49 protein-coding genes, 2 tRNA genes and 1 riboswitch (1 of these 52 only partly in view) are annotated in these 51,815 nt (G+C 69.2%); of the genes, 14 read left to right on the top strand and 37 right to left on the bottom strand.

The genetic code is table 11. From position 1 onward, the window contains the following. Positions 1-347 precede the first annotated feature (347 nt). Positions 348-432 (top strand) — tRNA-Leu (locus AC07O4_RS13480). Positions 433-516: 84 nt separating this feature from the next. On the opposite strand, the gene rimO is transcribed toward AC07O4_RS13480, so the two are convergent. The 6 genes from rimO to AC07O4_RS13450 form a co-directional block, all read right to left on the bottom strand. Then, the gene (gene rimO / locus AC07O4_RS13475; RefSeq protein ID WP_139704634.1) at positions 517-1,923 is read right to left on the bottom strand and encodes a 30S ribosomal protein S12 methylthiotransferase RimO; all 1,407 of its coding nucleotides are present in this window, start codon (positions 1,921-1,923) and stop codon (positions 517-519) included. Positions 1,924-2,005: 82 nt separating this feature from the next. Next, entirely contained in the window at positions 2,006-2,566 is a 561-nt protein-coding gene (phaR, locus tag AC07O4_RS13470; RefSeq protein ID WP_062480702.1) for a polyhydroxyalkanoate synthesis repressor PhaR, read from the bottom strand. A 69-nt stretch (positions 2,567-2,635) separates the two neighbouring features. Beyond that, positions 2,636-3,007: a hypothetical protein gene (locus tag AC07O4_RS13465; protein WP_495304787.1), complete on the bottom strand. Its 372-nt coding sequence runs from the start codon at positions 3,005-3,007 to the stop codon at positions 2,636-2,638. A 219-nt stretch (positions 3,008-3,226) separates the two neighbouring features. Continuing rightward, a tRNA-Val gene (locus AC07O4_RS13460) sits at positions 3,227-3,303 on the bottom strand. 38 nt (positions 3,304-3,341) lie between these two features. Further along, positions 3,342-5,531: a RelA/SpoT family protein gene (locus AC07O4_RS13455; RefSeq protein WP_062480706.1), complete on the bottom strand. Its 2,190-nt coding sequence runs from the start codon at positions 5,529-5,531 to the stop codon at positions 3,342-3,344. Positions 5,532-5,589: 58 nt separating this feature from the next. Beyond that, positions 5,590-6,543, bottom strand: a complete 954-nt coding sequence (locus tag AC07O4_RS13450; RefSeq protein ID WP_495304786.1) for an alpha/beta fold hydrolase — start codon at positions 6,541-6,543, stop codon at positions 5,590-5,592. A 68-nt stretch (positions 6,544-6,611) separates the two neighbouring features. Between AC07O4_RS13450 and AC07O4_RS13445 the strand changes: the two genes are divergently transcribed. Beyond that, positions 6,612-7,382: a 3-hydroxybutyrate dehydrogenase gene (locus AC07O4_RS13445; protein ID WP_095947875.1), complete on the top strand. Its 771-nt coding sequence runs from the start codon at positions 6,612-6,614 to the stop codon at positions 7,380-7,382. Between the two features lie 64 nt (positions 7,383-7,446). On the opposite strand, the gene AC07O4_RS13440 is transcribed toward AC07O4_RS13445, so the two are convergent. Next, positions 7,447-8,154, bottom strand: a complete 708-nt coding sequence (locus AC07O4_RS13440) for an SIMPL domain-containing protein (RefSeq protein WP_062480709.1) — start codon at positions 8,152-8,154, stop codon at positions 7,447-7,449. Between the two features lie 54 nt (positions 8,155-8,208). After that, entirely contained in the window at positions 8,209-8,646 is a 438-nt protein-coding gene (locus tag AC07O4_RS13435; RefSeq protein WP_223301309.1) for a hypothetical protein, read from the bottom strand. Positions 8,647-8,741: 95 nt separating this feature from the next. Here AC07O4_RS13435 and ompR point away from each other — a divergent pair, with 95 nt between their 5' ends. Further along, positions 8,742-9,473, top strand: a complete 732-nt coding sequence (ompR, locus tag AC07O4_RS13430; RefSeq protein WP_007837017.1) for an osmolarity response regulator transcription factor OmpR — start codon at positions 8,742-8,744, stop codon at positions 9,471-9,473. Positions 9,474-9,550: 77 nt separating this feature from the next. Further along, positions 9,551-10,972 carry a sensor histidine kinase family protein gene (locus tag AC07O4_RS13425; protein WP_495304901.1) on the top strand — a complete coding sequence of 474 codons (1,422 nt, stop codon included), beginning with the start codon at positions 9,551-9,553 and terminating at the stop codon, positions 10,970-10,972. Between the two features lie 15 nt (positions 10,973-10,987). Here the strand turns inward: AC07O4_RS13425 and ispF are convergent, their stop codons facing one another. Both ispF and ispD read right to left on the bottom strand, forming a co-directional pair. Beyond that, complete coding sequence (gene ispF / locus AC07O4_RS13420) at positions 10,988-11,476, bottom strand: 2-C-methyl-D-erythritol 2,4-cyclodiphosphate synthase (RefSeq protein ID WP_369647192.1); 489 nt, start codon at positions 11,474-11,476, stop codon at positions 10,988-10,990. Then, a complete protein-coding gene (gene ispD, locus AC07O4_RS13415) occupies positions 11,473-12,186 on the bottom strand; it encodes a 2-C-methyl-D-erythritol 4-phosphate cytidylyltransferase (RefSeq protein ID WP_062480715.1) in 714 nt (237 codons plus the stop codon). The genes ispF and ispD overlap by 4 nt, the downstream gene beginning before the upstream one ends. Positions 12,187-12,304: 118 nt before the next feature. Here ispD and mfd point away from each other — a divergent pair, with 118 nt between their 5' ends. The 3 genes from mfd to AC07O4_RS13400 are packed head-to-tail and all read left to right on the top strand — an operon-like array spanning position 12,305 to position 17,558. After that, positions 12,305-15,787 carry a transcription-repair coupling factor gene (mfd, locus tag AC07O4_RS13410; protein WP_495304785.1) on the top strand — a complete coding sequence of 1,161 codons (3,483 nt, stop codon included), beginning with the start codon at positions 12,305-12,307 and terminating at the stop codon, positions 15,785-15,787. Next, on the top strand, positions 15,784-16,497 hold the full coding sequence (gene serB / locus AC07O4_RS13405) for a phosphoserine phosphatase SerB (RefSeq protein ID WP_062480719.1): 714 nt from the start codon (positions 15,784-15,786) through the stop codon (positions 16,495-16,497). The genes mfd and serB overlap by 4 nt, the downstream gene beginning before the upstream one ends. Beyond that, positions 16,494-17,558: an Ldh family oxidoreductase gene (locus tag AC07O4_RS13400; RefSeq protein WP_495304784.1), complete on the top strand. Its 1,065-nt coding sequence runs from the start codon at positions 16,494-16,496 to the stop codon at positions 17,556-17,558. Before serB ends, AC07O4_RS13400 begins: the two co-directional genes overlap by 4 nt. A 6-nt stretch (positions 17,559-17,564) precedes the next feature. Here AC07O4_RS13400 and AC07O4_RS13395 read toward each other — a convergent pair whose 3' ends face one another. After that, positions 17,565-17,894 carry a DUF6172 family protein gene (locus AC07O4_RS13395; RefSeq protein WP_495304783.1) on the bottom strand — a complete coding sequence of 110 codons (330 nt, stop codon included), beginning with the start codon at positions 17,892-17,894 and terminating at the stop codon, positions 17,565-17,567. A gap of 57 nt (positions 17,895-17,951) precedes the next feature. On the opposite strand from AC07O4_RS13395, the gene AC07O4_RS13390 reads away from it, so the two are divergent. After that, positions 17,952-18,179 carry a hypothetical protein gene (locus AC07O4_RS13390; RefSeq protein ID WP_013541760.1) on the top strand — a complete coding sequence of 76 codons (228 nt, stop codon included), beginning with the start codon at positions 17,952-17,954 and terminating at the stop codon, positions 18,177-18,179. A gap of 9 nt (positions 18,180-18,188) precedes the next feature. Here AC07O4_RS13390 and AC07O4_RS13385 read toward each other — a convergent pair whose 3' ends face one another. Further along, positions 18,189-19,376, bottom strand: a complete 1,188-nt coding sequence (locus tag AC07O4_RS13385; RefSeq protein ID WP_062480728.1) for an aminotransferase-like domain-containing protein — start codon at positions 19,374-19,376, stop codon at positions 18,189-18,191. 175 nt (positions 19,377-19,551) lie between these two features. Here AC07O4_RS13385 and nth point away from each other — a divergent pair, with 175 nt between their 5' ends. Both nth and AC07O4_RS13375 read left to right on the top strand, forming a co-directional pair. Further along, the gene (gene nth / locus AC07O4_RS13380) at positions 19,552-20,199 is read left to right on the top strand and encodes an endonuclease III (RefSeq protein ID WP_495304782.1); all 648 of its coding nucleotides are present in this window, start codon (positions 19,552-19,554) and stop codon (positions 20,197-20,199) included. Between the two features lie 21 nt (positions 20,200-20,220). After that, complete coding sequence (locus tag AC07O4_RS13375; RefSeq protein ID WP_495304781.1) at positions 20,221-21,078, top strand: Ivy family c-type lysozyme inhibitor; 858 nt, start codon at positions 20,221-20,223, stop codon at positions 21,076-21,078. A 10-nt stretch (positions 21,079-21,088) separates the two neighbouring features. Here the strand turns inward: AC07O4_RS13375 and AC07O4_RS13370 are convergent, their stop codons facing one another. Genes AC07O4_RS13370 through AC07O4_RS13355 form a run of 4 tightly spaced genes read right to left on the bottom strand, consistent with a single transcriptional unit; the run spans position 21,089 to position 24,952 of the window. Beyond that, on the bottom strand, positions 21,089-21,658 hold the full coding sequence (locus AC07O4_RS13370; RefSeq protein ID WP_495304780.1) for a histidine phosphatase family protein: 570 nt from the start codon (positions 21,656-21,658) through the stop codon (positions 21,089-21,091). Continuing rightward, positions 21,655-22,449, bottom strand: a complete 795-nt coding sequence (locus tag AC07O4_RS13365) for an adenosylcobinamide-GDP ribazoletransferase (protein ID WP_495304779.1) — start codon at positions 22,447-22,449, stop codon at positions 21,655-21,657. The genes AC07O4_RS13370 and AC07O4_RS13365 overlap by 4 nt, the downstream gene beginning before the upstream one ends. Next, the gene (gene cobT / locus AC07O4_RS13360) at positions 22,446-23,489 is read right to left on the bottom strand and encodes a nicotinate-nucleotide--dimethylbenzimidazole phosphoribosyltransferase (protein WP_495304778.1); all 1,044 of its coding nucleotides are present in this window, start codon (positions 23,487-23,489) and stop codon (positions 22,446-22,448) included. The genes AC07O4_RS13365 and cobT overlap by 4 nt, the downstream gene beginning before the upstream one ends. Beyond that, complete coding sequence (locus tag AC07O4_RS13355; protein ID WP_495304777.1) at positions 23,486-24,952, bottom strand: cobyric acid synthase; 1,467 nt, start codon at positions 24,950-24,952, stop codon at positions 23,486-23,488. The genes cobT and AC07O4_RS13355 overlap by 4 nt, the downstream gene beginning before the upstream one ends. 90 nt (positions 24,953-25,042) lie before the next feature. Between AC07O4_RS13355 and AC07O4_RS13350 the strand changes: the two genes are divergently transcribed. Beyond that, positions 25,043-25,282, top strand: coding sequence for a hypothetical protein (locus tag AC07O4_RS13350; RefSeq protein ID WP_495304776.1), 240 nt, complete (start codon positions 25,043-25,045; stop codon positions 25,280-25,282). 16 nt (positions 25,283-25,298) lie between these two features. Here AC07O4_RS13350 and AC07O4_RS13345 read toward each other — a convergent pair whose 3' ends face one another. The 4 genes from AC07O4_RS13345 to AC07O4_RS13330 form a co-directional block, all read right to left on the bottom strand. Beyond that, the gene (locus AC07O4_RS13345; RefSeq protein ID WP_495304775.1) at positions 25,299-26,762 is read right to left on the bottom strand and encodes an efflux transporter outer membrane subunit; all 1,464 of its coding nucleotides are present in this window, start codon (positions 26,760-26,762) and stop codon (positions 25,299-25,301) included. A 25-nt stretch (positions 26,763-26,787) separates the two neighbouring features. Further along, positions 26,788-30,060 (bottom strand): efflux RND transporter permease subunit, encoded by a 3,273-nt coding sequence (locus AC07O4_RS13340; protein ID WP_495304774.1) that lies wholly within the window; start codon positions 30,058-30,060, stop codon positions 26,788-26,790. A gap of 40 nt (positions 30,061-30,100) precedes the next feature. Continuing rightward, on the bottom strand, positions 30,101-31,354 hold the full coding sequence (locus AC07O4_RS13335; protein ID WP_492726477.1) for an efflux RND transporter periplasmic adaptor subunit: 1,254 nt from the start codon (positions 31,352-31,354) through the stop codon (positions 30,101-30,103). Positions 31,355-31,509: 155 nt separating this feature from the next. Then, complete coding sequence (locus AC07O4_RS13330) at positions 31,510-32,391, bottom strand: alpha/beta hydrolase fold domain-containing protein (protein WP_495304773.1); 882 nt, start codon at positions 32,389-32,391, stop codon at positions 31,510-31,512. Positions 32,392-32,572: 181 nt separating this feature from the next. On the opposite strand from AC07O4_RS13330, the gene AC07O4_RS13325 reads away from it, so the two are divergent. Next, positions 32,573-33,487, top strand: coding sequence for a LysR family transcriptional regulator (locus AC07O4_RS13325; RefSeq protein WP_070060504.1), 915 nt, complete (start codon positions 32,573-32,575; stop codon positions 33,485-33,487). Positions 33,488-33,508: 21 nt separating this feature from the next. Here AC07O4_RS13325 and AC07O4_RS13320 read toward each other — a convergent pair whose 3' ends face one another. From AC07O4_RS13320 to AC07O4_RS13240, 17 genes are all read right to left on the bottom strand, one after another. Then, on the bottom strand, positions 33,509-34,135 hold the full coding sequence (locus AC07O4_RS13320) for an FMN-binding negative transcriptional regulator (protein WP_495304772.1): 627 nt from the start codon (positions 34,133-34,135) through the stop codon (positions 33,509-33,511). Positions 34,136-34,226: 91 nt separating this feature from the next. Next, on the bottom strand, positions 34,227-34,691 hold the full coding sequence (locus tag AC07O4_RS13315) for an OsmC family protein (RefSeq protein WP_495304771.1): 465 nt from the start codon (positions 34,689-34,691) through the stop codon (positions 34,227-34,229). Positions 34,692-34,726: 35 nt separating this feature from the next. Continuing rightward, positions 34,727-35,455 (bottom strand): LrgB family protein, encoded by a 729-nt coding sequence (locus tag AC07O4_RS13310; protein ID WP_062479889.1) that lies wholly within the window; start codon positions 35,453-35,455, stop codon positions 34,727-34,729. Next, on the bottom strand, positions 35,452-35,805 hold the full coding sequence (locus AC07O4_RS13305; protein ID WP_056581435.1) for a CidA/LrgA family protein: 354 nt from the start codon (positions 35,803-35,805) through the stop codon (positions 35,452-35,454). The genes AC07O4_RS13310 and AC07O4_RS13305 overlap by 4 nt, the downstream gene beginning before the upstream one ends. Before the next feature lie 54 nt (positions 35,806-35,859). Beyond that, positions 35,860-36,876, bottom strand: coding sequence for an aminotransferase class I/II-fold pyridoxal phosphate-dependent enzyme (locus tag AC07O4_RS13300; protein ID WP_495304770.1), 1,017 nt, complete (start codon positions 36,874-36,876; stop codon positions 35,860-35,862). Beyond that, a complete protein-coding gene (gene cbiB / locus AC07O4_RS13295; RefSeq protein WP_495304769.1) occupies positions 36,873-37,853 on the bottom strand; it encodes an adenosylcobinamide-phosphate synthase CbiB in 981 nt (326 codons plus the stop codon). The genes AC07O4_RS13300 and cbiB overlap by 4 nt, the downstream gene beginning before the upstream one ends. Positions 37,854-37,871: 18 nt before the next feature. Beyond that, entirely contained in the window at positions 37,872-41,864 is a 3,993-nt protein-coding gene (gene cobN, locus AC07O4_RS13290; RefSeq protein ID WP_495304768.1) for a cobaltochelatase subunit CobN, read from the bottom strand. Beyond that, positions 41,861-42,214, bottom strand: a complete 354-nt coding sequence (locus tag AC07O4_RS13285; RefSeq protein ID WP_062479884.1) for a DUF2149 domain-containing protein — start codon at positions 42,212-42,214, stop codon at positions 41,861-41,863. Before AC07O4_RS13285 ends, cobN begins: the two co-directional genes overlap by 4 nt. Continuing rightward, positions 42,211-42,684, bottom strand: coding sequence for a MotA/TolQ/ExbB proton channel family protein (locus AC07O4_RS13280; RefSeq protein WP_495304767.1), 474 nt, complete (start codon positions 42,682-42,684; stop codon positions 42,211-42,213). The genes AC07O4_RS13285 and AC07O4_RS13280 overlap by 4 nt, the downstream gene beginning before the upstream one ends. Then, on the bottom strand, positions 42,684-43,382 hold the full coding sequence (gene bluB, locus AC07O4_RS13275) for a 5,6-dimethylbenzimidazole synthase (protein WP_495304766.1): 699 nt from the start codon (positions 43,380-43,382) through the stop codon (positions 42,684-42,686). The genes AC07O4_RS13280 and bluB overlap by 1 nt, the downstream gene beginning before the upstream one ends. A gap of 5 nt (positions 43,383-43,387) precedes the next feature. Beyond that, positions 43,388-43,957: a cob(I)yrinic acid a,c-diamide adenosyltransferase gene (cobO, locus tag AC07O4_RS13270; RefSeq protein ID WP_062479880.1), complete on the bottom strand. Its 570-nt coding sequence runs from the start codon at positions 43,955-43,957 to the stop codon at positions 43,388-43,390. Positions 43,958-44,267: 310 nt separating this feature from the next. After that, the gene (locus tag AC07O4_RS13265; RefSeq protein ID WP_495304765.1) at positions 44,268-45,050 is read right to left on the bottom strand and encodes an ABC transporter ATP-binding protein; all 783 of its coding nucleotides are present in this window, start codon (positions 45,048-45,050) and stop codon (positions 44,268-44,270) included. Then, positions 45,047-46,057 carry a FecCD family ABC transporter permease gene (locus tag AC07O4_RS13260; RefSeq protein WP_095747588.1) on the bottom strand — a complete coding sequence of 337 codons (1,011 nt, stop codon included), beginning with the start codon at positions 46,055-46,057 and terminating at the stop codon, positions 45,047-45,049. Before AC07O4_RS13260 ends, AC07O4_RS13265 begins: the two co-directional genes overlap by 4 nt. Positions 46,058-46,062: 5 nt before the next feature. Then, a complete protein-coding gene (locus AC07O4_RS13255) occupies positions 46,063-46,941 on the bottom strand; it encodes an ABC transporter substrate-binding protein (protein ID WP_495304764.1) in 879 nt (292 codons plus the stop codon). Further along, positions 46,938-47,519 (bottom strand): bifunctional adenosylcobinamide kinase/adenosylcobinamide-phosphate guanylyltransferase, encoded by a 582-nt coding sequence (locus tag AC07O4_RS13250; RefSeq protein ID WP_159271953.1) that lies wholly within the window; start codon positions 47,517-47,519, stop codon positions 46,938-46,940. The genes AC07O4_RS13255 and AC07O4_RS13250 overlap by 4 nt, the downstream gene beginning before the upstream one ends. Further along, positions 47,506-48,903: a cobyrinic acid a,c-diamide synthase CobB gene (locus AC07O4_RS13245; protein ID WP_495304763.1), complete on the bottom strand. Its 1,398-nt coding sequence runs from the start codon at positions 48,901-48,903 to the stop codon at positions 47,506-47,508. The genes AC07O4_RS13250 and AC07O4_RS13245 overlap by 14 nt, the downstream gene beginning before the upstream one ends. Beyond that, positions 48,888-50,828 (bottom strand): TonB-dependent receptor domain-containing protein, encoded by a 1,941-nt coding sequence (locus AC07O4_RS13240; protein ID WP_495304762.1) that lies wholly within the window; start codon positions 50,826-50,828, stop codon positions 48,888-48,890. Before AC07O4_RS13240 ends, AC07O4_RS13245 begins: the two co-directional genes overlap by 16 nt. Before the next feature lie 72 nt (positions 50,829-50,900). After that, positions 50,901-51,141, bottom strand: a riboswitch (cobalamin riboswitch). 143 nt (positions 51,142-51,284) lie between these two features. Here AC07O4_RS13240 and AC07O4_RS13235 point away from each other — a divergent pair. Together AC07O4_RS13235 and AC07O4_RS13230 are read left to right on the top strand one after the other, a co-directional pair. Continuing rightward, positions 51,285-51,512, top strand: coding sequence for a hypothetical protein (locus AC07O4_RS13235; protein ID WP_056581479.1), 228 nt, complete (start codon positions 51,285-51,287; stop codon positions 51,510-51,512). Beyond that, positions 51,509-51,815: the 5' portion of a cell division protein ZapA gene (locus AC07O4_RS13230; RefSeq protein WP_062480529.1), read on the top strand. Its footprint extends 29 nt past the window's final position; only the first 307 of its 336 coding nucleotides appear in the window; its start codon is at positions 51,509-51,511; the stop codon falls past the right edge of the window. The genes AC07O4_RS13235 and AC07O4_RS13230 overlap by 4 nt, the downstream gene beginning before the upstream one ends.

Below are 51,815 nucleotides of genomic sequence, written 5' to 3'. Positions count from 1 at the left end.
GCGGAATTGGTAGACGCACTAGTTTCAGGTACTAGCGAGTAACATCGTGGAGGTTCGAGTCCTCTTCTGGGCACCAAGTTTAAACAGACCTTTACCAGGTCATCCGATTGAAGCCACCGGTCTCCGGTGGCTTTTTTCATGGCCGTTCGAAACTGCATCAAACGGGCGACGCGATCGTCAGATCACGCCCCTCGATGCCGGCCGTGCACGCACGATCGCACCCACCTGCCTTCGGCAGGACACCCGCCGCACGAGCGATGTCGCGCAGAGGTTGAAATTTCGACACGCTCAAAAGAGCGCGCCAAATTTGTGTATATAATCGTAGTCTTTGCTGAGAAGCAAAATCAGCCCAGATGGCGGAATTGGTAGACGCACTAGTTTCAGGTACTAGCGAGTAACATCGTGGAGGTTCGAGTCCTCTTCTGGGCACCAAGATTGAACAGACCCTTACCAGGTCTTCTGACAAAAGCCACCGGCCTCCGGTGGCTTTTTTCTTGGCCGTTTGAATCAGGTGCATCAAACGGGCAACGCGATCAGGTCGTGGCCTTCGGCGCCCACGATGCGTGCACGCGTGAACTCGCCGACCTTCATCGTCTTGCTGATCTTCTCGGGTGGCAGGAGGCGAACAGTGCCGTCGATCTCCGGTGCATCGGCGTACGTACGCCCCACCCCACCCTTGCGGCCCAGCGCCGGCGCTGAATCGACCAGCACCTGCATCGTCGAGCCGATGCGCTTTTGCAGCTTGGCGATCGACACGGCCTCGGCCACTTCCATGAAGCGGGCGCGGCGCGCTTCGCGCTCGGCCTCGGGCAGCATGCCCGGAATGTCGTTGGCGGTGGCGCCTTCGACCGGGCTGTAGGCAAAGCAGCCCGCACGGTCGATCTCGGCTTCGCGGATGAAGTCGAGCAGGTGTTCGAACTCCTGCTCCGTCTCGCCCGGAAAGCCGGCGATGAAGGTGCTGCGGATCACGAGTTCAGGGCAGACCTCGCGCCAACGAGCGATCCGCTCCAGGTTTTTCTCGCCGCTGGCCGGCCGCTTCATGCGCTTGAGCACGTCGGGGTGGCTGTGCTGCAACGGCACGTCGAGGTACGGCAGCACCAGGCCGCTCGCCATCAACGGAATGATTTCGTCGACGCTCGGATACGGGTACACGTAGTGCAGGCGCACCCAGGCGCCATACGGCTCGGCAATTTCGCCCAGCGTCCGCACGAGTTCGAGCATGCGGGTCTTGACCGGCTTGCCATCCCAGAAACCGGTGCGGTACTTCACGTCGACGCCATAGGCCGAGGTGTCCTGACTGATCACCAGCAGCTCTTTCACGCCGCCCTCGAACAGGGCCTTGGCTTCGCTGAGCACATCGCCCACGGGACGCGAGACGAGGTCGCCGCGCATCGAGGGAATGATGCAGAAGGTGCAGCGGTGGTTGCAGCCTTCGCTGATCTTCAGGTAGGCGTAGTGCCGCGGCGTCAGCTTGAGACCGGCCACACCGAAGGTGTTCGGCACGAGATCGATGAACGGATCGTGCGGCTTCGGCAGGTTGGCGTGCACGGCATCCATCACCTCCTGCGTGGCATGCGGACCGGTGACGGCCAGCACGCTGGGGTGCATCTGGCGCACGAGGTTGCCACCCTGGTCGCCGGTCTTGGCGCCCAGGCAGCCGGTGACGATCACACGGCCGTTCTCGGCGAGCGCTTCGCCGATGGTGTCCAGGCTTTCCTTCACCGCATCGTCGATGAAGCCGCAGGTGTTGACGATCACGAGGTCGGCACCCTCGAAAGTCTTGGCGGTTTGATACCCCTCGGCACTCAGCTGGGTCAGGATCAATTCGGAATCGGTCAAGGCCTTGGGGCAACCAAGGCTGACGAAGCCGACCTTGGGGGCGGTCGGCGTGACGGTACGTTCAGGGGAGGCAACTTCGCTCATAGGCCTCTATTGTCCCAGCTATCGGTGACAGCGGGGCATTCATCGGGCAGTCACCCCATTCGGGCGGGCCGCCGCGCGGCGCTCAGGGGCGCTTGATGCCAAAGGCGCCCAGCACCTGCTCGGTGTTTTTCTGCATCTGCTCCTGCATCTGCAGGAAGACGTTCTTCGATTGCTCGACGTAGTTGCCCATCAGCCCCTGGATCATCGGCGACTGCATGGTCATGAAGCGCGACCACATCTCGGGCGTCAGGCCTTCGGCCTTTTCGGCGAGCTGGGCCTGCATCTCGGTCATGGCCTGGATGTTCTTCTCGAGGTACGGGCCCATGTAGCCCTGCATGGCCTGGCCGTAGAAACGGATGATGTTGGCCAGCACCTGCTCGGTGAACATCGGCGCGCCACCGGCTTCTTCTTCCAGGATGATCTGCAGCAGGATGCTGCGCGTGAGGTCGTCGCCAGTCTTGGCGTCGCGCACCACGAACTGCGCGTTCTTGATGACCAGCTGCTTGACCTCGGTCAGCGTGATGTACGTGGATGTCTCCGTGTCGTAGAGCCGTCGGTTGGGGTACTTCTTGATCACACGCTGGACCGGCTTCACCCCGGACTTCTTGCTCTGCACTACAGACTCCTTCACATGGACGCCCATGTCATCGGATGATTCTAGGGAGCGGTTTTGCTGCATCGCGACAAGGTTTACCCTGACCGTGATTCTTCTTCAGGCGTCCGGCGCCGTCGCGTACTCGGCACCGCACGCATGACACGCTGCAGTTTCGGGACGCTCCGGGGTCGACAACCTGAATCGCAGCGGGATCTTCTGCCCGTAGACCACCCAGCACCGGGGGCAATGCTCCTGCCCCGCCGTCGGAAGATAGGCGCGTGCGCGCTGCTCGGCGCGCTCCTCGGTCACCGGCATGCCCTGTCGTTGTGCGCGCGCGACTTCGCGTGCGGCCATGGTGTCGGCGCGACCGGCGGCGAGGTCATTGATGCCGTAGACCGCGCGTGCGAATTCAAGAGGGGCCTGCTTGAGCAATGCGACCACGCGGTGGTCGGCGTGCGCCCGATCAACTGGCGTTGATCGCGTATTCATCAGATCGCTTATCAAGGAAATTCGAGAAGGTTGGCAGACCGCTCAAGGTAGCACAACCACATGGCTCAGGCACCTTGCCTGCACCGCGCGAAGGGCCGCCCGTGAAAGGTTTTTTTGCTTGCGCCGATCGCTCAGGACGACCGGGCGAATCCAGAGACAAACACGTCGTCCAAACGACGAACGGGTTGCAGCGAAATCGCTGCAACCCGTGTTTGAACTTGGTAGGCGCGATTGGATTCGAACCAACGACCCCCACCATGTCAAGGTGGTGCTCTAACCAACTGAGCTACGCGCCTAAGAGAAGCATCGAGTATAGCAGGAGAAATGGCCCTTTTCAGCGCCGACGTGCAGATCGCACGCCAGTCACTGCAGTCACCACACTCAACACCTGCGTCAAACGCGCGGCATCGGCGATTTCCACGGTGAAAGTCATCCACGCCGTGCCCTTGATCGACTGCGTCTGCACGCCGATCACGTTCATCTTCTCGCGTGCGAACACGTCGGAGATATCGCGCAGCAAGCCCTGGCGGTCGGCCGCTTCCACAGCCACATCCACTGCGTAGACCGGTGCATCCGCGCCCTTCTTCGGCAGGCCCCATTCGACATCGATCACGCGTTCGCCGTCCTTCGCGGCCATCGTGCGGAAGTTGCTGCAATCCGCGCGATGCACGCTGACGCCATGGCCACGCGTGACAAAGCCACGGATCGCATCCGGCGGCGCCGGCTTGCAGCACTTGGCAAGCTGCGTCATCAGCGACGACACGCCCACCACTAGCACGCCGCCCTTGCCCGACTTTTCGCTGCCGCGCGCCTTCTTGATCTGCACGCCGTCGTCAGGGTTCAGCGCCGGCTCGGGCGGACGCAGCAGCGTCTCGATGTTGCGCAGCGAAAACTCGTCCTTGCCGACCACCTCGAACAGATGGTCCGCCGACTTGAAGCCGAGCTGCGAAGCCAGGTCTTCGAGCCGCATGGCCGTCTTGCCTTCGCGCTGCAGCAGCTTCTCGACGGCCTCGCGCCCGCGCGCCACGGTCTCGTGCGTGATCTGCGCGTTGAACCAGGCGCGCACCTTGGCGCGGGCGCGATGGCTCGCCAGATAACCCAGCTCGGCATTCAGCCAGTCGCGCGACGGGCCGCCTTCCTTGGCCGCCATGATCTCGACCGTTTGCCCGTTCGACAGTGGCGTGTTGAGCGGCACCATCGCGCCATCGACACGCGCACCGCGGCAGCGATGTCCCAGCGTCGTGTGCACCGTGTAGGCGAAGTCGACCGGCGTCGCGCCCTGCGGCAGTTCGACGATGGCGGCATCAGGCGTGAGCACATAGATGCGATCGTCGAACAGCCCCTGCCCCTGCAGCCCGCCCGACAGGTCGCGCTCCCAGGCCAGCAGCTGGCGCAGCACGGCAATCTTGGCGTCGTACTCGCCGCTCGCCCAGACACCGGCGTAGCCCTTGTGGCCCGCTTCCTTGTAGGCCCAGTGCGCCGCCACGCCATGCTCGGCATGGTCATGCATTTCCTCGGTGCGGATCTGGATCTCGATCGGCTTGCCCACCTTGCCGTCGACGATCTCGCGCACCACCGTGTGCAGCGACTGGTAGCCGTTCGGCTTGGGCCGTGCGATGTAGTCGTCGAACTCTTCGTCGATGGGCTGGAAGTGCGAGTGCACCCAGGCCAGCGCGGCATAGCAGTCCTTCACGTCCGGCACCACCACGCGCAGCGCGAGGATGTCGAAGACCTGCTCGAAGTCGAGCGACTTGCCGCGCATCTTCTTGACGATGCTGTAGATGTTCTTCGGGCGTCCCTGCACCGTGGCCTTGACGCCCTCGGCCTGCAGTTCGTGCTCCAGCTGCGAGCGCAACTGCTCGACATGGCCTTCGCGCTCGATGCGCTTCTCGTCGAGCAGCCGCGCGATCAGCTTGTAGGTCTCGGGCTCGAGAAAGCGGAACGAGAGGTCTTCGATCTCCCACTTCACCTGCCAGATGCCCAGCCGGTTCGCGAGCGGCGCAAACACCTGCAGCGACTCACGCGCCACGCTCTCAGGCGCGGGCTGCTTGCTGGCCGCCGCGTGCCGCAGCGTCTGCAGCCGCGAGGCCAGTCGCAGCATGACCACGCGCAGGTCGCGCGAAAACGCGAGCAGCATCTTGCGCACGTTCTCGGTCTGCGCGCCGGCGCCTTCGGCGTGGTGCCCTTGCGAGGCCGTACGCGCCTGCTCCTGCACGCGCACAAGCTTGGTGGTCTCGACCGCGAGTGCCGCGAAGTTGTCGCCGAAGACCTTGGCGATCACCTCCTGCGGGCGGTTCAAGTGCTGGCAGGAATACACGAGGTAGCTCGCCGCCTGCATCGCCTCGGAGCCGCCCATCTTCGCGACGATGGCGGCCACGGCATCGGCGTGCGCCAGCGTGTTCTCGCCGGTGTCGAGTTTTTCGTCGGCGATCAGCGGCTCGGCGAACGCGCGGGCGCGTGCCAGCATGTTCTCCATGACCGGCGAGCGGTCGGCCGTGGCGGCCGACAGCGGGTAATCGACCATGACGCCGTCGGACAGGGGTGCCGTCTGAAGGTTCGCAGACTCTCGCTTCACGATGCCCTCAATCGAACAGGAAATTCGTGACGACGGCGACCTGTGCGGGATCGACGAAAGTCGGCGCGTGCCCCACGCCCTCGAACTCGACGAGCGTGGCGCGCGGCCCACGCTGCGTCATCGCGGCCGCCGTCTCGGGCGACAGCAGGTCGGACGCCGCGCCGCGCGTGAGCAGCGCGCGCGCGTCGATGGCGTCGTACAGGCTCCACATCACCGCCCCGCCCTGCGCCGCGATCTCGGGCGTGATGGCCCGCAACGGCACGCCGATGGCCGGGTCGTAGTGCAGCACCCAGGCGCCCTCGCCCACCGGGCCGGCACTGGCGGTCTTGGCGGCACCGTCGGCGCTGCGCTCGGACGCCGGCACCACCATGTGCTGCGACAGCGCGCGCCACTGCTCGGGCGTGTGCGGCCCGAACGTGGTCGACAGGGCCCACATCGCATCGGCCGCGGCCTGCACGCTCGGAAACTGGCCGCTCTTGCCCACATAAGCGCCGATGCGCTGGATGGCGGCGGGCTCGACCGTGGGGCCGACATCGTTCGCGACGAAGCGGCGAATGGGCCGTGGCAGCGGCAGCTCCTTGTGGCCGGCCAGCACGAAGCCGATCAGCCCGCCCATGCTGGTGCCGACGTAGTCGAGCGTGTCGATGGGATGCTCGCCCTGCAGCTGCGCGATCAGCGCCACCATGTCTGCGGCATACACAGGCACTTGATAGAAAGCGGGGTCGCGCAGCCAGTCGCTGCGGCCGCGCCCGACCACGTCGGGACAGACCACGCGCACGTCGCCGCCCGCGCGCGCCACGATGGCCTGCGCGAGCACGTCGAAATCGCGCCCCTGCCGGGTCAGCCCGTGCACGCAGATCACGACATGTGCGCTGTGCGCGTCGCCCCATTGCCAATAGGCCATGCGATGACCGCCCTGGGCGTCGTTGCAGGCCACGTCGTGAAGGGTCGGTTCTGTCATGGAAACGGAGGGGTTCGGGTGCGGATAATGGTCTCGTTGCATCCTAATTCATCCGGAGATTGATCTTCATGCTCAAAGGCAAAACCGCGCTTGTCACGGGGTCCACCAGTGGCATTGGCTTCGCCATCGCCAAGGCGCTGGCCCAACAGGGCGCACACATCGTGCTCAACGGCTTCGGCGACGCCGACACCCCCAAGGCCCAGATCGAGGCGCTCGGCGTGCGCGCCGAGTACCACGGGGCCGACATGAGCAAGCCCGACCAGATCGAGGACATGATGAAGTTCGCCGCGTCGAAGTTCGGCCGTGTCGACATCCTCGTCAACAACGCCGGCATCCAGCACGTCGCCAAGGTCGAGGACTTCCCGACCGAACGTTGGGACGCGATCCTCGCCATCAACCTCACGAGCGCCTTCCACACGACGCGCCTGGCGATCCCCGCGATGCGCGAGGCCAACTGGGGCCGCATCATCAACGTGGCGTCGGCGCACGGGCTCGTGGCCTCGGCGCAGAAGTCGGCCTATGTCGCAGCCAAGCACGGCATCGTCGGCCTGACCAAGTCGGTGGCGCTCGAAACCGCCACCACCGGCGTCACCTGCAATGCGATCAGCCCGGGCTGGGTGCTCACGGCGCTGGTGCAAAAGCAGATCGACGACCGCGCGGCCCGCGAAGGCATTTCGGCCCTCCAGGCGCAGAACGAATTGCTGGGAGAAAAACAGCCCTCGCTGCAGTTCACGACGGTCGAGCAACTGGGCGGGCTGGCCGTCTTCCTGAGCTCTCCCGCCGCCGATCAGGTGCGGGGCGTCGCCTGGGCCATGGATGGCGGCTGGACGGCGCAGTAAATAAACAGAGACAACGAAAAAACGCCGGCGGCACTCGCCCGCCGGCGCTGCGCTCTTTGTCTTCTTACTTGAGCTGCACCGAGCCGGAGACGTTCACGACCACGCTGGTCTTGCCCGCTTCCACCGGCACGGCCGAATCGGCGGCCGAGAACGACTTGGCCTGCATGGCCATCACGCGCGGGCGGATCGGGCCGCTGTCGTTCGCGTTCACCGACACCTCGCGCAGCGTGTAGCCGCCGAAGCCGAAGCCCTTGGCCAGCTCGCCTGCCTTCTGCTTGAAGTTGTCGATGGCGATGTTCTGCGCCTCGGTCTCGGTCTTGGCGCGCTGTTCGCGGCTCAGGCCGAAACCGACGTTGCCCACGCTGAGCGTGCTGATGCGCCCGGCCGTCTGGGTGATGCGCGCGAAATCGCGGCCTTCGAGCACGAGTTCGGTTGACCCCTGCCAGCCGTTGATCTTGCCGTCCTTGGTGTAGCGCGGCGACAGGCTGAAGTTGCCGGTGCGCACGTCGAGCTGGCCCGGCTGCGCATTCTTCTTGGCCTCGGCCAGCGCGGCGTCGAGCGCCGTCTTGAGCTGGGTCTGCACGGTGCCCGCCTCGGCGGCGTCGCGCGTGGTGACGAGGGTCATGCTCAGCAGGTCTTGCTGAACTTCGACGGTGCCGGAGGCCGACAGCTGGAGCACGTTTTGTGGAGCAGGCATGACGGCATTCTGGGCCAAGGCGGCGCCGGCAAAGGTCAACGCGGCGCAGGCCGCGATCAATTGAACAGTCTTCAAGACAGATTTCTCCCTGGTGGATGCGAGGAAAAGCCCTCGCCCGCGCCTTCTTCTTCAGTGGCGCAGGCTGCGCGGCGCGGTTTGCGGACTGGCGACGGGCTGCGGTACCGGCACGATGCGCTCGGCAGGCTGTGATTCTGCCGAATTCAGAAGTACACCCGTTCCCGCGGGCACCCACTGTCCCCGGACCTGCTGCCTCAGCTCGAAGAGTTCACCCGCCGTGAGACGGCGCCCCGCCAGCGCTTCGCCGCGGCGCTGCTCTTCCCGCTGGGCCGCCCGGTGCGCGGCCACGGCATCGCGCACCTCGCTGCGGCGCCCTTCACTGACCCGCAAAAACCCTTCGGAAGCGACGGACGTCGCACCACAGGCGCATGCGAAAAAAAGCAGAGGCAAGGCAGAAAAAGAAGGTCTCATCGCGCAATCGTCATAAGGCAGCACGGACTGTGCCACCGCCGGGCAAAGCCCGGATGACCAGACGGCGAGCGGCCGCAAGTTGTGTAACTTAGTGTCAACCACTACGGAATTCGGCAGCAATGGGGTCCTAACGCCTTCAGAATCGGCGCTGTTACAAATTCAACGTTGTAGAAATGACTCAAGTTCCCGCTCGCACCGACAAGATCGTGATCGTCGACGACGACGCCCGCATCCGCGACCTGCTGCGCCGCTACCTGACGCAGGAAGGATTCGAAGTGATCGTGGCCGAGGACGGCAAGGCGCTCAACCGCATCCTGTTGCGCGACACGGTCGACCTGATCGTGCTCGACCTGATGATGCCCGGCGAAGACGGCCTCTCCGTGTGCCGCCGTCTGCGTGCCGCCAACGACCGCACGCCGATCATCATGCTCACCGCCAAGGGTGAGGACGTGGACCGCATCGTCGGTCTCGAAGTCGGCGCCGACGACTACCTCGGCAAGCCCTTCAACCCGCGCGAACTGCTGGCCCGCGTGCACGCCGTGCTGCGCCGCCGTCCGCCGCTCGAGGCGCCGGGCGCCCCCTCCACCGAGAACGAGACCGTCACCTTCGGCCCGTTCGCCTTCGACCTCGGCTCGCGCACCCTGAAGAAGGACGGCGAAGAACTCTCGCTGACCACCGGCGAGTTCGCGATGCTGAAGGCGCTGGTGCGCCACCCGCGCCAGCCGCTGTCACGTGAAAAGCTGGCCCAACTGGCACGCGGGCGCGAATTCGAGCCCTTCGACCGCAGCCTGGACGTGCAGATCTCGCGCCTGCGCAAGCTGGTCGAGTCCGACGCCGCGGCGCCGCGCTACATCCAGACCGTCTGGGGCGTGGGCTACGTGTTCGTGCCGGACGGCACGGCCTGACGATCCGCTGAGAGGTGGCCATCGGCCTCCATTCCGCCCGACCTGACCCGGCCCAGGAGGACGGGGCACAGGTCACGATGCCGAGCCCGCTCGAAGCGAGCGCGCAGCGTGACCGACGCCCCGGCCTCAAGCTGGGCTTCAGCCTTTTCTGGCGCACCTTCTTCCTGCTCGCACTGCTGCTGATCGGCTGCACGGTCGCCTGGCTGCAGACCTTCCGCTCGCTCGAATACGAGCCGCGTGCCATCCAGACCGGACACCAGATCGCCTCGCTCGTGAACCTCACGCGCGCAGCACTGGTGTACTCGGATGCGATCACGCGGGTCTCGCTCATCAAGACGCTGGCCGACCAGGAAGGCGTGCGCATCCTGCCGCGCGAGCCCAACGACCGCTTCCAGCCCTACACCAGCGGCGCGCTCGACGAGCGCGTCACCGAAGAGCTGATCGCCCAACTCGGCGAAGGCACCACCGTGGCCAGCCGCGTGAACGACGAGCCGGGCCTGTGGATCGGCTTCACCATCGAGAGCGACACCTACTGGCTGCTGCTAGACCCCACGCGCTTCAGCCGCGTGGGCGGGCGCACCTGGCTGGTCTGGCTCAGCACGGCGATGGCGCTGTCGCTCGCGGGCGCGGCGCTGATCACGCGGCTCATCAACCTGCCGCTCAAGCAGCTGTCGCGCGCCACCTTGCAGGTGCGCGAGGGCGAGTACGAGGCGCACCGGCTCGACGAGCGCGCCCGCACCAACGAAATCCGGGCGGTGAACATCGGCTTCAACCGCATGGCGGACCAGCTCGCCAAGATCGAGCAGGACCGCGCCATCATGCTGGCCGGCATCTCGCACGACCTGCGCACCCCACTGGCCCGGCTGCGGCTCGAGACCGAGATGAGCGTGGCCGACGAAGACGCGCGCGACCACATGGCCGCCGACATCGCGCAGCTCGACGCGATCATCGACAAGTTCCTCGACTACGCCCGCCCCGACCATGTCGACCAGCGCCCCGTGCTGCTGCGCGACGTGATCGACGCCTGCACCTACGCCGTGCAGGACTACGAAGAGATGAACATCCACGTCGACGTGCCCGCCGACCTGAAGGTGATGGGCGACGAGGTGGAGCTCACGCGCGTGATCTCCAACCTGGTCGAGAACGCCCGGCGCTACGGCAAGACGCCGTCGACGGGTGTGGCCGACGTCACGATCCAGGCGCAGGCCAACAACGACGCGGTGCTGATCAAGGTGCGCGACCACGGCGCGGGCGTCGAGCCCGCCCTGCTCGTGCAGCTGACCAAGCCCTTTTTCCGCGGCGACGCGGCGCGCACCTCGGCGGCCGGCGCCGGCCTGGGGCTGTCGATCGTGGCGAAGAACATCGAGCGCATGGGCGGCACCTTCGCGCTCACCAGCACGCCGGGCCGGGGCCTCGCGGCCCACATCCGGATGCCGCGCGCGATGCCGGCGGGCAACAGCAAGCCCGGCGAGGTACCGGGCAAGAAGCAGGTCGCCTGAAGAAGAACCCCGGGCTCAGCGGTGCAGCAGCACCGCGGCGCGGGCTTCCATCGCCCGCCCCTCGCCCACCGGGCCGAGCTTCTCGGCCGTCTTGGCTTTCACATTGACCTGATCGAGCGCGATGCCCAGCGTGTCGGCGATGCGCTGGCACATGGCCGGGATGTGCGGCGCCAGCTTGGGCGCCTGCGCGATCACGGTGCTGTCGACGTTGCCGATTTCCCAGCCGGCGGCCCGCACGCGACGCGCCGCCTCGGCCAGCAGCACGGCCGAATCGGCGCCACGGAACTGGGCGTCGGTGTCGGGAAAATGCCGGCCGATGTCGCCCAGCCCGGCCCCGCCGAGCAGCGCGTCGGTGATGGCGTGCAGCAGCACGTCGGCGTCCGAATGCCCGAGCAGGCCGGTGGTGTGCGGCACCTCGATGCCGCCCAGGATGAGCTTGCGCCCCGCCACCAGCTGGTGAACGTCCCAGCCTTCGCCGATGCGGATGTTGAACGGTGTCGTCATGCCATGGCCTTCTTGCGGCCGAGCAGCACCGCCTCGGCCAGTGCGAAATCTTCGGGGAAGGTGACCTTGAAGTTCTGCGCGCTGCCGGGCACCAGCAGCGGCGCCAGGCCGAGGGTCTCGATGGCGCTGGCCTCGTCGGTCACCACGTCGCCCACGCGCTCCAGCGCGTCGAGCAGCATGCCGATGCGGAACATCTGCGGCGTCTGGGCCAGCCACTTGTCGGCGCGCGGCAGGGTCTGGGTCGAGCGGCTGTCGGTCGACGAGACCTTCAGCGTGTCGGCCAGCCGCTGCGCCAGCAGGCCGCCGACGGCATCGTGCTCGCAGGCGGCGATCAGCGCCTCGATCTGGCTGGACGTGACCAGGCAGCGCGCCGCGTCGTGCACCAGCACCCAGTCGTGCGGCCCGGCACCCTTCTGGCGCAGCGCCGCCAGGCCGTTGCGCACCGAAGCGGCGCGCGTCAGGCCGCCCACGCGCAGCAGGTACTCGCCGGTCACGGGGAAGCGCGGCAGCGCCGTCTGTACCTCGCGGTCGTCGGGCGACACCACCACGGCCACGCCCGCGAAACGCCCGGCCAGCGCACGGAACGCGTCCACCGTGTGGGCCACCATCGACTGGCCCGCCAGGCGCCGGTACTGCTTGGGCTGCGCGCCGCCGGCGCGGTGGCCGGAACCGGCACAGGGGATCAGCACGTAGAAACGGGAAGAAGACATGGAGGGTGCGGCACGGGCCGATGGCCGACAAGCGGATAAGGGGCCGCCATTCTAGAATTGACATTCGCACACCCCTCGCCGTCCGGCGCGGGGTGTCGTGCATTTTTCGAACCGCTCCATGGACCTCCCCCTTCTCCCGGCGGGCAAGCGTTTCACGCTGCCGCGTCCCCCGTTGTCCGCCGACGCGCTGATGCTGGCCCAGCTCGGCATGCGCGAGAAGGCCGCGGGGCGCGCCACCGCGATGTTCACCGCCGACGCGAACGACGCCCAGCGGCTCATCGACGAAATCGCCTTCTTCGCCCCCGAGCTGCGCTGCGCCCTCTTCCCCGACTGGGAAACGCTGCCCTACGACAGCTTCTCGCCGCACCAGGACCTGATCAGCGAGCGCCTGGCCACGCTGTGGCGCATCAGCCAGAAAGAGGCCGACGTGGTGCTGGTGCCCGCCACCACCGCGCTGTACCGGCTGGCGCCGCCCGCCTTCCTGGCCGGCTACACCTTCCAGTTCAAGGCCAAGCAGAAGCTGCAGGAGTCCAAGCTCAAGGCGCAGCTCACGCTGGCCGGCTACAGCCACGTGACGCAGGTGGTGAGCCCGGGCGAGTACGCGGTGCGCGGCGGCCTGATCGACCTGTTCCCGATGGGCTCGCCGGTGCCGTTTCGCGTCGACCTGTTCGACGACGAGATCGACTCCATCCGCACCTTCGACCCCGACACCCAGCGCAGCCTCTACCCCGTGCCCGAGGTGCGCCTGCTGCCGGGCCGCGAGTTCCCGATGGACGACGACGCCCGCGCGCGCTTTCGCAGCCGCTGGCGCGAACTGCTCGAGGGCGACCCGACCAAGAGCCGCATCTACAAGGACATGGGCAACGGCGTGGCCACCGCCGGCATCGAGTACTACCTGCCGCTGTTCTTCGACGAGACGGCCACGGTGTTCGACTACCTCGGCCCCGAGGCCACCGTCGTGCTGCACGGCGACCTCGAACCCGCGTTCCAGCACTTCTGGCAGGACACGAACGAGCGCTACCGCCTGGTGCAGGGTGACCCCGAGCGCCCCGCGCTGCCGCCCGACGCGCTGTTCCTCAACGCCGAGCAGTTCTACCAGCGCGCCAAGCCGCATGCGCAGCTCGCCATCCGCGGCGACATCGCCACCGACGCGCCCTACGCAGAGTTCGACAAGCTGCCGCCGTTCGCTGTGGTGCGCGGCGCGGAAGACCCGCTGGTCGGCCTGAAGGCCCACATCGCCGCCACGCCGCACCGCGTGCTGCTCATCGCCGAGAGCGACGGCCGCCGCGAGAGCCTGCTCGACTTCCTGCGCGCCAGCGGCGTGAACCCGCCGGCCTTCGACTCGCTGGCCGAGTTCGAAGCCTCGGGCGACGAAAAGATCGGCATCGCCACCGCGGCGCTGGCCTCGGGCTTCGCGTGGCGCGAACAGGCGATCGACTTCGTCACCGAGACCGAGCTGTTCGCCACCGCGCCCACCACGCGCCGGCGCAACAAGAAGCAGGAACAGGTCAGCGACGTCGAAGCGCTGATCAAGGACCTGTCCGAACTCAACGTGGGCGATCCGGTGGTGCACTCCGCGCACGGCATCGGCCGCTACCGCGGCCTGATCCACATGGACCTGGGCCAGGGCACGGGCGCCGACGGCAAGCCGCTGCTGCAGGAAATGCTGCACCTGGAGTACGCCGACAAGGCCACGCTCTACGTGCCCGTGAGCCAGCTGCACCAGATCAGCCGCTACACCGGCGTGAGCGCCGACGAGGCGCCGCTGCACAAGCTGGGTTCCGGCCAGTGGGAAAAGGCCAAGCGCAAGGCCGCCGAACAGGTGCGCGACTCCGCCGCCGAGCTGCTCAACATCTACGCCCGCCGCGCCGCGCGCGAGGGCCATGCCTTCCGCTACTCGCCGGCCGACTACGAAGTGTTCGCCAACGACTTCGGCTTCCAGGAAACCGCCGACCAGAAGGCCGCCATCCACGCCGTGGTGCAGGACATGATCTCGCCCCAGCCGATGGACCGCCTCGTGTGCGGCGACGTGGGCTTCGGCAAGACCGAGGTCGCGCTGCGCGCCGCCTTCATCGCCGTCACCGGCGGCAAGCAGGTGGCCTTCCTGGCACCCACCACGCTGCTGGCCGAGCAGCACTACCAGACGCTGGTCGACCGCTTCGCCAAGTGGCCGGTGAAGGTCGCCGAGATGAGCCGCTTCCGCTCCGCCAAGGAAATCACGGCCGCCGCCAAGGGCCTGGCCGAGGGCCAGGTCGACATCGTGGTGGGCACGCACAAGCTGCTCTCGCAGTCGGTCAAGTTCAAGAACCTGGGCCTGCTCATCATCGACGAGGAGCACCGTTTCGGCGTGCGCCACAAGGAGGCGATGAAGGCGATGCGCGCCGAGGTCGACGTGCTCACGCTCACGGCCACGCCGATTCCGCGCACGCTGGGCATGGCGCTCGAAGGCCTGCGCGACCTGAGCGTGATCGCCACCGCGCCGCAGCGCCGCTTGGCCATCAAGACCTTCGTGCGCAACGAGGGCACGGGCGTGATCCGCGAGGCCGTGCTGCGCGAGCTCAAGCGCGGCGGGCAGGTCTACTTCCTGCACAACGAGGTCGAAACCATCGAGAACCGGCGCCAGAAGTTGGAAGAAATCCTGCCCGAGGCCCGCATCGCCGTGGCCCACGGCCAGATGCCCGAGCGCGAACTGGAGCGCGTGATGCGCGACTTCGTGGCCCAGCGCTACAACATGCTGCTGTGCTCGACCATCATCGAGACCGGCATCGACGTGCCCACCGCCAACACCATCGTGATGAGCCGCGCCGACAAGTTCGGCCTGGCGCAGCTGCACCAGCTGCGCGGCCGCGTCGGTCGCTCGCACCACCAGGCCTATGCCTACCTTATGGTGCCGGACACCGAGGGCCTGACCAAGCAGGCCTCGCAGCGGCTCGAGGCGATCCAGCAGATGGAAGAACTGGGTTCGGGCTTCTACCTAGCGATGCACGACCTGGAAATTCGCGGCACCGGCGAGGTGCTCGGCGAGAACCAGAGCGGCAACATGATGGAGATCGGTTTCCAGCTCTACAACGAGATGCTCAGCGAAGCCGTGCGCTCGCTGAAGGCCGGGCAGGAGCCCGACCTGCTCTCGCCGCTGTCGGTCACGACCGAAATCAACCTGCACGCCCCCGCCCTCTTGCCTGACGACTACTGCGGCGACGTGCACCTGCGGCTGTCGTTCTACAAGAAGCTCGCCACCGCGAAGACGCCCGACCAGATCGACACGCTGCTGGAAGAAATCGTCGACCGCTTCGGCAAGCTGCCGCCGCAGGCCCAGACGCTGATCGACACGCACCGCCTGCGCGTGCTCGCGCGGCCCTACGGCGTGGTCAAGGTCGACGCGGCGCCGGGCATCATCAACATCACCTTCCGCAAGGACGCGCCGGTGGACGGCATGGCCATCATCCAGCTGATCCAGAAGAACAAGCACATCAAGCTCGCCGGCAACGAGAAGCTGCGCATCGAGCGCGAACTCAAGGAGCCGAAGGACCGCGCCCAGATGGTGCGCGACGTGCTGCGCAGCCTCGGACAACCCCTCGTCAAGGAAACCGCCCCCGCATGAGCGCTACGACTGAAATCTCTCCCGGCCTCGTCCTCCAGCGCGTGAAGCCGCCGCTGAAGCTCGCCGACTTCAAGCTGATCGCGTTCGACATGGACTCGACGCTGATCAACATCGAGTGCATCGACGAGATCGCCGATGCCGTCGGCAAGAAGGCCGAGGTGGCCGCGATCACCGAGGCCACGATGCGCGGCGAGATCAAGGACTTCAAGGAAAGCCTGCGCCGCCGCGTGGCGCTGCTGCAGGGCGTGCCCGTGGCCGCGCTGCAGCAGGTGTACGACGAGCGCCTGAAGCTCAACCCCGGCGCCACCGAACTGGTCGCGGCCTGCAAGAAGGCAGGCCTCAAGGTGCTGCTGGTGTCGGGCGGCTTCACCTTCTTCGCCAACCGTGTGAAGGACCGCCTGGGCATCGACTTCGCACGCTCCAACCTGCTCGACGAAGCCGACGGCCAGCTCACCGGCCAGGTCGTGACGCAAAGCTGGGGCGACATCTGCGACGGCGCCGAGAAACGCCGTACGCTGCTGGAAGTGGCCTCGCTCATGGGCATCTCGCCGCAAGAAACCATCGCCGTGGGCGACGGCGCCAACGACCTGCCGATGATGGGCGAGGCCGGGCTGTCGGTGGCCTATCACGCCAAGCCGAAGGTGCGCGAGCAGGCCATGGTGGCGATCAACGAAGGCGGGCTCGACCGCGTGCTGGAAATCCTGAAATGACCGACGCCGCCCCGCTGTACCGCGCCGACGCGCTGCGCGACTACGCCAGCGCCCTGCTGCAGAAAGCGGGGCTCGCGGCCTCGATGGCCGACAGCGTGGCACGCACGCTGGTCGAAGGCGACCTGCTGGGCCACGACACCCACGGCCTCGCGCTGCTGGCCGGCTATGTGAAAGAAATCGAATCGGGCGGCATGACGCGCGACGGTGCGCCCGAGGTGCTGTCCGACCGCCCTGCCGCCGTGCTCTGGGACGGCAAGCGCCTGCCCGGCCCCTGGCTCATGGACCAGGGCATGGACCTGCTGGTGCCGCGTGCGCGCGAACTCGGCACGGCCTCGCTCGTGATCCGCCGCAGCCACCACATCGCCTGCCTCGCGGTCTACATGCTGCGCGCGCTGCAGGAAGACATGCTGATGCTGCTGGCCTGCTCCGACCCCAACACGGCCAGCGTCGCGCCCTTCGGCGGCACGCAGGCGGTGTTCACGCCGAATCCGCTGGCGATGGGCTTTCCGCTCTCGCAGGGCGGCGTGATGGTCGACATCTCGGCCTCGATCACCACCAACGGCATGAGCAACCGCAAGCGCGCGGCCGGCGAGACCTTCGCCGAGGAATGGCTCATCGACGCATCAGGCAAGCCGTCGAACAACCCGCAGGTGCTGTTCGACCAGCCGCCCGGCACGCTGCTGCCCGTGGGCGGCCTGAGCCACGGTCACAAGGGCTACGGCATGGCGCTCTTGGTCGAGACGCTCACGGCCGGCCTCGCGGGCCACGGCCGCGCCGACCCGCCCGAAGGCTGGGGCGCGACGGTGCACCTCACGCTGCACGACCTGCACGCCTTCGGCGGCAGGGACGCTTTCCTGCGCCAGATGGACCATGTGGCCGCGAAATGCCGCGACAACGCGCCCATCGACCCGGCCAGGCCTGTGCGGCTGCCGGGTGAAGGCGGGTTGAAGCGTCGGGAAGCGCAATCGGCGAACGGGGTGCGGCTGCACCCGTCGATTGCGCGCTCGCTGCAGGAAGCGGAGCAGCGGCATGGCCTGCGGCTGGCGCAGGCGCTGATCTGACGGGGCTTATTTCTCGTCGTTCTCGGCGGCGGTGCGATCGGCCGCACCCTCGGGCCGCGGCTGGCGCTTGCCGGGCTTGGCCAGGATCTCGATGTAGAACTGCTTGCCGCCCTCTTTCACCACACCGTCGATGAGGCCGGTGATGGCTGTGAGGTGGATGGTTTCGGCGGATTCCTGGGCGCTGCCGAACCGGCAGTCGAAGTCCCAGAAGTCGGCGCCTTCGGGCAGGTCGCGGCGACGCTCGCGCTTGATGTACTTGCGAATCTCGTGCTTGACGGCTTCGAGGAGACGGTCGGGGTGCTTGCCCTCGACCTGAAGCTGGAAGGTTTTTCTCATGGGTGATGGTAACCCGCTGTGTAAAGTCGGCGGTTCAAATGGAAAGCAGGTGAAGACATGGCACGCGCAAACGACTGGGCAAGCAAGGTGATGGCATTGGTGAACGGCGGCAACGCCCCGGCGGCCATTGCGCAGATCAAGGTCGCGCCGTCGGTCAAGGACCTGAAGGCGCTGCAGACCATCATGACGCTCTCCAAAATGAAAGGCCGCTATCCGAACGTGGATGCGGCCATTTCAGACAACCTGGACCTGCTGGCGGCGCCCCGCCTGCACCGGTCCCCCTGAACGTCGGCGTTACAGGGCCTGGCCGAGGCGCTTCACGCCTTCTTCGATCTTCTCGATGTCGGCCGTGGCAAAGCTCAGGCGCAAGGTCGCCACATCGGGCTTCTCGGCGAAGAACGGCGCGCCGGGCACGAAGGCCACCAGCTTCTCGATCGCACGCTTGGCCAGCTCGTTGGCATCGGCCAGCTTGCCATTGGCGCCCGTCAGGCGCGCCCAGAAGAACAAACCGCCGTTGGGCTGCGTGAAGCTCACCGCATCGCCCAGTTCGCGCTTCAGCGCAGCGCCCATGGCCTGCGCACGCTGGCCGTAGACCTCGCGCACATGCGCCAGCGTGCCGGGCATGCGGCCGCTCTTGAGGTACTGCGCGGCCGTGGCCTGCGCGAAGGTGCTGGTGTGGGCATCGCTGAACTGCTTGCACATCGTGGCCTTGGCCAGCAGCTCGGGCGGCGCGATCATCCAGCCGATGCGCAGGCCGGGGCTCAGCACCTTGCTCAGGCTGCCGCAATGCGCCAGCAGTTCGCGGCTGCCGGGCACGTCCTTGCTCAGCGACATGATCGACGGCGGCGGCGCTTCGCCGAAGTACAGGTCGCCGTAGGGGTCGTCCTCGACGATCAGCGTCTGGTACTTCACGGCCAGCTCGAGCACCTTCTTGCGGCGCTCCAGGCTCAGCATGGCGCCGCTGGGGTTGCCGAAGGTGGGGATCAGGTAGACGAACTTGGGCTTGTGCTCGGCGATGAGCTTTTCGAGCTCGTCGGTCTTCACGCCGTTGGCGTCGATGGGCGCGCTGATGAGCTGCGCGCCGTACAGGCGAAAGCACTGGATCGTGGCCAGGAAGGTCGGGCCTTCGACGATCACCTTGTCGCCGGGCGAGATCATGGTCTTGCCCAGCAGGTCCAGCGCCTGCTGGCTGCCGGTGGTGACGATGAGGCCGCTCGGGTCCACATCGACGCCCTTGGTCTTCATGAAGGACGAGAGCTGGTTGCGCAGCGGCTCGTAGCCTTCGGTGGCGCCGTACTGCAGGGCCCCGCCGGCTTCTTCGGTGAGCGCCTTCTGGCTCGCCTCCTTCAGGCCCTCGACGTCGAACATGGCGCTGTCGGGAAAGCCGCCCGCAAAACTGATGATGCCGGGCTTGCCCAGCAGCTTGAAGAGTTCGCGGATGGCGGAGGTTTCGACGTTGTCGAGGCGGGAGGCGAATTGCATGGTCAGTCTCACTTTCTGGGCGTCATTGTCGCGAAAGCCCGGGCAGGAAAGCTGCGTAGGGCCATGGCTTTTCGACGATATATTGCATCCATCGCCGCAAACGCCGGTGCTCGCCCTGCCTTGTGCGGCATGCGCCCCGCGAGCCCCTTGCAATGAACGGCGGCCCCCACGACCCATGAAAAAATCCGACATCCCCCTCTTCTTCTCCACCCTGCAGGCCGCCAACCCCGAGCCGCGCACGGAGCTCGAATACACCACGCCCTTCGAACTGCTGGCCGCCGTGCTGCTGTCGGCGCAGGCCACCGACGTGGGCGTGAACAAGGCGACGCGCCGGCTGTATCCGGTGGCGAACACGCCGCAGGCGATCCTCGACCTCGGAGTGGAAGGGCTGGAGTCGTACATCAAGACGATCGGGCTGTACCGCAGCAAGGCCAAGCACCTGATGGAGGCCTGCCGCATGCTGGTCGAGCTGCACGGCGGCGAGGTGCCGCGCACGCGCGCCGAGCTCGAGGCGCTGCCGGGCGTGGGGCGCAAGACGGCCAACGTGGTGCTCAACGTGGCCTTCGGCGAGGAGACCATCGCGGTCGACACGCACATCTTCCGCATCGGCAACCGCACCGGGCTTGCGCCCGGCAAGACGCCGCTGGACGTGGAACTCAAGCTCGAAAAGCGCATCCCACCCGAATTCCGCCTGCACGCGCACCACTGGCTGATCCTGCACGGGCGCTATGTCTGCGTGGCGCGCAAGCCGCGCTGCTGGGAATGCGCGGTCTCCACCTTCTGCTCGTTCAAGCCCAAGACACCGGCCCCCAAGACCGCCTGAGCGGCACACACCACCTCGTACATGACGACGACAACGATTTTCAAGAAGACGCCTTCCACCGCCTTCCTCTTTCTCGCAGCGCTGTGCAGCGCGGGCGCCGCCTGGTCGCGCGACGGCGTGCTGCCGCCCGAGACGATGGCGCTCTACGGCGGACGCTGGTCCACCAATTGCGCCGACGCAGCGGCACCGACGCTGCAGGTGCGCGAAGACATGCTGATCGCCGAGCGCGGCAAGCGCCGCGTGGTCGGCCGCCAGCCGGACACGGCGCACAGCTTCTTCGGCAACCAGGCGCCGCCGCCGAACTTCGATGTGGCGCTGATGAGCCGCGTGGGCAAGGGCGACAACGCGATGATGAATTTCCTGGTCTTTCGCGATGCGCGCGGCCAGTCGATCACGCTGAAGGCCGACAAACCGGTCATGGGCCAGCTGGGGCCGGAGCTGATGAAGCCGCGCTACTGGCGCTGCGACGGTCCGGCGCGCGCCGCGGCGCCGCCCGCCGAACCCGCGACCGCCGCCCCCAAGCCGCCGGCACCCGCCACGGGCAGCCCGGCCGCCCTCGCCCGGGGCCCCGCGATGGACAAGGCCTGGCGCGCCGCGCTGGGCACGCGGGAAACCGAGCGCTGGCTGGTGCGCCGCGAAGGCCCGGCGCCCGAACCGCAATGGGTGACGGTGGACGGCACGCGCTACCTGCTGCACGCCTTCTGCAAGCCGCACGACTGCTACGACCACAACGCCATCGCGCTGTATGACCAGGGATCTGGCCGGCTCTATGGGCTGGTACAGCGCAACGGGCAGAACCAGCTCCTGGGTGGCCCGTCGCCACAGTTCGCGGGGCAGCTCGACCGGCTCTGGCGCGAGCAGTGGCGCGCCAAGAACTGACGAGTTCCCCTCAGGTCGGCGCGGCGACCACGCGCCAGTCGCCGAAAGCCGCCGCGTCGTTGGGCCATTGATCGGCCCGCTCGGGGCACGACACGCCTTGCGACAGCAACTGCACCGCGCGCAGCACGCCCGCATGCGTGACCCACAGCGCGTCGGCGCCGGTCGCCAGCCAGTCGGCATGCGCCGAGGCCACGCGCTGCATGAAGGCGCGCACGCTCTCGCCGTCGCCTCCTGCGGGGGCATCGGCGAAACGATTCGTCCAGGCCTCGAATTCCTCACGGGCCACGGCCGACCACAGGCGCCCTTCCCAGGCGCCGAAACTCATCTCCGCCAGCCGCGCATCGCGCCGCACCGACAGATCGGGCCGCAGCGCGACGATGGCATCGGCCAGTAGAGCGCAACGCCGCAGCGGCGAACTCCACAGCGCGATGCCGGCCGGCAGCACCGCCGCGATGCGCGCGGCAGCGGCCTGCGTGCCGTCCGCGTGGGCGTCGAGGTCGGTCGCGCCGTAGCACAGGCCCGCCGGCGCGATCACCGGCGCGTGGCGCTGGAGCCAGAGCTGAGCCGTCGCGGTACTCATGCCTTCCACGCCAACGCGAGGTAGATCGCCAGTTCGCACACCTGCTGCGTCGCCCCGAGCCCGTCGCCCGTGAAGCCCTGCAGCCGACGCACGAAGAGCCGCGCCATCCAGCCGCCGGCGAGCACCAGCGCCGCGAGCGCCGCGCCCACATGCACCGCGTCGTGCGCGCACAGCAGCAGCGCCACGGCGGGCGCAGCCCACAGCACGGCGACGAGCAGCGCACCGCCGCTGATCGCATCGGCGAGCGGCTTGGCTTTGCTGCCGCTGCTGTCGCCCACGTAGGGCAGCCAGCGGATCAGGAACAGCGGCACCAGCCGCGACAGCACGTGCGCGCCAACGATGGACACCGCCGCCACGTCCAGCCCGCGCGCGGCGAGTGCGGCGAGCAGGCCGAACTTCAGGCCCAGCGCCAGCACCAGCGCGACCGCGCCGAAGGCGCCGATGCGCGAGTCCTTCATGATCTCCAGCGCGCGCTCGCGGCTGGCCGAACCACCGAGGCCGTCGGCCACGTCGGCCAGGCCGTCCTCATGGAAGGCGCCCGTGAGCATCACGGTGGCGACGGTGCTCAGCACCGCGGCAACCAGCGCCCCAGCCACGCCCGGCAGACCCGCCCCCACGGCAACGAACACAGCCGCCGCCACCCCGCCCGCGATCCAGCCGATGGCCGGCAGATGCGCCGCGGCAGCGCGCAGCATCTGCGGGCTGAAGCCGACCCAGGCCGCGAGTTTTCCCGTCACCGGCACGCGGGTGAAGAACTGGACGGCCAGCAGGAAATGGCGCACGCCGTTCATTGCTGGCGCGACACGCCCGCCGATTCGAAGCTCGCCATCTCGCGCAGGATGCGGCAGGCCGATTCGAGCAGCGGCCACGCCAGCGCACCGCCCGAGCCCTCGCCCAGTCGCAGGTCGAGGTTCAGCAAGGGCTCGAGCCCGAGGTGTTTCAGCAGCAGCGTGTGCCCGGGCTCCGCCGAGCTGTGCGCCGCCACGCAGCGCTGCGTCACCTGCGGCCGGATCGCCTGCGCGACCAGCACGGCGGCGCTGGCGATGAAGCCGTCGACCACGATCACGCGCCGCTCCTGCGCCGCCTGCAGCACGGCGCCGACCAGCGTCGCCACCTCGAAGCCGCCGAACGCGGCCAGCGCGTCGAGCGGCGCGGTCGCGCCCGCGTGCAGGGCGAGCACCTCGCGCAGCACCTCGCGCTTGCGCGCGAGGCCATCGGCATCGAGCCCCGTGCCGGCGCCGGTGCACAGGCCAATGTCCAGCCCGGCCAGGCGCGACAGCAGCAGCGCCGCGGACGAGCTGTTGCCGATGCCCATTTCGCCCAGCAGCAGCGCGTTGCCCGGCAGCGCGCGCACCACCTCGCGCCCGTTGGCGATGGCCCGGGCGCACTGCTCGGGCGTCATGGCGGGGCCGGCCGAGGCGTCGGCCGTGCCGGCGGCGATGCGCCGCGACACCAGGCCGGGGCGCGGCTGGAAGTCGCGCCGCACGCCGCAATCGACCACGGTGAGCGCCAGGCCGTGCTGGCGCGCCAGCACGCTGACGGCCGCGCCGCCGGCCAGGAAGTTCTCGACCATCTGCCAGGTCACGTCGCTCGGATAGGCCGACACGCCGCGCGCCGCCAGCCCGTGGTCGCCCGCACACACCAGCATCTGTGGCGCGTCGAGCACCGGCTGCTCGGTGCCGAGGATGGTGCCGATGCGCAGCGCCAGCGCTTCGAGGCGGCCCAGCGCGCCGACGGGCTTGGTCTTGTTGTCGAGCGCGGCCTGCAGGCGCGCCGCGAGCGCGGCGTCGGCGATGTCTGGAATGGCGGGAATCAAATCGGTGTCGGTCATGCGATCAGGCCGGCGAGCACGCCGGCGTCGAAGTGGGTGTCGATGAAGTCGGCCAGGCCGTCGAAGGTGGCGTCCAGCGTGGGCGCCGTGGTGCCGAACAGCGCCTGCAGCGCGGCCGGGTCCTCGAACAGGCCGTGCAGGTACAGGCCCAGCACGTTGCCGCGCGCGTTCTGCCAGGCCAGGCCCTCGGGCATCACGGCGCGGCCGTCGTGGGCCAGTTGCGGGTGGGCCGCGGTCTGGCCGTGGTGGATTTCGTAGCCGGCGATGCGCACGCCCGCCAGCGCGGCCCAGGGGCCGTCGACCAAATCGGCCGAAAAGGTCGCCTCGCGGTGCCGCACCGTCTTCTCGCGTTCGAACACGGTCACGAGCGGCAGCAGCCCGAGCCCGGGCGCGTTGCCGTCGATGCCATGCGGATCGACCAGCGCCTCGCCCAGCATCTGCAGCCCGCCGCACACGCCCAGCACGGCGCCGCCGCGCCCGGCGTGCTCGGCCACCGCGCGGTCCAGCCCCTGCGCGCGCAGCCAGGCCAGGTCGCCGCTCGTGTGCTTGGAGCCGGGCAGCACGATCCAGTCGGCGCCGGCCACGTCGGCCGGCGTGCGGGCCCAGACCAGGCGCACACCGGGCACGTTCTTCAGCGCCTGGAACTCGTCGAGGTTGCTCAGGCGCGGGTACGCGACCACCGCCACGGTGCGCGTGACCACGCCGCTGGCGCGGCTGCGGTCGTCGAACACGCCGTCTTCCTCGGGCAGGCCGTGCTGCCACCACATGGGCAGCGTGGCCACGGTGGGCACGCCGGTCAGCGCCTGCAGCTGCTGCGGCGCGGGCGCCAGCAGCGACGCATCGCCCCGGAACTTGTTGAGCACGAATCCATGGATGAGCGCCCGGTCGGCCTCGGGCAGCAGCGCCCAGGTGCCGTACAGGTGGGCGAAGGCGCCGCCGCGGTCGATGTCGGTCGCCAGCAGGCAGCTCGCCTGGGCGTGGCGGGCGACGCGCAGGTTGACGATGTCGCTGGCCATGAGGTTGATCTCGGCCGGCGAACCCGCGCCTTCGATGACGACCACGTCATTCTCCGCGCGCAGGTCGTCGAAGGCCTGCGCGATCTGCGGCCAGACGCGTTCGCTGCGCCCGCGCCACGGCAGGGTCGACAGCGCCTCGCTCACCTGCCCCATCAGCACCACCTGGCTGTGGGTGTCGCGCTCGGGCTTGAGCAGCAGCGGGTTCATGCGCACGTCGGGCACGGCGTTCGCAGCCAGGGCCTGGAAGTACTGGGCGCTGCCGATCTCGCCGCCCTCGACCACGCGGGCGTTGTTGCTCATGTTCTGCGCCTTGAAAGGCGCCACCCGCAGCCCCTGGCGGGCATACCACCGGCACAGCGCAGTGGCCAGCCAGCTCTTGCCGGCACCGCTGGTGGTGCCCAGGACCATGACGCAGCGCGCCGGTCCGCTTGTCGCTCTAGAACTCATCCGGGGATTGTCGTTGAGCGCCGAACTGAAACCGGAAGGCCGACTCAGACGTAATAAGGATGAGGCCTCTCAGGGCCGCACCGGAAAATCATGTCCGCCCTCAACGATCTGGCGCTGACGGTCGAGGAACGCGAGCCGGGCCGGTTCTACTGGCTCCTGCTCGAAGCCGTCCACGACACCGGCAGCACCTCCGACACGCTCGGCTACCGGCCGCTGCGGGTGGCTGCGCGCCCGCAATCCAGCTATTCGAGCGCGCTCGCGCTGGGTGCGGTGGCGCTGAAACAGGCCGCCGCCACGGCGACGCACCCGAGCGCTGGCGACCGCGCCTGAGCCCGGATCGACCCGATCAGCGGGTCGCCACCTTCTCGGCCGCCGGCACGTCCCAGCCGCCGCCGATGGCGCGGATCAGCCCCACCGTCGCCTGGTACTGGGCCGACTTCACCTGCAGCGCCTGGCGCCGGTTGCGCAGCTCGCTGCGGCGCGCGTCGAGCAGGTCGAGCTGGCTCACGTAGCCGTTGCGGTAGCGCGTGTCCGACAGGCTGGTGGCGCGCTGGGCCGAGGTCACGGCCTGCGCCTGCACCACCGACTGCTCCTGCAGGATGCGGATGGCGGCCAGCTGGTCTTCGACCTCCTGGAACGCCACCAGCACCTGCGAGCGGTAGCTGGCCAGTGCGCCGTCGAGCTGGGCGTTGGCGCCCTGCACGCCGGCCTCGCGGCGCCCGCCGTCGAAGATCGGCAGCGACAGCAGCGCGCCCACGCCCCACGAGCGGGCCGACCACTTGAAGAGGTCGCCGATCTCGGGCGAGGCGTAGCCGGCCGCGCCGGTCAGCGAGATGTTCGGGAACCACGCGGTCTGCGCCACGCCCACGCGGGCCTGCGCCGCCATGACGGCGCTCTGCGCGGCCGACACGTCGGGCCGGCGCGTGAGCACGGTGGACGGCACGCCCGGCGGGATCACCGGCAGCGCGGTCGCCCAGTCGTCGGGCCGCATGCCGAAGCTGGAGGCCGAATCGCCCACCAGCACGGCCAGCGCGTGTTCCACCTGCGCGCGCTGGCGGTCGAGCGCGAGCGCGTCCGACTCAGTGGACGACACCTCGGTCTGCACGCGCGCCACGTCGAGCTCGGCGATGTCGCCGGCCTGCTGGCGACGCTGCGTGAGGCGCAGCGTGTCGCGGTAGGCGGCGACCGATTCGCGCACCAGCACGCGTTCGGCGTCGAGCGCGCGCAGCTGCAGGTAGGTCTGCGCCACCTCGGCCTGCACGGCAAGCCGGGTGCTCTGCAGCAGCGCCTCGCGGCCGGCCGCGTCGAGCTTGGCCGCATCGGCCGCGCCCGAGAGGCGCCCGAACAGGTCGACCTCGTACGAGAAGGTGGCGCCGATGTTGGTCATGGTGCCGGGCCGGGTGCTGGCCGTGGCCTTGTCCAGGCCCGCACCGCGGTTGGCGCCGACGCCCAGGCCGATCTGCGGCAGGCGGTCGGCCTGGGCGCTGCGCGCCAGCGCGCGGGCCTCGGCCAGCCGCGCGGCGGCGGCCTGGATGTTGGTGTTGTCGACCTCGGCGCGCTGGATCAGCGTGTTGAGCACCGGGTCGTTGAACGCCAGCCACCACTCGCCGCGCGGCTGCGCCTCGGCGGGCGTGGCCCGGGTGAAGCCTGCGGGCGCCGTGGCACCCGGCTGTTCCTTGAACTGCGCGGCGGTCGGCACCGTGGGCATGCCCGAAGGCACGCTGGCGCAACCGGCCAGCACCAGGGCCGCCACCAGCGGCAGCATGGCGGTGCGCAAGGGGCGCATCAGGGTTGGGATTGCGAATGTCATGGACAACCTTCTTTCTTCTTGTCGATCAGTCATGCGCGCCATGCGAGGGGCGCGGCGAGGCCGGCACCGGGTGCAGCCCGCCACCGCCGCCACCGTGCGAAGGCACCACCGGATGGTCGGCCGACACGAAGTCATCGCCGTGCGGCACTTCGCCGTGCAGCTTGAGCGGCCGGTTGCCCGCCAGGCGGCGCATCAGCACATAGAACACCGGCGTCAGGAACAGGCCGAAGGCCGTCACACCGATCATTCCGGCGAACACCGCCACACCCATCGCCTTGCGCATCTCGGAGCCGGCACCGGTCGAGAGCACCAGGGGCAGCACGCCCATCACGAAGGCCAGCGAGGTCATCAGGATCGGGCGCAGGCGCAGGCGGCTGGCTTCGATCGCGGCCTGGATCGGCGTGCGTCCGGCGAACTCCAGCTCCCGTGCGAACTCCACGATCAGGATCGCGTTCTTCGCACTCAACCCCACCAGCACGATCAACCCGATCTGCGTGAAGACGTTGTTGTCGCCTCCCGAGATCCACACGCCCGCCATCGCGGCCATGATGCCCATCGGCACGATCAGGATGATCGCGATCGGCAGCGTCAGGCTTTCGTACTGCGCGGCCAGCACCAGGAACACCAGCAGGATCGCCAGCGGGAACACCAGGAAGGCGGAGTTGCCGGCCAGGATTTCCTGGTAGGTCAGCTCGGTCCACTCGAAGCTCACGCCCTTGGGCAGCGTCTCGGCCGCGATCTTGGTGATCACGTCCTGCGCCTGGCCCGACGAATAGCCAGGGGCCGGGCCACCGTTGATGTCGGCGGCCAGGTAGCCGTTGTAGCGCATGGCGCGTTCCGGACCGAAGGTCGAGTTGACCTTCATCAGCGTGGCCAGCGGCACCATTTCGCCCGAGGTCGAGCGCACCTTCAGCATGCCCACGTCTTCGGCACGGGCGCGGTAAGGCGCATCGGCCTGGACGCGCACGGAGTACGTGCGGCCGAACTTGTTGAAGTCGTTGGCGTACAGGCTACCGAGGTAGATCTGCATCGTGTCGAAGATGTCCGTCACCGGCACGCCGAGCTGACGCGCCTTGGTGCGGTCGATGTCGGCGTACAGCTGCGGCACGTTGACCTGCCAGCTCGTGAACATGCCCGTCAGCTCGGGGGCTGCATACGCCTTGGCCATGAAGGCCTTCACCGCGACGTCCATCTGGTCGTAGCCGACCGAGGCGCGGTCTTCGATCTGCAGCTTGAAGCCGCCGGTCGTGCCCAGGCCTGCCACCGGTGGCGGCGGGAACATCACGATGAACGCATCCTGGATGCTCGAGAACGCACCGTTGAGCTGGCCCGCCACCGCACCGCCGCTCTGGTCGGCGCGCTTGCGCTGGTCGAAGGGCTTGAGCGTGGCGAACACGATGCCCGAGTTGGAACTGTTGGTGAAGCCGTTGATCGACAGGCCCGGGAAGGCAATGGCGTCTTCCACGTTCGGGTTCTTCTTCATGATCTCGCCCATGCGGGTGATCACCTCTTCCGTGCGGTCGAGCGTGGCACCGTCGGGCAGCTGGGCAAAACCAATGAGGTACTGCTTGTCCTGCGCCGGTACGAAGCCGCTGGGCACCGCCTTGAAGAGGCCGAAGGTCACGCCGACCAGCGCCAGGTAGATCACCAGCATCAGCGTCTTGCGCGAGATCACGCGCTTGACGCCGCCGCTGTAGGCCTCGGAGCCGCGATGGAAGAACTTGTTGAAGCCGCGGAACAGCCAGCCGAAGGCCTTGTCCATGCCGCGCGTCAGGGCGTCCTTGGGCTGGTCATGGCCGCGCAGCAGCAGTGCGGCAAGGGCCGGCGACAGCGTCAGCGAGTTGATGGCCGAGATCACCGTCGAGATCGCGATGGTCACCGCGAACTGCTTGTAGAACTGGCCCGTGAGACCGCTGATGAACGCCAGCGGCACGAACACGGCCACGAGCACCAGCGCGATGGCGATGATGGGGCCCGACACTTCGCGCATCGCGCGGTACGTGGCCTCACGCGGCGTGAGCCCCGCCTCGATGTTGCGCTCGACGTTCTCCACCACCACGATGGCGTCGTCCACCACGATGCCGATCGCCAGCACCAGCCCGAACAGGCTCAGCGCGTTGATCGAGAAACCGAGGATGTGCAGCACCGCGAAGGTACCGATCACCGACACCGGCACGGCCAGCAGCGGAATGATCGACGCGCGCCACGTTTGCAGGAACAGGATCACCACGAGCACCACCAGCGCGATGGCTTCGAGCAGCGTGTGGATCACCGATTCGATCGATGCACGCACGAACTGCGTCGGGTCATACGCGATGCGGTATTCCAGGCCTTCGGGCATGTTCTTGTTCAGCTCTTCCATCGTCTTGCGAACGTTGGACGAGATGTCGAGCGCATTGGAGCCCGGTGCCTGGAACACGCCCATGCCGACGGCCGGGTCGTTGTTCAGCAGCGAACGCAGCGAGTAGTCGGCGGCGCCCATTTCGAGGCGGCCGATGTCGCGAAGGCGCGTGACGGCGCCGTCGGTGCCGCTCTTGACGATGATGTCGCCGAACTCTTCTTCGCTCTGCAGGCGCCCTTGCGCATTGATCGACAGCTGCATGTCCACGCCCGACAGGCCCGGCGAAGCGCCGACCACGCCGGCCGCGGCCTGCACATTCTGGCCACGGATGGCAGCCACCACGTCGCTCGCCGAGAGGCCGCGCTGCGCGACCTTCTGCGGGTCGAGCCACACGCGCATGGAGTAGTCGCCGCCGCCGAAGATCTGCACCTGGCCCACGCCTTCGATGCGCGCGAGCGGGTCCTTCACGTTCAGCACCGCGTAGTTGCGCAGGTAGTTGATGTCGTAGCGGTTGTTCGGCGAGACGAGGTGAACCACCATCGTCAGGTCGGGTGCGCTCTTGACGGTCGTGATACCGAGGCGCCGCACTTCTTCGGGCAGGCGCGGCTCGGCTTGCGAGACGCGGTTCTGCACCAGCTGCTGGGCCTTGTCGGGATCGGTGCCGAGGCGGAAGGTGACGGTCAGCGTCATCACGCCGTCGGTCGTCGCCTGGCTGCCCATGTAGAGCATGCCTTCGACGCCGTTGATCTGCTCTTCGAGCGGCGTGGCCACCGTTTCAGCGATCACCTTCGGGTTGGCGCCGGGGTACGTTGCGCGCACCACCACCGAAGGCGGCGCGACTTCGGGGTACTCCGAGATCGGCAGGCCGCGCAGCGCAATCAGGCCTGCGATCAGCATCAGAAGCGACAGCACGCCGGCAAAGATCGGCCTGTCGATGAAGAATTTTGAGAGATTCATGTTGGTTCTCCGGCGGGCGCCAGGGCGCCCTCCTCCGAAATCAGGACTTCGCGGCCTCGGCCACGCGTTCCGGTTGTTGTTGCTTCGTATCGAGCTTGGCGTCCATGGTCACGGTCTGCGGCACCACCAGCGCACCCGGGCGGATGTGCTGCAGGCCGTTCACCACCACGCGGTCGCCGGCCTTCAGGCCCTTGCTCACCACGCGCAGGCCGTTGATGGGCGCGCCCAGCGTCACCTCGCGGTACATGGCCTTGTTGTCGTCACCCACGACCATCACGAACTTCTTGTTCTGGTCGGTGCCGATGGCACGCTCGCTCACCAGCAGCGCGGTGTCGTTGCGGGCCTGGCCCATGCGGATGCGGGCGAACTGGCCGGGAATGAGCGCGCCGTCCTTGTTGTCGAACGAAGCACGCACGCGCACGGTGCCGCTGCGGGCGTCGACCTGGTTGTCGATCAGCTGCAGCTTGCCGGTGAAGGGCGTGCCTTCGAGGCCGGCGGTGCCCATCTGCACGGGGATCGTGTCGATCTGGCCGCGGGCGCCGGCGTTGGCCGGCAGGTCCTTCAAGGCGCGGGTGATGACCTGCTCGTCGGCGTCGAAGCTCGCGTAGATCGGGCTTACCGACACCAGCGTGGTCAGCACGGGTGCGCCGGGGCCGGCGGCCACGAGGTTGCCCACGGTCACTTCGAGCTTGCCGATGCGGCCCGACACCGGAGCGCGCACCTGGGTGTAGCCCAGGCTCAGGCGTGCGGTCTGCAGCGAGGCTTGCGCGGCGCGCAGGTTGGCTTCGGCTTCACGGCCGGCGTTCACGCGCTCGTCGAGTTCACGCTGCGCGATCGCCTGCTCGTCCCACAGGCGGCGGGCGCGTTCCTGCTCGCTGCGGCTGAAGGCCTGCCGGGCTTGTGCCGACGCAACCTGCGCTTCGGCACGCTCCACCTCGGCGGCGTACGGCGCGGGGTCGATGGTGATCAGCAGGTCGCCCTGCTTCACCAGCGCGCCTTCGCGGAAGTGCACCGCCTGCACGGCGCCTGCCACGCGGGAGCGCACATCGACGCGTTGCACGGCTTCGAGCCGGCCCGAGAACTCGTCCCAGGCGTTGATCTCGCTCGACGCCACGGTGGCGACCGACACCGGCGTGCCCTGTTGCGCGGCGACCGGGGCCGTGGCCTCGGCCTTGAAGCTGTACATGCCCACCACCGCGGCGGCCACGGCCAGCACCGCGGTGAGGCCGGTGACGGCGGGCCACAGGCTCTTGCGAGCAGCGGAAGACAGCGATTGTTCGTTCTTGTTCGACATGATGGTTCGTCCTTCTCGATGACTTTTTCGGGATGCAACAGGCCATCCCGGCGCCGGCGGCGTCAGGAGGCGGAATTCAGGGAACAGAAAGCCCTGCCACCCGCCTCGGTGGAGGCGGCGGCTTGGTTCAGGGGGCGGAGCGGACCCTCGCGGGCCTAGCTGGGCTCAGGGACCGCCGGGGGCGGTGTGGTGGCGCTGAAGAACTCGCGGAAGTGCTGCTGCACGCTGGCTGCGCAGGATGCGCATCCCACGGCCTCGGTGTCGTACAGCGCCTTGGGCCAGTTGTCGGCGCCGGTCAGCACGCTGCTCGTGACCTCGATGCCGGCCGAGCGCAGACGGCCCGCAAAGGTCATGGCCTCGTCGCGCATCGCGTCGTCGGGCCCCACCAGCACCAGCGCCGGTGCCAGGGCGGCCAGCCGCAGCGATCCGCTGGGCACCGCATAGGGGTGCGTAGCGTTCGAAGGACAGCTCAGGTACTTGGCCCAGCCCGTGGCCCAGCGGCACTCGGCGGCGTCGTTGGTCGCGTTGCGCAGCGAGGCGGTGCCGGCGCACGGGTCGAGCATGGGCGACAGCAGGATCTGCCCCGCCAGCGGCGGATGGGCGCGGTCGCGGGCCACCAGGGCCACGCTGGCCGCCAGGTTGCCGCCGGCCTCTTCGCCGGCCAGGTACACCTGGGCGCCCTTGCCGCCGAGCTTCACGCGCTGCTTGTAGAGCCATTCGAGCGCCGCATAACCCACCTCGACCGGCTCCGGGAACGGGGCCGCCGGGGCCAGCGGGTAGTCGAGCGAGACCACCACCGCGCCCGCCCCGGCCAGCAGCCGGGCCACGTTGCGGCCGTTGTCGAGGTTGCCGCAGATGAAGGTGCCGCCATGGAAGTGCAGCACCAGCGGCACGGTCTCGCCCCGTGGACGCTGACCGTAGACACGGGCAGCCACGGGCTCGCGGCCGGGCAGCTCGATCGACAGATCGGACTCCACGCCTTGCGCCGCGGCAAGCGCAGCAGCTTCAGCGGACCGGGACGATGGACGGGGTGACATGGGCGACCTCAGGGGGATGGGCGATGGTTGAAATATAAGGCGCTACAAGCGCGTTGAAACAGGAAACACAGCCCTACTCTGTTTCCAAACGGAGAACAATCGGGCATACCGTAGGGGCGCATTCCTTGTGTGAGAATCCGCCTCCTTCCGGCATACGCCGGTCTCCCTGAACAGGCATTCGATGGATCAAATCCAGGCAATGCGGATCTTTGTCCGCGTGGTCGAAGCCGGCACCTTCACCCGTGCCGCCGACTCTCTGGCCCTGCCCAAGGGCACCGTCACCAAGCAGATCCAGGCGCTGGAATCGCGCCTGCGCGTGAAGCTGCTCAACCGCACGACCCGGCGCGTCACCGTCACGCCCGACGGCGCCGCCTACTTCGAGCGCGCGGCGCGGCTGCTGAACGACTTCGACGACATGGAAGCCAGCATGACGAATGCTCAGGCCAACCCCACGGGGCGGCTGCGCATCGATGTGGGCACCTCGGTGGCGCAGCAGATCATCCTGCCCAACCTGGCCAGCTTCTGCGACCGCTACCCCGACATCCAGGTCGACCTGGGCGTGAGCGACCGCACCGTCGACCTGATCAGCGACAACGTCGACTGCGTGATCCGCGCCGGCGAGCTCAGCGACCAGTCGCTGGTGGCGCGCCGCATCGGCACCCTGCACTTCGTCACCGTGGCCTCGCCGGCCTACATCAAGCGCTATGGTGCGCCGCAGCATCCGAACGACATCGAGAAGCGCCACCACGTCGTGAGCTACTTCTCGGGCACCACCCGGCGCGTGTACCCGCACGAGTTCAAGAAGGGCGACGAGTACATCGAGCTCAACGGCCCCTACCGCGTGTCGGTCAACGAGAGCAATGCGCACATGACGGCCGTGCTCGCGGGCTTCGGCCTGTCGCAGTGCATCACCTTCACCGCCGAGCCGCTGCTGGAAAGCGGCGAACTCGTCGAGGTGCTGGCCGACTGGCAGCGCGACCCGCTGCCGATCCACGTGGTGTACCCGCCGAACCGGCACCTGAGCGCGAAGGTGCGGGCGTTTGTGGACTGGGCGGCGGATCTGTTCGCGAAGAATCCGCGGTTGCAGCGGCGCTGAGGGGCGCCCTTCCCCGTCTTTTCAGGGCTGGATCAGCGCCGCCAGCGCACGCGCCGAGGGCGATTCTTCCCGCCCCAGGTGCTCGACCAGGCTGCGCCGGTCGGCCTCGGTGCGCTGCTGCGAGAGAAAGCGCTTGCCGCTCAGCGCGAGGATGTCGATCTCGAACCCGACCAGCCGCTGCAACGCGTCGTCGACGAACTCGGGCGATGCATCGGCCAGCGACCAGGGCTCGTCGCGCCCCGCTTCCTGCGACCGCGTCAGCGCTTCGAGATGCGTGCGCAGCCAGGCGGCGTCTTCGATGAACCGCAACCGCCCCGTCGCCTGCACCGCGATGTAGTTCCAGCTCGGCGCCAATCGCCCGCTGCGCTGGCCGTTGACGTACCAGCGCGGGGAGATGAACGCGTTTGGGCTCTGGAATACGACGGTGACGTCGCAGCCGCCTCGCGCCTCGCTGGTCCACAGCGCATGGCTGCGGGCCACGTGGCCTGCCAGCACACCGTGCGTGCCGCGATCGATCACCTCCAGCGGCAGCAAGTTGGCATCGACCGCCCCGCCCGCGACCGTGAAGAGCGTGGCCAGCGGGTAGGCACGCATGAGCCGGTGAAGCTCGTCGCGCGCCTCGATGGCGAAGAGGGGCTGGATGTGCACGGGGGAGGCCTTTCGGGGGATCGATGCGCGTCGAGTATTGCGCCCCCTCCCGTCCAACGCAGTCGCGTGGAGGTCACCCACCCGCCACGGGTCAGTAGACCGGCTCGCAGCGCACGTCCGTCTTCACCGAATTCGCAATGAAGCACTCCTCATGCGCCCGATGGTGCATGTTCGCGATCTGCTCGTGCGTCGGCAGGTTCTCACCCGAAAACTCAACCTGAGGACGCAGCGTGACGACGGTCATCGCCATCTTTCCTTCGGCGTTCTTCTCCATCACGCCCGTGGCCGCGTCGATATAGCGATCGACCACGAACTTGCGCTTCACCGCCATGGTGAGGAACCACAGCATGTGGCAGCTGGACAGCGAGGCCACGAACATCTCTTCCGGATCGACCGCCGACGCGTCGGAGAACGGCAGCGGCACGACGTGCGGCGACGAGGAGCCCGGCACCTGCGCACCGCCGTCGAAGCGCAGCACGTGGTGGCGGCTGTAGGTGTTGGCCAGGAAGTCCTGGTCGCCCCGCTCCCAAACGATCTCGGCGGTGTACTCGGACATGGGTCGTGCTCCTCGATGGATGGAATGAATGGATGTCAGACGGTCATCAGCTTCACGATCAGCGGCACCAGCAGCGCGGTCGCGATGCCGTTGAGCCCCATCGCCAGCGCAGAGAACGCACCCGCGGTCTCGTTCACCTGGATGGCACGCGCGGTGCCGATGCCGTGTGCCGCCATGCCGACGGCAAAGCCGCGCACCGCGGGTTCCTTGATGCGCAGCAGATTCAGCAAGCCCGTGGCCATGATCGCGCCCGAAATGCCGGCGATGGCCGCGGCCACGGCCGCCAGCGACGGCAGGCCGCCGATCTTCTCGGCCACGCCCATCGCGATCGGCATGGTGGCCGACTTGGGCGCGAGCGACATCAGGAGCTCGTGCGAACCGCCGAGCACCCAGCCGATGCCGATGGCCGACACGATGGCGGCCACCGAGCCCACCAGCAGCGCCACACCGATCGGCAGCCACAGGCGCCGCAGCCGGCCGACCTGGCTGTACAGCGGCACGGCCAGCGCCACGGTGGCCGGGCCGATCAGGAAGTGGACGAACTTGGCGCCCTCGAAGTAGGTGTCGTACGGCGTGCGCGTGAGCAGCAGCACGCCCACGATGACGATCACCGACACCAGCACCGGGTTGACCATCGGGTTGCGCCCGCTGCGCGCATGCAGCCACAGCGCGCCCAGGTAGGCCAGCAGCGTGAGCGACAGCCACAGCAGCGGCGATTGGGCCAGGAAGACCCAGATTTCAGAGAGCTTGGCGGGCGCGTTCATTCCGCGTCCTTGCCCGTGATGCGGATCATCCAGCGCAGCGTGAGCGCGGTCACCGCCATGGTGAAGGCGCCGCCCACGACGCCGGCCGCCAGGAACGGCAGCCACTCGCGCCCCACGCGCTCGAAATGCAGCATGACGCCGGTCACCGCCGGGATGAACAGCAGCATCAGGTTGCGCAGCAGGTGGCCCGAGGTGTCGGTCAGTTCCTGCGGCACGCCGCCGCGCACCAGCAGGCCGACGAACAGCAGCAGCATGCCGATCAGCGGACCGGGAATCGGCAGCGACAGCCACTGCACGAGCAGTTCGCCGGCAAGCTGGCACAGGAAGAGCGTGGTGATCGCGTAGAGCATGGGCCTGTTCGTTTTCCTTTTCTTGAGACGGCCCTATTGTGGTGCGAGGTGCGTTCAGCCGCTGTGTCGTGCGGCGCTGGCCCTCGCCCACGCGGCCTTCAAGGCCTGCTGGCTGGCCGGCGGCAGCACACCCAGGCGCAGGTGCCCTGGCAGGCCGAAGGAGGCGCAGTCGCGCAGCTTGATGCCCTCGGCGCGCAGCGCGGCGGCGCGGGGTGGGTATGGCACGTCGGGTTGCGCACCGAAGAAGTTGGCGTCGCCGGGCAGCACCTGCCAGCCCAGCGATTCGCACACGGCGCGCTGCCGTGCCTTCCAGTCGCGCAGGATGTCGAGGCTGCGCGCCAGCCAACCTTGCGCTTCGTCGGTGGTCCAGGTCGTGAGCAGCGCCACGCCGTGCGTGCCCAGCGGCCACGACGGCGCGAGGGGCGCGATCCGCTCCAGCAGCGGGCCCGCCACGTCGGCGTTCGCGGGCGCGATGGCGTAGGCGGCGCGGATGCCCGTGAGGCCCATGGCCTTGTTCGGTGTCCACAGCTGCCAGAGGCGGTCGCGCTGCGTGGCGTCGTGCGAGGGCTGGCCTTCGAGGCGCAGCGGCTCGTAGGCCATGTCGAGCACGCAGACGGCATCGCTGGCGGCATGCTGCGCGATGTCGGGTTGCGGCTGGCCGAACGGGCTGGACGGTTCGCAGCACCAGCGCAGCGCGGCGCCGTCGGCCTCCTCAGGTGCGCGCTTCACGCCGAGGCCCCAGGCCTGGGCCGAACGTTCGTAGTCGCCGTAGCTGTGCGCGGGCAACCAGACCTCTCCGCCGCCGCTCTGTGCCACGACCGCGCTGATGCGGTGGATGAATTCGCTCGCGCTCGCGGCGATCGCGATGCGCTCTTCGGACACGCCGTGGAAATCGGCAAGCGCGGAACGCAGCGCGGTGTAGCGCGGATCGGGATAGTGCGCCGCGTCGGCCTCGCGCAGCGCAGCCAGCACCGCGGGACACGAGCCGACCGCGTTGCCGTTTGTCGAGAAGTCGTGCGGCGCGGCACCCGTCTCGTCGGGACCGCCATGCACCATGGATTGATTCGTCATGCCCACCTCGCCAGCAACGGCGACAGCATCGCGAGCGAAGCGATCACCGCCAACCCCCACGCCGCCCGTTCGCCGAGCTGCGCGGTTCGCGCGGTGTCGGCCGATGTGGCGGCCCGCCCTTCCCCGTTCAGCGCATACACACCCGGCTTCGCAAGCCGCACACCCAGCAGCAGCGCCATCGCCCCCATCGGCCAGCCGCTGTTCGGCGACGGCGTGCGGCGCGCCTCGCGGGCCACGCCGCGCGGCCAGCGGCCGGCCGCGAGGGCCAGCAGCAGCACGGTCAGGCGCGCGGGCATCCACGAGAGCACGTCGTCGGCGCGCGCGGCCCACTTGCCGAACCAGGTCCAGTCGCGCCCGCCGCGTTCGCCACGGTAGCCCCACATGGCATCGGCGGTGTTGGCGAAACGGTAGAGCGCCGCGCCCGGCAGGCCGAACAGCACGAACCAGAACACGGGCGCCACCAGCGAGTCGTTGAGGTTCTCGGCCAGCGACTCGATGGCGCTCTCGCGCACCTCGCGCTCGCTCAGCACCGAGACATCGCGGCTCACGAGGCGCGCGAGCCGGGCGCGGCCCGCGTCGAGCGATTCGCCCAGCGCGGCTTCGACCGCCTGCACCTCGTCGCGCAGCATGCGCCACGCGAAGAGCGGCTTGAACGCGAGCCCGAGCACCACGGCCATGCCCCAGACCGGCAGCCATTGCATCGCCAGGCTCTGCACCGCCGACGCGACGGCGAACGCCGCCATCGCGCCCACGCACCAGCCGAGCGCGCCCATCGCGAAGCCCGGCAGGTCGCGCGGCCTGGCGTCGGCGGCGCGCGGCGCGAGGCGGCTGCCGATCCAGTCCAGGTAGCGGCCCATCCACACGACCGGATGCAGTGCGGCGGGCGGCTCGCCCAGCCAGCGGTCGACGGCCAGTGCCAGCCACAGGGCGGCGACCAGCGCGAGGGCGAAGACGGTGAAGGGATCGAGCGCGGGCATGGCAGGCATTCTCGTGAATCAGGCGGCGGGCACGGCCCGGCCGCGCCGCCATTGCACCAGCGCGCCGATGGCCAGCAGCAAGGCGGCGCCGAATGCGGCGAGCAGGCGCGGCAGCACGGCGGATGGTGGCGGGGGCGATGGGGTGTCGGCGATGGGCTTCAACTGGAGGCCGGCCACCGGTTGTGCGAGGTCCGCTGCGGCGGGCGATGCGGGTGCGGGCTGGCTCGCTTCGACGGGCGCGACGGCGGGTGCGACGACGACCGGTGCAGGAGCGGTAACAGGCGACGGCGCCAACGCAGCCTGCGCAAACCGCTGCACCGCCTCGTTGCGCTCCCGCAACCCCGTGGCGCGCAGCGCTTCCGTGTAGGCCTGCGCCAGCTCGCGCCGCGTCGCGGCATCGGGCGTCCAGTAGTTCAGCCGCACGGCATCGAGCATGCGCTCCAGCGTCTGCGCGAAGGCGGCGCGGTTCTCGCGCTCCAGCCACTGCCGCGTGCCGAGCTGGTAGGTGTCGCGCACATAGACCTCGTGCAGCGACTGCCAATGGTCCGCGCGCACGGCCGCGGGCGCGGTCGCCTGCCAGCCCCAGAGGAACTGCGCGGTCTTGAGCACCTGCAGCGCGCCGCTGTAGCCCTCGGCCTTCTGCGCCTCGATCCACTGCGGGTGCAGGTAGCGCGTCTGCATCTCGCGCGCGATGGCGCCGGCCGCGGTGTCGGTGCGCACGGCCGCGCCGTCGCGCAGGTTCTGCACGTACAGCGCCGGGTCCTTGCCCGTGAGGTGGCGCACGGCCAGCGCGATGCCGCCCAGGTACTGGAACGGGTCGTCGTTGGTCAGCACGCCGTAGAGGTTGGAGGTGCGCGCCATGAGCGCCGCATCGACCTGCGCGAGGTTGCCCGCGAAGGCGCCCGGGCGCGTGGCGCCGTCGAGGCCGCGTCCGTAAGCGTGGCCCATGCGGTCCATGTAGAGCCCGGCCATCTGCGCGTCGCCGCCGCCGCGCTGCTGGCCCTTCCAGAGCTCGGTGGCGAGCACCGCTTCCTCGAGCCCGGCGCCGTAGCTGCCCTGCTCGTTCGAGAACACGCGCGCGGTCGACCAGCGCCGCGCCTCGGCCACCGTGGCGCCCCCGGCGCGCAGCGTGCGCGCCATCGCCTCGCTGTGCTGCGCGACGGCGTTGCCGGGCTCGTCGAGCGCGGCCACCTGCTGCACGGCCTCGTCGAGCCAGCGCATCACGTGCGGGAACTGGTCGCGGTACGAGCCGGTGACGCTGATCAGCACGTCCATGCGCGGCCGCTTCAGCACCGCGGCCGGCACGATCTCGATGCCGACCATGCGCCCGGCCTCGTCCCAGCGCGGCTTCACGCCGAGTGCGTGAAAGGCCTGGCTCTCGGTCACGCCCTGGTGGCGCGAGGCCTCGCCAGCCCAGAGCGTGAAGGCGATCTTCAGCGGCGCACGGCCGCCGTGGGTGCGAGCGTGCGCGGCGATCCAGTCGTCCATCGCGGCGACGCCGGTGTCCCAGGCGGCGCGCGTGGGCACGCGGCTGGGGTCGAAGCCGTAGAGGTTGCGCCCGGTCGGCAGGCTGTCGGGGTCGCGCACCGGGTCGCCGCCGTAGCGCGACTTCAGGTAACGACCGTCGAGCGCGGTGAGCAGGCCTTCGATTTCCTCGTTGTGGGCCAGCACGGCGTCGAGCGCGCGGGCCCGTGCGGCGAGTGAACGCAAGGGTTCAGCATCGGTGGCGGTGTCGTTGCCCGCCAGCACGACCTCCAGCCAGCGCGCAGGCTTCGAGGCCGCGATGCCCTGCGCATCGGTGAGGAACATCTCGTCGAGGTCTTCGCCCATCGCCTGCGCCACGGGCCTGCCGAGGATCTGCAGGATCGTCTGGCGCCGCCGCTGTGCATCGGGCGCCTCGCCGAAGGTGGCCAGGCCCAGCGGCTGCGCGGTCTGGGCGAGCTCGTCGAGGTACGGATGCAGCACGGCGATGAAGCCGGCGAAGTCGGCGCGGATGCGCGCGGGCGTCCATTGCAGGTCGCGGTCGTAATGCTGCACGACGAACTCGGCCGTCAGGCGCCGTTCCAGCGCGGTCTTCACCGCGCCGGGCGACAGCGTTTCCCAGTCGTGCAGGCGCTCGTGCATGTCCCTCACGCCGGGTCTGAAGCCCGCGGGCGCGAACATCGGCGTCGAATGGCTCACCATGGTCGCGCGGCCGCGGCGCTTGGCGGTGGTCGCCTCGCCGAGGTTGTCCATGATGTACGGGTAGACGTTGGGCACGTCGCCCAGCGCGAGCAGCGGATCGTCCTGCACCGAGAGCCCGCGCTCCTTGCCCGCCGACCACTCGACCGTGCCGTGCGTGCCCACATGCACCAGCGCGTCGGCACCGAAACGGGTGCGCAACCAGAGGTAGGTGGCGAGGTAGCCGTGGCTCAGCGGCACGGCCGCGCGGTGGTACACCTGCTGCGCCTTGTCGGCCACCTGCGTGCCGGGCTCGAAGCGCGGCGGCTGGCGCAGCACGACCACCTGGCCGAACTGCACGCGCGGCACCACGAAGGCCGGTGCGCCGGCCACGGGCCGCAGCATCTTCGAGGCCTCGGGCGGGCCCCAGTAGGCCTCGATGCGGCGTTGCGTGTCGGCGGGCAACGCGCGAAACCAGGCGAGGTACTGCGACAGCGGCAGCGTGTCGGCCAGGCCCTGGTCGAGCAGCGGCTGCAGCGCGTCGCCGCCCTGCGCAGTCGGGTAGTAGGCCTTCATCGTGGCCTGCACCTGCGCAATGACGGCGTCCGCGCCCGGCGCCTCGGTGCGGTAGCCGGCCGCCTGCATCGCGGACAGCATCCGGTCGACGCTGCGCGGCACGTTGAGGAACGACGCGCCGAAGTTGGCCTCGCCCGGCGGGTAGTTGTAGACCAGCATCGCCACGCGGCGCTCGGCGGCGGGCGTGCGCCGCAGGCGCAGCAGCGCGGCGGCCTTGTCGGCCACGGCGTCGATCTGCGCAGGCAGCGGCTGCAGGCTGCCGGTGGCGGCGTCGCGAGCGGTGACCAGCATCGGGTCGGTCATGCCCGCGAGTTCGCTCGGGCTGTAGTAGGCCGCGATGTCGGTCTGCGCGAGGCCGTCCTTGCTGCGCGCCCATTGCGCCGCGTCCATGGCCAGCGAGGGCAGCGTCTGGAGCACGGGCACGCCGATGCGTTCGAGTTCGGCCTTGCGTTCGTTCGGGCTGAACACCAGCGCGGCGTTGATGAGGAGGTCGGCGACGCGACGCTCGCCCTCACCGGCGTGCGTCATGCGGAAGAACAGATCCTTCTGCTGGCGCGGGCCGTAGAAGGCGTAGGCACGCAGGCCGCGCTGCGCGAGCGTGCCGATCAGGCCGTCGAGCCAGCCGGTGTCGTCGCTGGTGAGCGTGGCGCTGTTGACGGCGATGGCGACGGTGCCTTGACCGCCCGGCAACGCCTCGACCGCTGCGATGCTGCTTTCGACGCGCGGCAAGTCGGGGTGATAGAAGCCGGCGAGCGGCAGCGGCATAGGGTCGGGCAGCCCGGCGGCATCGCCGATCCGCACCATCGCTTGCACCGAGGCTTTCAGGTTCGCCTCGCCCGGAAAGCGCCAGTAGGCGCGCAGGCGCTGCGCCCAGGCCGCATCGACGCCGCGCTCGGCCGCGAGCGGCGGCACCTCGGGTGGCTTCTGGCCTTTCGCCACGAGCGCGAATTCACCGATTTGCACATAGGGAACGGAGGTTCGCGCAATGACATCGCCGAAGCGCGCCGCCGCCGACTGGGCGACGCTGAGGTGCGGCGCATCGATGACCAGCAGGCGCGCGCCATCGAGCGCGGCGGCCAGCGTCTCGGGTGCGTCCTGCGCAGCCGACACCACCTGCAGCGGCACGCCGGCCTCGCGCGCCGCCGTCTGCAGCCGCACCACACGCGCAGGCGACACCAGCGCCGTGCTCAACACCACGACACGCGACCCGGCCGCCACCGCAGGCTGCGCCATCAGGCACAGGAGCCCGAGCCAGAAGACGAAAAGCCGCGTCACTTCCCACCCGACGCCGGCACCGCGTCCGCCGGCACGTAGATCATCGTGCCGTCCTTCAGGCGCCAGGCGGTGCCGGCTTTTTCGCCGTCGCCCTGCCCCGTTGCGCCGCTGGCCTTGAAGCGCGTGACCTTCCGGCCTTCGCGCGTGATGATCTCCATGTCGGGCTGGCCCTCGTGGCGGATGACCGTCACCTTGTCCTGCGAGAACGGGTTCACCGGGTTGTTGATGACCGCGATCATCAGCATGCCGATGACGACCATGAAGACGTCGATCAGGTTGATGGTCGAGAGCACCGGGTCGTCGTCATCGCTGTCCAGGCTGCTCAAGATCGAGAACTGGCGTCGGCTCATGACAGCCGGTCCCGCGCGTCGAGCAGCATCACCAGCTCGCGCATGAGCCAGCGGCGGCGCACCGTGTAGACCACGAAGGTGATCGAGGCCGAGGCCAGCGCCACGATCACGGCCGCGAACGCGGGCGCCAAACTCTGCGCCACGCCCTGCGATTCGCCCGAGGCCACGGCCACGAGCGCCGGGCCCATGGGGATCATGGTGGCGATCAGCCCCAGCATCGGCGCCACGCGGCTGCACAGGCGCACGCCCTCGAGCTGCTTGAGCACGACCAGCTCCATCTGCTCCTGGCTGGCCTGCGCATGAGGCTGCAGCACCAGCGCACGCGACGGATCGCCGCGGCGCTGCCACCACTCGATGCCAAAGGCGCCGAGGCAGTACACCGCATAGACGAAAGACAGCAGCACGCCGAGCGTCACGGGCCAGAGGAACAGCCGCGCGAGCTCGAAGAGAACGGTGTCGAAGGCCAGCATCAGGTGGGCTCCACGCAAGAAGATGAAGTGGAAGAAGGATCGAACAGGTCCGACGGCCGGCCCCAGCTTTCGTCGAACACCAGCGACGCAAGCGGTGCGCGCTTGGCCCAGCGCTCGCGCTGCAGCATCGGCTCTTCGTAGAACGCATGGACCGGGCCCAGGCACAGCAAGGCGATCGGCTCGGCGCCTTCGGGCAGACCGAGCAGCACGCTCAGCTCGGCGGGATCGAAGAGCGACACCCAGCCCATGCCCAGCCCTTCGGCGCGCGCCGCGAGCCAGAGGTTCTGGATGGCGCAGGAGGCCGAGGCCAGGTCCATCTGCGGCAAGGTACGGCGCCCGAACACATGCGGCTCACGGCCGTCGGCCAGCGTCACCACCAGCAGCTCGGCCGCGTCGAGCACGCCCTGCACCTTGAGGCGCATGAACTCGTCTTCCCGCTGACCGAGTGCGCGGGCGGTGAGCACGCGTTCGCGCTCGACCACCTCGTGCAACTGCCGACGCAGCCCTTCGCCGCGCACGCGGATGAAGCGCCAGGGCTGCATGAAGCCGACGCTGGGGGCATGGTGCGCGGCATCAAGCAGGCGGCGCAGCACCTCGGGCGCCACCTCGCCACCCGCAAAGTGGCGCATGTCGCGCCGCTCGTGGATGGCGCGGTACACCGCCTTCGCCTCGTCGGCCGCGAACGCATGCGCCACCATCGGGTTCAGTCCTCGATGCCGCGCTGCGCCGGGATGCCGGCCTTGAACGCGTGCTTGACCATCTGCATCTCGGTGACGGTGTCGGCCAGCTCGATGATCTCGGGCGGGCAGCGACGGCCGGTGAGCGCGACGTGCACGTGCTTGGGGCGCGCGCGCAGGGTCTCGAGCACGCCTTCGAGCGGCAGCCAGCCGTAGATCAGCGGGTAGGTGATCTCGTCGAGCACCACGAGAAAGAAGTCGCCCGACAGGATCGCGGCCTTGGCCTTTTCCCAGCCGTCGCGCGCGAGCTGGCCCGAGCGTTCGAGATCCTGGCTCTTCCAGCTGAAGCCGTCGCCCAGGCCTTCGATGGGAATGCCGATCTGCTCGAACATGCGGTGCTCGCCGAAGCGCGCCGAAGGCACCTTCATGAATTGGTAGATCTTCACGGCCTTGCCGCGGCCGTGTGCGCGCAACGCGAGGCCGAATGCTGCCGTGCTCTTGCCCTTGCCGTCGCCAGTGTTGACGATGACGATGCCGCGGCGTTCGCCTTCGGGCTTTTCGTAGGGCTTTTCGCTGGGAGGGGTTTCTATTTGCATGAGGGGTTCCGTTCTTGGGTGTTCTTGTGTCCGTTGTTCAGGGCGTGTGCACAGGCCACCGGGTACTTCCCTCCGCGAATTTCCCCCGGGCTTCGCCCTCCTCCTTGATTTCGCTGCGGGAAGCACCCAGTGTCCTGCGCACGATGGGCGCTGTCGTGGTGCGGGCGGATCAACGACCGAACTGGTCGCTCACGCCGATGGGGTGCCTTGCGCAGCGAAACCAAGGGGGAGCCCGAAGGGCGGAGGACATTCGCGGAGCAAGGTGCCCCGTCGGCGGGAGCACGCCCCGAATGACTTGATGCGCGAAGCTTCATAGCGGCAATGCGATCCACTGGTCCGCCACGCGATGCACGCGAATGCGATGGTCGAACACTTGCTCCAGCGCCTGGTGAGTCTCAGGGTCGGAGCAAGCACCGTGATGCGTCACCCGCCCCCGATTCATCACCACCAGTTCGTCCGCAGCCAGCGCCATCGGCAGTTCGTGCAACACGCTGACCACGGTGCGGCCTTCAGCCACCAGTGCACGCGCCGTCTGCATCCAGTCCGCCTGATGCGGCGGATCGAGGTTGGCCAGCGGCTCGTCCATCAGCAGCAGCTCGGCCTCGACCGCCAGCGCGCGCGCCAGCAGCACACGCTGGCGCTCGCCGCCGGAGAGCTGCCCCAGCGGACGGTCGCGCCAGTCCCAGGCCTGGGTGCTGCGCAACGCGCGCTCCACGGCATCGCGGTCGGCCTCGCTCGGCGCAGCCAGCCAGCGCTGATGCGGCAGGCGCCCCAGCATGGCGACGTCGTAGACCATCAAATCGTCGGCACTGCCCTCGCCCGTGCCGCTCTGGCCCAGCCATGACAAACGCCGGGCACGCACGCGGGCCGGCACGGCCGCCTGCGCTTCGCCGAAGAGCCGCACTTCGCCGCGATGTGCGAGCAGACCTGCCAGCGCTTTCAACAACGTCGACTTGCCGGCGCCGTTCGGCCCGACGATGCTGGTCCAGCGGCCGGCCGCGAGCGCCAGGTCGATGCCGTGCAGCACCTCGACCGAGCCGAGCGTGGCGCTGAGGCCGTGCGCTTCGAGCGCGGCGGATGGGGTGCAGCTCATAGGCCGCCTCCCTTCGCGCCGCGCCGGTGCATCAGCCACAGCAGGTAGCTGCCGCCGAGCACGGCCGTGAGCACGCCCACGGGCAGCTCCTGCGGCGCAATCAGCCAGCGCGCCAGCAGGTCCGCCGCCATCAGCAGCAGCCCGCCCATCAACGCCGACAGCACGATCAGCCGCGCATGCGTGGTCTTGACCACCGAGCGCACCAGGTGCGGCGCGGCCAGGCCGACAAAAGCAATGAGGCCGGTCTGCGCGACGGCGGCGCCGGTCGCCAGCGCCAGCACGGCCACCAGCGCGGCGCGCATGGCGCCCAGCGGCAGGCCCAGGCTGCGCGCCGTGGCCTCGCCCAGCGCCAAGCCGTCGAGCACCGGCGCGAGCGCCCAGGCCAGCAACAGGCAGGCTGCGCCAACCGCCGCCATCACGGCGCACGCCGCCCAGCCGACCAGCCCTGTGCTGCCGAGCACGAAGCCCTGCAGCGCCTGAAGAATGTCGGCCGAGGCGATGGTGATGAGGTCCTTGGCGGCGCCCAGCACCACGCCGACGATCACGCCCGCCAGCAGCAACCGCAGGGTCTGCTGCACGCCACGCGCCAGCGTGAGCGTCAGCAGCACCGCCGCCACCGCGCCGACGAAGGCCGCGCCGGTGAGTCCCAGGCGCATCACCCATTGCGTGCTGGTGACGGAGCCGCCGAACAGCATCAGCGCCAGCGCCACGGCGAGCGAGGCGCCCGAGGCGCTGCCCAGCAGGTACGGATCGGCCAGCGGGTTGCGGAACAGGCCCTGCGCCACCGCGCCCGCAAGCCCGAGCAGTGCGCCCGCGAGCCACGCGCCGAGGGTGCGCGGCAGGCGGATGTCCCACACGATCTGCAGCGCCACCGGATCGTGCCGCGCGGACAGCAGGCTCTGGAAGCCGGTGCTGCCGATGCCCAGGCCGAAGAGCAGCAACGCCGCGCCCAACACGAGCAAGCCGGCACCGAGCAGCAACACGCGACGCAGATGGGCGGAATGCATGCCGCTCACCGCCCCTTGTCCGCCAGGCACTGCGCCATCAGGCGCGCGGCCTCGTCCATGCGCGGGCCGGGGCGCACGACCACGTCGGTCTGCTCGGCGTCGAAGCGGCACACGCGGCCTTCGCGCACCGCGCGGATGCCGCCCCAGCCGGGTCGCTGCTCCAGTCCCATCGCGCTGCGCACGCTGACCATGATGAGGTCAGGGTTCGCGCGCACCACGAACTCGGGGTTGAGCTTGGGAAAGGGGCCGAGCGACGCCGGCACGATGTTCTTCACGCCGAGGCGCGCGAGCGTCTCGCCGATGAAGGACGAATCGCCCGCCGCATAAGGGCCGGTGTTGACCTCGAAGTACACGCGCAGGCCCTTGGCGCTGGCGGGCAGCGACTGCGCCGCGGCCGACACGGCCGCATCGATGGCGCGCCACACGGCCGGCGCCTCGTGCGTGCCGAGCACCTGGTCGAGCGCGCCCAGCACGCGGCGCACGTCGGCGTGGCTCCTGGGTTCGAGCACGATCACCTTCAGGCCCAATGCCTCAAGCCGCTGCGTGACACGCGACGACTTGGCGAGCAGCACCACGTCGGGCTTGAGGGCAACGATGGCTTCGACGTTCGGGTCGATCCCGCCACCGAGCTGCGGCAGTGCGCGCACCTGCGCGGGCGAGTTGGAATAGCGGTCGACGCCGATCAGGCGGTCGCAGGCGCCGAGTGCGCAGACGCCTTCGGTCAGCGACGGCAGCAGCGAGACGATGCGCTGCGGCGGCTGCGCCAGGTGCACGGTGACGCCGCGCTCATCCACTACATCGACGGCCTGCGCCGCCTGCGCGCCCACCAGGGCGAGCCCGAGCAACGACGCGCGCAACCAGGTCTTCATGCGGTCGAAGCTCATGCGCCAGGCGCCTTCAGCGTCAGCGGCAGGCCGGCGACCATCAGCGTCGCGCGGTGGCAGGCGGCCGCCACGTCCTGGTTCAGCCGGCCGAGCACGTCGACGAAGGCACGGGTCTCGCGGCCCAGCGGGATCACGCCCAGGCCGATCTCGTTGCCGACCAGCACCACCGGCCCGCGCGCCTCGCGCAGCGCGATGAGCAGCAGCGTGGCGTGCGCCGAGGGCGTGCGCGTGACCACCGCGGCGCCTTCGGTGCGCAGCGGCATCAGCAAGTTGGTGAGCCACAGCGTGAGGCAGTCGACCACCACGAGCGTGTCGGGCGCGCTCTGCGTGACGATGGCGCGCCCCAGCTCGATCGGCTCCTCGAGGGTCTGCAGACCGGGCACGCGCTCGGCACGGTCGGCCTGGTGACGCGCGATGCGCTCGCGCATCTCGTCGTCGTGGGCTTGCGCGGTGGCGATCAGCACCGCGCGGCGCGATGCAGGCCCGGACGCCAGCCAGTCGGCCGCGCGCTGTTCGGCGCGGCGCGACTTGCCGCTTTTCTGGCCGCCGAGGATGAATTCGTGCTCAGTGAGGGGCATCGGGGGGCGCCTGTGCGGCGTGGCTGTCGAGTTCGAGGGGCATGGCGCCGAAGAGCCGCGCGGTCGCTTCCGGGCTGGACGCGAACCACGCATGAAAGTAGCTCGCGCGCACCGGCCCGTGCACGTACAGCGCCTCGCCGCCGCGCGTGCCGACAGTGCGCGCGGCGGGCGCGAGCGGCGTCTCGCAGCGCGAGTAGTGGAAGGTATGGCCGCGCAAGGCATGCGCGCCCAGGTCGAGCTGCTGCGGGCCCAGGCCGGCCAACCGCTTCTGCATGACGGCCCGCCCCGGCAGCACGCCCCAGAGGCGGTGCACGTCGGTCCGCTCGGCGTCGTCGCGCGTGGCGAGTTCGTCGAACAGCGCCATCATGCCGCCGCATTCGGCCCAGATCGGCTTGCCGGCCGTGACGTGGTTGGCGAGCGAGAGCCGCAGCCGGTCGCTGGCCGACAGCACGGCCGCGTGCAGTTCGGGGTAGCCGCCGGGCAGCCAGGCGGCGTCGCAGGGCGGCAGCGGCTCGTCGGCCAGCGGCGAGAAGAACGCAAGCCGCGCGCCGAGGGCCTCGAGCACCTCGAGGTTGGCCGGGTAGATGAACGAGAACGCCGTGTCGCGCGCGATGGCGATGGTGCGTCCGGCCAGCAGCGGCGCGACGGGCGCAGTCGGCACGGGCTCGAAGCGCACCTGCGGCAGCTGCCCGGGCGCGCGCTGCCCCAGCGGCGTGGCGGCGAGCACGTCGGCCGCGGCATCAAGCCGCACCATCGCGTCGCCGAGTTCGGCGGCGCCAACCAGCCCCAGGTGGCGTTCGGGCAGCGCGAAATCGGCGCTGCGCGGCAAGGCACCGAGCCAGTCGCCGGGTTCGCGCAATGCGTCCTTCAGCATGTCGGCATGGCGCTCGCCGGCCACGCGGTTGGCCAGCACGCCGGCCCAGGGCAGGCCCGGGCGGAAGTTCTGCAGGCCGTAGGCCAGCGCGCCGAAGGTGCCGGTCATGGCCTGGGCGTCGATCACGGCCAGCACCGGCAGGCCAAGGCGCTCGGCCAGCTCGGCCGCGCTGGGCGTGCCGTCGAACAGGCCCATCACGCCTTCGACAATCACCAGGTCGGCCTCGCTCGCGGCGGCATGCAGGCGCGCGCGGCAGTCGGCTTCGCCGGTCATCCACAGGTCGAGCGAATGCACCGGCGCGCCGGTGGCCAGCGCGAGCCAGTGCGGATCGAGGAAGTCGGGACCGCACTTGAAGGCCCGCACGCGGCGGCCCTGGCGCACGTGCAGCCGCGCGAGCGCGGCCGCGACCGTGGTCTTGCCCTGCCCCGAGGCCGGCGCGGCCACGAGCACCGCGGCGCAGGTGACGGCTGCGCCGGGCGAAGGGCGGCGGGTGTTTACTGCGGAGTCCACTTGAGTCCGACGTACGCGGTGCGGCCCCCGGTGGCGTAGAGCCGTGCGAACTGATAGTCCTTGTCGCCCACATTGTCCACGCGCGCCACCAGGTTCAGGTCGCGCGTGATCTGCGTGCTGGCCGACAGGTTGAGCAGCGTGTAGCCGCCGAGCTTGACGGTGTTGGCCGCGTCGTCGTAGCGCTTGCCAGAGCTCTGGACCTCGGCGCCCAGCGTCCAGCCGGCGATGCGCCAGTCGGCGCCCAGCGTGCCGTGGGCCCGGGCGCGGCGTGCCAGCAGGTGGTCGGTGGCGAGGTCGCGCGGGTCCTGGTAGTCGAGCGAGGCGCGCAGCGTAACGTCGCCGATGCGGTGGCCGCCCGTGAGCGTCACGCCCTGGTAGCGCGCACGCGCCGTGCTGGCGTAGCAGCCGAACGACGACTGGCAACCCTTGGCGCTGCCGTCGAACACGATGAGGTTCTGCACCCGGTTGCGGTACAGCACGATGCCGGCCTGCGTGGCGCCGGCCGTGTACTGCAGGCCCAGCTCGACGTTGCGGCTCGATTCGGGCTGCAGGCTCGCCAGGCCGTATTCGCTGAAGCGCTGGTACAGCGTGGGCGCGCGGAACGCGGTGCCGGCCGACACGGTGGCGCGCAGGCTCGGCGTGATCGCGTAGCCGTAGGCGGCGCTGCCGGTGGTCTTGCCGCCGAACTCGCTGTCGTCGTCATGGCGCACGTGCAGCTGCAGCGAATGCGGGCCCTTCACGTAACCGTAGCCCAGTGCGGCGGCGTTCTGCGAGCGGTCGCGCGAGAACAGCTTGGCCGAGGTGGTGGGCGCGTTCTCGAGCGCGTCTTCGCGGCGCTCGAGCGTGGCGGTCACCAGGTGGGCGCCGAAACGGAATTCGTTCTGGAACAGGTAGCCGCGCAGGCGGGTCTCGGTGCGGTAGAACGAGGGTTGGGTCTTGTAGACGGTCTGCGAATCGGTCACCTGCAGGCGGGTGCTGTAGATGTCGTTCCACTTGGCCGACCAGGTCAGCCCGGCGGTGCGCAGCTCGTTGGTCGACACGTCGTTGCGGAAGGTGATCGGCGGCTTGGTGCGAAAGCTCACCGACGGGTCGTAGGCCGCCTCGGTGTTGCTGGTGAGCAAGGTGGCGTCGATGCGCTGGTCGGGCGTGATCTGGAAACCCAGCTTCAGGTTGCCCGAGGTGCTGCGGTAGCCGTCGCGGTCGGGGTTGGTGAAGCCGTCTTTCGAGGGCGTGCGTTTGGCGATGGGCTGGATGTTGAAGCCCTTGCTTTCCTCATGCGCCACGCCGAACGAGTAGTCGAGCAGGCCCGACTTGCCGCTCACGCCGCCTTCGATCCGGCGCAGGCCGTGGCTGCCGAAGCCGATGCCGGCGTAGGGCGACACGCCCTCCTCGCCGCGCTTGGTGAAGAGCTGGATCACGCCGCCCACGGCGTCCGAGCCGTACACCGCGGCGGCCGGGCCGCGCAGCACTTCGATGCGGTCGATCTGCGCGAGCGGAATGCCTTCCCAGCCGGCGCCGCCGGTCGATTGCGAATCGATGCGCACGCCGTCCAGGTAGACCGCGGTGAAGCGCGACTCGGCGCCGCGGATGAACACGCTGGTGGCATTGCCCACGCCGCCGCTGCGCGAGATCTCCATGCCCGGCAGGCGCGCGAGCACGTCGGCCACGCCGGTCGCGCCGCTGCGCTCGATGGTCTTGCGGTCGATGATGGAGACATCGCCCACCAGGTCCGACAGCGCCTGCGGCGTGCGGTTGGCGGTGACGACGGTCTCGTCGAGCGTCGCGGCGGCTTGCGCTTGCGCAGCCAGCGGCACCAGGGCCAGGCCGCCGAAGGCCGAGGCCAGGGCGAGCGTCAGCGGCAGGCACGCGGGACGGTTGCGGCGCACGCTGGCGCGGCCGCTGGAGAGGGAAACACAGGAAATCATGGGGTGAACCGAACGAACTTCTATGCCCTGGCCGGCTTCCCCGCCGGCGCCATGGGCGTCATGGCTGCCGATGCGGCAGCCGCCTTGTTGGCCGGTATCCGGGCTGGCAGATCGACCCTTTGCCGCCTTCCCAGGCACCTGTTTCAGGGCGCCCAGTGGCTGGATGGAAAGGGGTGACGCGTTGCGGCGTCGTCTGCTTGACCGTTGCGGGGGCAGCGCAGGCGGCTTCGGCCCCGGGGGGCGTCCACTCCTGCTTCCCGTTGAACTGCGCCGTGCGAACCACGCCGCGAGCACCAACGGGCAGGATTTTAGGCCCACGGGGCGCCCACGGGGCGCGCGCACCACACCGTGTTTGATCACGGGCGGCGCAGGCCCCAGAATCTCGGCCACGTCCGGTGCGCGCCCCGCGCGGTGCGCCGGATGTTCCGAATTCCCGGGAAACTACAATCGCCAACCATGCCCGCCTCCAGCCCCATCGACCAGATCGCCGAGCGTGTGGAACGCCTGCTCGTGCGTCACGAAGAGGTGCAGCGCACCAACGCGCTGCTGCAGGAACAGGTCGATGCGCTCACGCGTGAACGCGACGGCCTGAAGTCGCGGCTCGCCGCAGCCCGCACTCGCCTCGATGCCCTGCTCGAACGGCTGCCGGCCGAACCCCCTTCCGAAGATTCCCATCACGCATGAAGCAGATTGAAGTACAGATCATGGGCCAGAGCTACTTGCTCGGCTGTCCCGACGGCGGCGAAGCGCAACTGCGCGAGGCCGTCGACCGCGTGGACGCGGCCATGTGCAAGATCCGCGACGCGGGCAAGGTGAAGGCACGCGACCGCATCGCCGTGCTCGCCTCGCTGAACCTGGCTTTCGATCTCGCGGCCCAGCAGGCCGCTGCTGCCGCCGCACCGGCCCCCGTCGCGGCCAGCAGCACGGAAGAAACCGCCACCGACACCGACCCGAAGGCCGCCCAGCTCATTCAGAGACTCGATCAGG

It is taken from the genome of Variovorax sp. GW821-FHT09D04, from assembly GCF_059416405.1.
This window is presented reverse-complemented; position numbering and strand designations above follow the sequence as displayed.

Excerpts from the sequence above, each read along its gene's own strand:
- rimO (WP_139704634.1), bottom strand. The coding sequence starts at position 1,923 with ATGAGCGAAGTTGCCTCCCCTGAACGTACCGTCACGCCGACCGCCCCC.
- phaR (WP_062480702.1), bottom strand. The coding sequence starts at position 2,566 with ATGGGCGTCCATGTGAAGGAGTCTGTAGTGCAGAGCAAGAAGTCCGGG.
- AC07O4_RS13465 (WP_495304787.1), bottom strand. The coding sequence starts at position 3,007 with ATGAATACGCGATCAACGCCAGTTGATCGGGCGCACGCCGACCACCGC.
- AC07O4_RS13455 (WP_062480706.1), bottom strand. The coding sequence starts at position 5,531 with ATGGTCGATTACCCGCTGTCGGCCGCCACGGCCGACCGCTCGCCGGTC.
- AC07O4_RS13450 (WP_495304786.1), bottom strand. The coding sequence starts at position 6,543 with ATGACAGAACCGACCCTTCACGACGTGGCCTGCAACGACGCCCAGGGC.
- AC07O4_RS13445 (WP_095947875.1), top strand. The coding sequence starts at position 6,612 with ATGCTCAAAGGCAAAACCGCGCTTGTCACGGGGTCCACCAGTGGCATT.
- ompR (WP_007837017.1), top strand. The coding sequence starts at position 8,742 with ATGACTCAAGTTCCCGCTCGCACCGACAAGATCGTGATCGTCGACGAC.
- AC07O4_RS13425 (WP_495304901.1), top strand. The coding sequence starts at position 9,551 with ATGCCGAGCCCGCTCGAAGCGAGCGCGCAGCGTGACCGACGCCCCGGC.
- ispF (WP_369647192.1), bottom strand. The coding sequence starts at position 11,476 with ATGACGACACCGTTCAACATCCGCATCGGCGAAGGCTGGGACGTTCAC.
- ispD (WP_062480715.1), bottom strand. The coding sequence starts at position 12,186 with ATGTCTTCTTCCCGTTTCTACGTGCTGATCCCCTGTGCCGGTTCCGGC.
- mfd (WP_495304785.1), top strand. The coding sequence starts at position 12,305 with ATGGACCTCCCCCTTCTCCCGGCGGGCAAGCGTTTCACGCTGCCGCGT.
- serB (WP_062480719.1), top strand. The coding sequence starts at position 15,784 with ATGAGCGCTACGACTGAAATCTCTCCCGGCCTCGTCCTCCAGCGCGTG.
- AC07O4_RS13400 (WP_495304784.1), top strand. The coding sequence starts at position 16,494 with ATGACCGACGCCGCCCCGCTGTACCGCGCCGACGCGCTGCGCGACTAC.
- AC07O4_RS13395 (WP_495304783.1), bottom strand. The coding sequence starts at position 17,894 with ATGAGAAAAACCTTCCAGCTTCAGGTCGAGGGCAAGCACCCCGACCGT.
- AC07O4_RS13390 (WP_013541760.1), top strand. The coding sequence starts at position 17,952 with ATGGCACGCGCAAACGACTGGGCAAGCAAGGTGATGGCATTGGTGAAC.
- AC07O4_RS13385 (WP_062480728.1), bottom strand. The coding sequence starts at position 19,376 with ATGCAATTCGCCTCCCGCCTCGACAACGTCGAAACCTCCGCCATCCGC.
- nth (WP_495304782.1), top strand. The coding sequence starts at position 19,552 with ATGAAAAAATCCGACATCCCCCTCTTCTTCTCCACCCTGCAGGCCGCC.
- AC07O4_RS13375 (WP_495304781.1), top strand. The coding sequence starts at position 20,221 with ATGACGACGACAACGATTTTCAAGAAGACGCCTTCCACCGCCTTCCTC.
- AC07O4_RS13370 (WP_495304780.1), bottom strand. The coding sequence starts at position 21,658 with ATGAGTACCGCGACGGCTCAGCTCTGGCTCCAGCGCCACGCGCCGGTG.
- AC07O4_RS13365 (WP_495304779.1), bottom strand. The coding sequence starts at position 22,449 with ATGAACGGCGTGCGCCATTTCCTGCTGGCCGTCCAGTTCTTCACCCGC.
- cobT (WP_495304778.1), bottom strand. The coding sequence starts at position 23,489 with ATGACCGACACCGATTTGATTCCCGCCATTCCAGACATCGCCGACGCC.
- AC07O4_RS13355 (WP_495304777.1), bottom strand. The coding sequence starts at position 24,952 with ATGAGTTCTAGAGCGACAAGCGGACCGGCGCGCTGCGTCATGGTCCTG.
- AC07O4_RS13350 (WP_495304776.1), top strand. The coding sequence starts at position 25,043 with ATGTCCGCCCTCAACGATCTGGCGCTGACGGTCGAGGAACGCGAGCCG.
- AC07O4_RS13345 (WP_495304775.1), bottom strand. The coding sequence starts at position 26,762 with ATGACATTCGCAATCCCAACCCTGATGCGCCCCTTGCGCACCGCCATG.
- AC07O4_RS13340 (WP_495304774.1), bottom strand. The coding sequence starts at position 30,060 with ATGAATCTCTCAAAATTCTTCATCGACAGGCCGATCTTTGCCGGCGTG.
- AC07O4_RS13335 (WP_492726477.1), bottom strand. The coding sequence starts at position 31,354 with ATGTCGAACAAGAACGAACAATCGCTGTCTTCCGCTGCTCGCAAGAGC.
- AC07O4_RS13330 (WP_495304773.1), bottom strand. The coding sequence starts at position 32,391 with ATGTCACCCCGTCCATCGTCCCGGTCCGCTGAAGCTGCTGCGCTTGCC.
- AC07O4_RS13325 (WP_070060504.1), top strand. The coding sequence starts at position 32,573 with ATGGATCAAATCCAGGCAATGCGGATCTTTGTCCGCGTGGTCGAAGCC.
- AC07O4_RS13315 (WP_495304771.1), bottom strand. The coding sequence starts at position 34,691 with ATGTCCGAGTACACCGCCGAGATCGTTTGGGAGCGGGGCGACCAGGAC.
- AC07O4_RS13310 (WP_062479889.1), bottom strand. The coding sequence starts at position 35,455 with ATGAACGCGCCCGCCAAGCTCTCTGAAATCTGGGTCTTCCTGGCCCAA.
- AC07O4_RS13305 (WP_056581435.1), bottom strand. The coding sequence starts at position 35,805 with ATGCTCTACGCGATCACCACGCTCTTCCTGTGCCAGCTTGCCGGCGAA.
- AC07O4_RS13300 (WP_495304770.1), bottom strand. The coding sequence starts at position 36,876 with ATGACGAATCAATCCATGGTGCATGGCGGTCCCGACGAGACGGGTGCC.
- cbiB (WP_495304769.1), bottom strand. The coding sequence starts at position 37,853 with ATGCCCGCGCTCGATCCCTTCACCGTCTTCGCCCTCGCGCTGGTCGCC.
- AC07O4_RS13285 (WP_062479884.1), bottom strand. The coding sequence starts at position 42,214 with ATGAGCCGACGCCAGTTCTCGATCTTGAGCAGCCTGGACAGCGATGAC.
- AC07O4_RS13280 (WP_495304767.1), bottom strand. The coding sequence starts at position 42,684 with ATGCTGGCCTTCGACACCGTTCTCTTCGAGCTCGCGCGGCTGTTCCTC.
- bluB (WP_495304766.1), bottom strand. The coding sequence starts at position 43,382 with ATGGTGGCGCATGCGTTCGCGGCCGACGAGGCGAAGGCGGTGTACCGC.
- cobO (WP_062479880.1), bottom strand. The coding sequence starts at position 43,957 with ATGCAAATAGAAACCCCTCCCAGCGAAAAGCCCTACGAAAAGCCCGAA.
- AC07O4_RS13265 (WP_495304765.1), bottom strand. The coding sequence starts at position 45,050 with ATGAGCTGCACCCCATCCGCCGCGCTCGAAGCGCACGGCCTCAGCGCC.
- AC07O4_RS13260 (WP_095747588.1), bottom strand. The coding sequence starts at position 46,057 with ATGCATTCCGCCCATCTGCGTCGCGTGTTGCTGCTCGGTGCCGGCTTG.
- AC07O4_RS13255 (WP_495304764.1), bottom strand. The coding sequence starts at position 46,941 with ATGAGCTTCGACCGCATGAAGACCTGGTTGCGCGCGTCGTTGCTCGGG.
- AC07O4_RS13250 (WP_159271953.1), bottom strand. The coding sequence starts at position 47,519 with ATGCCCCTCACTGAGCACGAATTCATCCTCGGCGGCCAGAAAAGCGGC.
- AC07O4_RS13240 (WP_495304762.1), bottom strand. The coding sequence starts at position 50,828 with ATGATTTCCTGTGTTTCCCTCTCCAGCGGCCGCGCCAGCGTGCGCCGC.
- AC07O4_RS13235 (WP_056581479.1), top strand. The coding sequence starts at position 51,285 with ATGCCCGCCTCCAGCCCCATCGACCAGATCGCCGAGCGTGTGGAACGC.